Annotated in this window: 36 protein-coding genes (1 of these 36 running past the window's edge); 18 read left to right on the top strand and 18 right to left on the bottom strand. The window is 36.4% G+C overall.

The window, feature by feature from the left end; all coding sequences use genetic code 11:
- Positions 1-1,185: the 3' portion of a glycoside hydrolase family 2 protein gene (locus ACFSJT_RS16915; protein ID WP_378321524.1), read on the top strand. It extends 1,089 nt beyond the left edge of the window; only the last 1,185 of its 2,274 coding nucleotides appear in the window; its start codon lies off the left edge, out of view; the stop codon is at positions 1,183-1,185.
- Positions 1,186-1,193: 8 nt separating this feature from the next.
- Here ACFSJT_RS16915 and ACFSJT_RS16910 read toward each other — a convergent pair whose 3' ends face one another.
- The 12 genes from ACFSJT_RS16910 to ACFSJT_RS16855 form a co-directional block, all read right to left on the bottom strand.
- On the bottom strand, positions 1,194-1,997 hold the full coding sequence (locus ACFSJT_RS16910) for a glucuronyl esterase domain-containing protein (RefSeq protein WP_378321523.1): 804 nt from the start codon (positions 1,995-1,997) through the stop codon (positions 1,194-1,196).
- Positions 1,998-2,104: 107 nt separating this feature from the next.
- Positions 2,105-2,425, bottom strand: coding sequence for a hypothetical protein (locus ACFSJT_RS16905; protein WP_378321522.1), 321 nt, complete (start codon positions 2,423-2,425; stop codon positions 2,105-2,107).
- Between the two features lie 45 nt (positions 2,426-2,470).
- Entirely contained in the window at positions 2,471-3,817 is a 1,347-nt protein-coding gene (locus ACFSJT_RS16900; protein ID WP_378321521.1) for a sialidase family protein, read from the bottom strand.
- Between the two features lie 18 nt (positions 3,818-3,835).
- Positions 3,836-4,849, bottom strand: a complete 1,014-nt coding sequence (locus tag ACFSJT_RS16895) for a hypothetical protein (RefSeq protein ID WP_378321520.1) — start codon at positions 4,847-4,849, stop codon at positions 3,836-3,838.
- 7 nt (positions 4,850-4,856) lie between these two features.
- Positions 4,857-7,103 (bottom strand): beta-glucosidase BglX, encoded by a 2,247-nt coding sequence (gene bglX, locus ACFSJT_RS16890; RefSeq protein WP_378321519.1) that lies wholly within the window; start codon positions 7,101-7,103, stop codon positions 4,857-4,859.
- Positions 7,103-8,554 (bottom strand): glycoside hydrolase family 28 protein, encoded by a 1,452-nt coding sequence (locus ACFSJT_RS16885; RefSeq protein ID WP_378321518.1) that lies wholly within the window; start codon positions 8,552-8,554, stop codon positions 7,103-7,105. The genes bglX and ACFSJT_RS16885 overlap by 1 nt, the downstream gene beginning before the upstream one ends.
- Entirely contained in the window at positions 8,547-9,929 is a 1,383-nt protein-coding gene (locus ACFSJT_RS16880) for a glycoside hydrolase family 140 protein (protein ID WP_378321517.1), read from the bottom strand. The genes ACFSJT_RS16885 and ACFSJT_RS16880 overlap by 8 nt, the downstream gene beginning before the upstream one ends.
- Positions 9,926-11,812 carry a sodium:solute symporter family protein gene (locus ACFSJT_RS16875; RefSeq protein WP_378321516.1) on the bottom strand — a complete coding sequence of 629 codons (1,887 nt, stop codon included), beginning with the start codon at positions 11,810-11,812 and terminating at the stop codon, positions 9,926-9,928. The genes ACFSJT_RS16880 and ACFSJT_RS16875 overlap by 4 nt, the downstream gene beginning before the upstream one ends.
- Positions 11,813-11,870: 58 nt before the next feature.
- Positions 11,871-13,655 carry an amylo-alpha-1,6-glucosidase gene (locus tag ACFSJT_RS16870; protein ID WP_378321515.1) on the bottom strand — a complete coding sequence of 595 codons (1,785 nt, stop codon included), beginning with the start codon at positions 13,653-13,655 and terminating at the stop codon, positions 11,871-11,873.
- Between the two features lie 7 nt (positions 13,656-13,662).
- Positions 13,663-16,980, bottom strand: a complete 3,318-nt coding sequence (locus tag ACFSJT_RS16865; RefSeq protein WP_378321514.1) for a VCBS repeat-containing protein — start codon at positions 16,978-16,980, stop codon at positions 13,663-13,665.
- Between the two features lie 106 nt (positions 16,981-17,086).
- Positions 17,087-18,622: a RagB/SusD family nutrient uptake outer membrane protein gene (locus ACFSJT_RS16860; protein ID WP_378321513.1), complete on the bottom strand. Its 1,536-nt coding sequence runs from the start codon at positions 18,620-18,622 to the stop codon at positions 17,087-17,089.
- Between the two features lie 19 nt (positions 18,623-18,641).
- Positions 18,642-21,863: a SusC/RagA family TonB-linked outer membrane protein gene (locus ACFSJT_RS16855; protein ID WP_378321512.1), complete on the bottom strand. Its 3,222-nt coding sequence runs from the start codon at positions 21,861-21,863 to the stop codon at positions 18,642-18,644.
- Positions 21,864-22,392: 529 nt separating this feature from the next.
- Between ACFSJT_RS16855 and ACFSJT_RS16850 the strand changes: the two genes are divergently transcribed.
- Positions 22,393-23,268: an AraC family transcriptional regulator gene (locus ACFSJT_RS16850; RefSeq protein WP_378321511.1), complete on the top strand. Its 876-nt coding sequence runs from the start codon at positions 22,393-22,395 to the stop codon at positions 23,266-23,268.
- A gap of 125 nt (positions 23,269-23,393) precedes the next feature.
- Here the strand turns inward: ACFSJT_RS16850 and ACFSJT_RS16845 are convergent, their stop codons facing one another.
- Positions 23,394-28,277, bottom strand: a complete 4,884-nt coding sequence (locus tag ACFSJT_RS16845; protein ID WP_378321510.1) for an Ig-like domain-containing protein — start codon at positions 28,275-28,277, stop codon at positions 23,394-23,396.
- Positions 28,278-28,640: 363 nt separating this feature from the next.
- Here ACFSJT_RS16845 and ACFSJT_RS16840 point away from each other — a divergent pair, with 363 nt between their 5' ends.
- On the top strand, positions 28,641-31,319 hold the full coding sequence (locus tag ACFSJT_RS16840; protein ID WP_378321509.1) for a GH116 family glycosyl hydrolase: 2,679 nt from the start codon (positions 28,641-28,643) through the stop codon (positions 31,317-31,319).
- 28 nt (positions 31,320-31,347) lie between these two features.
- Here the strand turns inward: ACFSJT_RS16840 and ACFSJT_RS16835 are convergent, their stop codons facing one another.
- The 5 genes from ACFSJT_RS16835 to ACFSJT_RS16815 form a co-directional block, all read right to left on the bottom strand.
- Positions 31,348-32,211 (bottom strand): DUF4380 domain-containing protein, encoded by an 864-nt coding sequence (locus ACFSJT_RS16835; protein WP_378321508.1) that lies wholly within the window; start codon positions 32,209-32,211, stop codon positions 31,348-31,350.
- Positions 32,212-32,254: 43 nt separating this feature from the next.
- The gene (locus tag ACFSJT_RS16830; RefSeq protein ID WP_378321507.1) at positions 32,255-33,874 is read right to left on the bottom strand and encodes a sodium:solute symporter; all 1,620 of its coding nucleotides are present in this window, start codon (positions 33,872-33,874) and stop codon (positions 32,255-32,257) included.
- A gap of 120 nt (positions 33,875-33,994) precedes the next feature.
- Positions 33,995-35,497, bottom strand: coding sequence for an L-arabinose isomerase (araA, locus tag ACFSJT_RS16825; RefSeq protein ID WP_378321694.1), 1,503 nt, complete (start codon positions 35,495-35,497; stop codon positions 33,995-33,997).
- A 7-nt stretch (positions 35,498-35,504) separates the two neighbouring features.
- Entirely contained in the window at positions 35,505-36,203 is a 699-nt protein-coding gene (gene araD, locus ACFSJT_RS16820; RefSeq protein ID WP_378321506.1) for an L-ribulose-5-phosphate 4-epimerase AraD, read from the bottom strand.
- Positions 36,196-37,860 (bottom strand): ribulokinase, encoded by a 1,665-nt coding sequence (locus ACFSJT_RS16815; RefSeq protein WP_378321505.1) that lies wholly within the window; start codon positions 37,858-37,860, stop codon positions 36,196-36,198. Before ACFSJT_RS16815 ends, araD begins: the two co-directional genes overlap by 8 nt.
- A 342-nt stretch (positions 37,861-38,202) precedes the next feature.
- On the opposite strand from ACFSJT_RS16815, the gene ACFSJT_RS16810 reads away from it, so the two are divergent.
- The 15 genes from ACFSJT_RS16810 to ACFSJT_RS16740 form a co-directional block, all read left to right on the top strand.
- Entirely contained in the window at positions 38,203-40,158 is a 1,956-nt protein-coding gene (locus tag ACFSJT_RS16810; RefSeq protein ID WP_378321504.1) for a glycoside hydrolase family 97 protein, read from the top strand.
- Positions 40,159-40,268: 110 nt separating this feature from the next.
- On the top strand, positions 40,269-41,108 hold the full coding sequence (locus tag ACFSJT_RS16805; RefSeq protein WP_378321503.1) for a class I fructose-bisphosphate aldolase: 840 nt from the start codon (positions 40,269-40,271) through the stop codon (positions 41,106-41,108).
- The gene (locus tag ACFSJT_RS16800; RefSeq protein WP_378321502.1) at positions 41,105-42,229 is read left to right on the top strand and encodes a Gfo/Idh/MocA family protein; all 1,125 of its coding nucleotides are present in this window, start codon (positions 41,105-41,107) and stop codon (positions 42,227-42,229) included. The genes ACFSJT_RS16805 and ACFSJT_RS16800 overlap by 4 nt, the downstream gene beginning before the upstream one ends.
- A 5-nt stretch (positions 42,230-42,234) precedes the next feature.
- Positions 42,235-42,816: a D-lyxose/D-mannose family sugar isomerase gene (locus ACFSJT_RS16795; RefSeq protein WP_378321501.1), complete on the top strand. Its 582-nt coding sequence runs from the start codon at positions 42,235-42,237 to the stop codon at positions 42,814-42,816.
- Complete coding sequence (locus ACFSJT_RS16790; RefSeq protein ID WP_378321500.1) at positions 42,803-43,825, top strand: carbohydrate kinase family protein; 1,023 nt, start codon at positions 42,803-42,805, stop codon at positions 43,823-43,825. Before ACFSJT_RS16795 ends, ACFSJT_RS16790 begins: the two co-directional genes overlap by 14 nt.
- A gap of 3 nt (positions 43,826-43,828) precedes the next feature.
- The gene (locus ACFSJT_RS16785) at positions 43,829-46,033 is read left to right on the top strand and encodes a glycoside hydrolase family 3 C-terminal domain-containing protein (protein WP_378321499.1); all 2,205 of its coding nucleotides are present in this window, start codon (positions 43,829-43,831) and stop codon (positions 46,031-46,033) included.
- Positions 46,034-46,037: 4 nt separating this feature from the next.
- Entirely contained in the window at positions 46,038-47,510 is a 1,473-nt protein-coding gene (locus tag ACFSJT_RS16780; RefSeq protein ID WP_378321498.1) for a xylulokinase, read from the top strand.
- The gene (xylA, locus tag ACFSJT_RS16775; RefSeq protein WP_378321497.1) at positions 47,507-48,832 is read left to right on the top strand and encodes a xylose isomerase; all 1,326 of its coding nucleotides are present in this window, start codon (positions 47,507-47,509) and stop codon (positions 48,830-48,832) included. Before ACFSJT_RS16780 ends, xylA begins: the two co-directional genes overlap by 4 nt.
- Positions 48,829-50,775, top strand: coding sequence for a sialate O-acetylesterase (locus ACFSJT_RS16770; RefSeq protein ID WP_378321496.1), 1,947 nt, complete (start codon positions 48,829-48,831; stop codon positions 50,773-50,775). The genes xylA and ACFSJT_RS16770 overlap by 4 nt, the downstream gene beginning before the upstream one ends.
- A gap of 311 nt (positions 50,776-51,086) precedes the next feature.
- A complete protein-coding gene (locus ACFSJT_RS16765; RefSeq protein ID WP_378321495.1) occupies positions 51,087-51,911 on the top strand; it encodes an SDR family oxidoreductase in 825 nt (274 codons plus the stop codon).
- A gap of 23 nt (positions 51,912-51,934) precedes the next feature.
- Positions 51,935-53,131: a mannonate dehydratase gene (gene uxuA, locus ACFSJT_RS16760; protein WP_378321494.1), complete on the top strand. Its 1,197-nt coding sequence runs from the start codon at positions 51,935-51,937 to the stop codon at positions 53,129-53,131.
- Positions 53,132-53,264: 133 nt separating this feature from the next.
- Positions 53,265-53,693 carry a TRAP transporter small permease gene (locus tag ACFSJT_RS16755; protein WP_378321493.1) on the top strand — a complete coding sequence of 143 codons (429 nt, stop codon included), beginning with the start codon at positions 53,265-53,267 and terminating at the stop codon, positions 53,691-53,693.
- Entirely contained in the window at positions 53,680-54,975 is a 1,296-nt protein-coding gene (locus ACFSJT_RS16750) for a TRAP transporter large permease (RefSeq protein WP_378321492.1), read from the top strand. The genes ACFSJT_RS16755 and ACFSJT_RS16750 overlap by 14 nt, the downstream gene beginning before the upstream one ends.
- 170 nt (positions 54,976-55,145) lie before the next feature.
- Entirely contained in the window at positions 55,146-55,826 is a 681-nt protein-coding gene (locus ACFSJT_RS16745) for a response regulator transcription factor (RefSeq protein ID WP_378321491.1), read from the top strand.
- Positions 55,827-56,147: 321 nt separating this feature from the next.
- Positions 56,148-57,671: M23 family metallopeptidase (locus ACFSJT_RS16740; protein ID WP_378321490.1), on the top strand; the 1,524-nt coding region annotated here is incomplete at its 3' end.

Genomic DNA, 57,671 nt, shown 5'->3' with positions numbered 1-57,671 from the left:
AGAGTACTGGAAGGTAATTTTAATATGCTTCGCGCATGGGGTGGATCTATCGTATGTAAAGAAGCTTTCTATGAATTTTGTAATAAAAAAGGCATCTTGGTTTGGACTGAGTTTCCGTTATCTTGTAATAATTACGTTGGCACCAAAACTTACCTCAATGTTCTTGAACAGGAAGCAAAGTCTATCATTAAAAGGATCAGAAAACATCCATCTCACGTACTATGGAGCGGTGGCAATGAATTATTTAATGATTGGTCTAGAATGACTGATCAATCTCTTGCTTTAAGGTTGCTTAACAAGCAATGTTACGATCTGGACCCAAAAAATCCTTTTATACCCACGGCTCCCGTTGCTGGGATGGCACATGGTAATTATGTCTTTAAAGATCCTGATACGAAGGAAGAAGTATACCAATGGATCGCTAATACAAAAGCAACGGCCTATACTGAGTTTGGAATGCCGGGTCCCTCTGATGTTTCAATTTTAAAACAAATAATTCCCGAGAAAGATCTGTTTCCACCAAAAAAAGGAACAAGCTGGGAAACTCATCATGCTTTTGGAGCCTGGATTGGAGATACCTGGTTACAACTAGACCTTTTAAATGAGTACTTTGGTGAAGCTAAGCATTTAGAAGAACTAGTCGCTAATGGTCAATGGTTACAATGCGAAGGTTACAAGGCAATTTATGAAGAAGCCAGAAGACAAAAACCCTATTGCTCGATGGCTCTTAACTGGTGTTTTAATGAACCCTGGCCCACGGCAGCAAATAACAGTATAATAAACTATCCAAACATTCCCAAGCCCTCCTTTTATTCGGTTGCCGATTCTTGCAGGCCGGTTTTAGCAAGTGCTCGTATATCTAAATTTTGCTGGGAAGAAGATGAAATCTTCGAAGCTGAATTATGGATATTAAATGATCGATACAAAAAAATTGATTCGGGAACAGTACAAGCGAAATTACTCATTGACAGTAACGAATATGAATTGACTTCCTGGAAATTTCAATCAATAGAAGAGAACCAAAATCTACTCGGACCTACCGTTCGTTTTAGGCTCCCTAAAACTTCAAATAATCATTTTAAACTGGTCCTGGAAGTTTCTGAGCGGTCAGAGTGGAACTCTAGTTATAAATTAAAATACGTACATAAAAAAGTTATAGAGAAAGACCGAAGTATATTGGCTTAAACGTTTAGTCAATTAAAATGTTTCTTTGCAAAGGCTATAAATTGTAACCAATCATAAGTCATAAGATTATGATCTCCTTTGCGAATATGATATCCAACATCTTGATGAACAGGTTGTTCTACTTGCGGGAGATTCTTAGAAAGCATCCCTTGTTTGCCATATAATTCATAAACAGGAGAGGCATAGTATACAGACAGGTATTCTCCTTTAGGATCTGCCCAAAGGTCATTTTCTGCACTTGCAATATATACAGGTCGAGGTGCTAATAAAGAGAGTAGCATGTGTTGATCTACTGGTAGTTTATCTTCGTTATCATTGTATTTTTTGAATTGTGCTGCAAACCAATGAGGAAAATTTGCGTTGATATCTTTAATCGTCTCTCCTTCTTTTCTTCGGAATAAAGCAGCACCTCCACAACCAGAATCATTAGATATAATCATACCAAAACGCTGATCTAAAGCGCCAGCCCATAAGGCTGCTTTTCCTAAACGTGAATGTCCAAAAACAATCACTTGTTTTGCATCGACATTTTCTTCAAGAACAAAATAATCCATAATACGAGAAAGACCCCAAGCACAAGCAGCTATAGATCCCCATCGTTGATTTTTAGAAATGTCTATTGTTTCTTTATTTAACAAATAATGAATACCATCAGAGAAATCATTTTTGTCTGGATCTACATCGCTATAGTGTAATGTCGCTACGGCATATCCGGCTTTAATTATCGCTTCGATTGGCCAATGATGCGACCGTTTTCCTTTAATTGACTCTGTAGCAGTATTATGTTGTGTTCTCAGAGATGAACTGTTCATCACCCAGGATTTCGAAACATATACAGCAGGATCATTAATAATAGTATGATTTCCATAAAAATTATACCCCAGGAATATAGGGGTGGCTGACTCTTATTTTTTGGGATTTACAATAACAAATTAAATTGTAAGCTACCCCGCTCAGTAGTTACTTTTATAGCACATTGCTTTCTGTTAGCTAAATTTTGTAGCGCTAAGGTGTCATTTTCCAGAATTTTGTAAGAAAGGTTATATATCTCTTTTGGCTGTGTTCCATATACTTCAGATTTAAATAATTTCAGAATTTCAGGCCTACGCAAGGCTTCCCATTGCTTAATTGTTTTGATTTGTACTCCATTTTGAGCTATTAATAGCTTAGGGATAGAATAGTCGGGTTCATTGACCTCTGCTTCCTTGATAAATGTTTGAGCCTTAATCTTAAATGACATAATACTCAAGACGAGAAAAAAAATGTTACCACTCTTAAACTCATATCAATAATTTTTTGGTAATACCGAAATCAAACTATCTGTGTATAAGGTTCGTTCGAGATGATATAAGGATGAAGAAATCGCATGACCTCTACCTCTGTGTACCTGCAGGTACTGTTTCTTTCTTTTTAAATCAATTACACTGCCTCCGGGATGTGTTCCTTCGGCATCTTTTCCGAAAGACATCGGTGGAAAATAATCTCCTATATATTCCCAAGTATTTTTTCCAAGCAACACGTCCTTTTTAGCTATTGTCCAAAGCGACAGTGACATTCTACTATAATCACTATGATCATAACATCGATCACTAACAGTAGCTTCAAATTGCTCGGTGATGGGATTATAAATAACATCATGGGTGTCCTGGTGCCCTGTAACTCTACAATTACTAATTTTTGGAAATCGAATGTCGTAATCACCAGAACCTGTTATTGAAAAAATAAATTGTGATGGATTAGAACCTTGCCCATTTTTACCATTTCTTGATAAAAAGAACAGCATATTGTCCTCAAATTGAATTGCAGTGGGTTCAACCGGAGTTACTTTGACGTCACCTGTATCTATAATGGTTTGTTGCCAACTTTTGCCATAATCCATAGAATTCCAAACAAAAAGCTTTCCTTCCTGAATGTCTTCCGGTTGACCAAATAATAGCAACCCGGCTTTTTTTGTATAAAACATTCTGGGGCCAATATGTAATTTTCCTTTACCAAAACCTGTCTCAATGGTTCCACTTGGGGGTTTGCGTAGCCCTGTTTGGCGAAGTTTCCAGCTTCTTCCTTCGTCATACGAATAAAAAAGACCCCTGGCTGAAGCCAAATAAACCGTATCTTTAATCTGACTGAAAGCCAGCCCCCAGCCAATGGCTGATTCTTCTCCCGGTAATCCGCCTAAATCAATATCCAATCGGTAGGGAGCTGACCAGGTATTACCAAAGTCTAGCGATCTTCTCACTACCACCCTTGAAGTTCCTGGAGCATATTTTTCTGGGCATCCCCAATGACAGGCTCTGGCATAATACGCTACGATCAAAACATCGTTGGTTAAGCAACTTACTCCATAGCCCAGTGCGTCTGCCTCTCCAACTACCGTGGTACTATCTGCTGCAGAAATACGCTTTAGTACCAAATGTTCAGGATTCGCATTTTCATAAATTTGTCGTTCCATTTCTGTGAAATACAATCCTTCTTTATGTGGCTTTTGATCGAACCAACGGTAATCTACTTTTTTGGTCTCAGCAGCTAAAGGTATTGGATCTTTAACTTTGGATTTACAGGAAATAGTCAATACAAGAATCAAGAGAATTATTATCAATCTTGTACTCATACCCTTGGCGCTTTCTATTTGCATTGGTAAAACAGACTTAGCTTACTTTATCGAAACTGCTTCAATATAAAAGTTGAGATCTCGCCAGGTATCTACATCCGGATATCCATCCGTTCCTGGTGAGATAGCTAACCTTTCTTCCCAATTTTCTGGTAGTTTTGAAGCTTTAAGCGCCTTGATATTCTCGGGAGCATCAAAGGGTTTGTCTGGATGTGCCGGTGGTGGTGGAAAAACTCCGTTCCCTTCTCTACGAATCCCATGTCCCCCTTCATAAGAACCAATAAAATTATTGGCCAATGTAAATCCATGTCCTTTTTTACTTTTATCCAGCATGATCAAAAAGCCGTATCGCTTACCAGGTTCTAAAATAATAGATTGCTCTTTTGGAAATGTAAAATGAAGCAGTCTACCTTTAACTTGTGGATTAGCCGGTGATATAGTAATCGTATCATTTTCAAAACCAAATTCTCTTTTTGCAGGAAAATTATATCCTGAAAATACTTTGAGGCTTTTATAGGTCTCGCCTGTGATATAATCATCTCGAATAGCGGGTATTTCTCTGGTGTGACGATCACTTGGAAATCCGTGAAAAGCTTTGATATCGCCTGAAGAACCATTGTCATTGATAACGGCATCTCCAGTCACTTCAAAAAACTGTACAGATACGGCTGCTCCATACACTTCGGATCGTACCACATTTGAACCGTATCCCGTTCTTATGATCAGGCCGCTAAGCACTTTCTTTTCTTCCTGATCGTATGTAAAAGTCTGACCAAGATCCCTACGCCTGCGCATATATGGAATCTCTGTACTGTCGTTGATAAAATAACCAAATTTTGTACTATTCTCTTTGGGTTCACCTGACCATCGATACGAATATTTTTGGTCATTATCTACAGAAGTATTTCCGCCTAAATCATATTTTTCATAGGCGACTACTACGTTTTCAATTGCAGTGCTATCAATCACCGCTAATTTTTTACTTTGACTATATTCAGTGCTTTGACAGGAAAAGAGTCCCAATGATAGAATGGATAAAATGGCATATTTAATCATAAGCTTCTTATTCTTTTAAGATGAATGTTATGTGTTTAACTTGATTGGATGCATTCCCTACAAAAAGATCAAACTCGCCCGGTTCTATCGAATACTTCATTTTGTCATCCCAATATTTCAAATCATCGACAGTTAGGTTAAACTGGACTATTTCTTCCTGATTAGGATCTAGTTCTATTCGACGAAAACCCTTTAATTCTTTGACAGGACGAGAAACATTTGCTACGTTATCCCGAATATACAATTGAACCACTTCTGTTCCCTTTCGCTTTCCGGTATTTTTCACCCGAACCTTTATCTGTAAAGTATCAGACATTGACATCTGATTTTTATCAAGGATCGGCGATGAAATATCAAACGTCGTATAGGATAAACCATATCCGAAAGAATATAAAGGTTCCCTTGGCGCATCACTGTATTTAGTGATACCCCAGCGTTTGTCATCAGGTCCGTTTTGAGGTCTGCCAGTATTTAAATGATTGTAATATATAGGTATTTGCCCTTGGTGATATGGAAAGGTCATTGTTAATTTACCGGAAGGATTTGCTTTACCCAACAAAACATCAACGATAGCATTACCAGCTTCGGTACCTGGCTGCCAGCAAAGCATCAAAGCCGCAACTTCTTCTTTAATTTCTGTAAGTACCAAAGGTCTGCCACTTAGCACTAATAAAACAATTGGTTTTCCTGTTTTTGCCAACCTTTTAATTAATTCTTCCTGATTCCCTGGTAAGGTGACATCGGTTTTACTACCACTCTCCCCAGAAGAATATCCATTTTCGCCCAAAACAACAATCGCAATATCTGATTGCCTTACAACTTTTTCTGCTGCTGCTATCTCTAATTCCGTACATTTACCCCAATCACCACAACCTGCACTTTGTGTATAGTTCACTTTCGGTTTTACACGTTCATCAAAAGCATTGATAATAGTAGTTGTCTCTTCCACTTTCACTCGGGCTGCCCAGTTACCTACTAAATCACGAAATTGTCGACTATCATTCATCGGACCAACTAATGCTATATTTCTATACTTCGAAAGGTCTAATGGAAGAATATCTGATTTGTTTTCTAATAAAACGAAGGACTTTGTAGCCAACTCACGGCTTGCTTTTCTGTGGGCTAATTGACCTAAGGTTTTCTTTTGGCGATCCTTATTCAAATAGCGATATGGATTTTCGAATAAGCCCAATCCGTATTTAAACCTAAGTATTTTTCTAACAGTATTATCGATAGCAGCTTCTTGAATAATTCCTTCTTCGACTAACTTGGGAAGTTCTTGAATATAAATTTCGCTCCACAGATCGGTTTCTGCTCCTGCTTTAAAACTTTTGATTGCTGCTTCTCTTCTATCAACCGCAACGCCATGAGGGATAAGTTCATAAATAGAATTGGCATCGGATACGGTAAATCCTTTAAACTGCCACTCCTCTCGAAGTATGGTTTTTAATAAAAAATCATCTTGCGTACTAGGAATACCATTGATCGTATTAAAAGCGTTCATTACTGTACCTATTCCTTCTTCTACAGCAGCCTTAAAGGGTTTTAAGTGATATTCTCGCAATGTTCTTTCTGAAACTTCTACCGCATTATAATCTAACCCACCTTCTACGGCACCATAACCTGCAAAGTGTTTGGCACAGGCCATTACAGTGAGAGTATCGCTCAATGCTGTCCCTTGATATCCGCGAACTCTAGCTTTGGCAATTTGAGAGGAAAGATAAGCGTCTTCACCGGCAGTTTCCATATTACGCCCCCAGCGTGGATCTCGGCAAAGGTCCAGCACAGGTCCGAATACCCAGTTAATTCCGGAGGCAGCAGCCTCTTTCGCCGCAATACGATCAGCATTTTCTATAGCTTCTAAATCCCAGCTACACGATTGCCCTAACGGAATCGGAAACATAGTTTGATAGCCATGCACAACATCAAATGAAAACAGTAAAGGAATTCCCAGTCTTGAACTATCTACCGCCGTTTGTTGCCATTTGCGCAATTGTTCCAAATCGGTGTATGGCGTCAATCCTCCTACTTTTCCTGATTTTATAGCTTCATTCAGATCTGTATTTTGTTCATAAATATCTGTGCTATACAGACCTTTCAACATATTGAGTTGTCCGACCTTTTCTTCTAATGTCATCTTGCTCAACAATTCCTGAATTTCCTTTTCAAAGGGTTCTTCAGGCCTATTTTCTGAAATAGAACAACTTGAAATCAATAGAACTATAACTATTACTTTATATAGTATGTTTTTCATCAGTCTATTTCAATTTGTTTTGAATTCTTTTGTAATATTTCTGAAGATGGTAGAGTTTCGAAATTTTTATAAAGTTGTTTTCCTATCAAATTTTGCACGTCTTCTAAATATATTGCCGGTCTAGGATCTCCCGCAGCGGGCGTTAGGTTAATATTAGTTAATAGTATTTTTTTAGCATGTCTAAAATACAATCCGAAAGCTGGTAAATTGGCACCATACATCATCGCATTTGGATAACCCCGATCATTTTCGGGAACTTCTTTGGTAATGTCTTCTTTTTCTCCATTCTTACTGTAAGCGAAATTGATATTAGTAAATGTTATATTTTCTACTGGATAACCTGAATATCCAGCAATGTTAGAACTAATCGGGCCACAATCGGTAGCACTAATATCTGAGAAATGGATCCCATTAATACTACCTGGAGTGATTTTTACAGCAGCATATTCGGTATGAGTTACTTTATGTCTTTGGTTTAAACGCACAAAAATTGGTGCCAAAACTCCCTTGATACTGATGTTAGAAAACCGAAGATCTTCAATCGCCGCGCCATCTACACTCATAATGGCGATACCGTCTATTCCTCCTGAAACTTGTAGGTTATGGATTATCTTTTCAGCGCGTGTGGGCCTAATGACGATATTGCTCATCACCATACGTTTAAATGTTCCAAAAGATCCAGTGCCTAGTTTGAGTGCCGAAGCTGTTGAGCTCAAAATACAATTAGTAACTACCACATCTTCGGTGCCGAAAGGGGCTTCGGTTTTAAAACATAAAGCATCATCAGAACTATCGATCACACAATCTGAAATGACTACCCTATGGCAATCTACTATATCAATACCATCATTATTAGTGTTCGCATGATTATAAAGGTCGATTCCCTGCACTCTAATGTCGGTACATAAGTAAAATCGTAACATCCAAAAGGCCGAGTTTCTTAAGTGAAGGTCTTTAATCACGATATTTTTACTATTCCTGAAATAGATTCCATACGGACGCTTGGCTCCATTTTCTTCTTTCATAGGAAAGGCTTGATGCTGGTCTCCACTAGGATAAATAATACCATGACCATATATACTCACATTTTCGACATCATCTCCCCAAATAAAAGCACGGCGGCTCATGGTATATCCACTTTTTTGACTTAAATCAGCATTTGATTTGATTTCAGGAAACAAGGATAAGTCTGGAATTGCTTTCCAGGTGGCACCTTGTAGAATTTCAATTTCTATATTACTCTTTAGGTGGATCATTCCAGTCATATAGGTACCAGAAGAAAAGATGAGCTTAGCCTTTTCCTTTGAAGCCTTGTCGATAGCCATTTGAACAGCTTTTGTGTCATCTGTTCTTCCATCACCGACTGCTCCCAAATCCTTCACATTATATACCTGTGAAAAAAGAATTGTAGTAAAAAACAGTAAAAAAAGTGTACTTTTAATTTTATTCATCTGAGAGTAATTTTTTATATTTAGAATAATCATCAATCACGAACACCCAATCATTGCCTTCTTGTTCGTCTGCTGGTGGATCAAGCACCTGGCTCTTGTTATTTTTAATAATTCCTACGTCAATTACGGTTCCTATTCTTGGATTGAACCACCAAGCTCTTTTTTGTGTTCCTGATATTACGCTTAGATCAATCTCTGCATTACTACCAAAGGGAAAGTATAGCATGGCAAAGCTCTGATCAGATGCAATTGATGCCAGTATGTCGCCACCTCCATGATTGGGGCCTTTTTCGATCATTTGTTGATATGGGACTAATCGTTGCCAAGGTCGGGATTCGAATAGTTTTTTCATATATCCCGCCTGATAGGCTCCGGGATAATCTAATGCTTGTTGCCAGGGTGTTCTGGCTGCCGATATAGGATCCCGGCCGGGTCGCCACATTTGCCAAACATTATGATTGCCATACGTGTGCCCGCAAGCTCCTGCCAACATTGACCAATATCCCGCACGACGTGTATGAAACTCATTAAACCATCCGTTTTCAGCTTTCCAGTAAACTGGATGATCCTCATAACACGGTTCACCATCGATCACCGGTCTGATCTTTTCTTTGCTGTATTCTTTCTGGGTTTGTTTATAGTTTTGTGTATATGTATCACTATGCCCCGACTGAAAAATTGTAAAGTCCAGCCAATCTTCATCTCCAAAAAAATCTGCAGAACTCGATCCTCCCTGTGGATGATAGGTTATTAATTGCTTTTTTCCTACAATCTTTCGAATAGCTCGTGCCATTGCTTTTGTGATCTCTAGATCTTCATTTTCTTCAGGATTTCGATCTCCTCCTAAAATCCATATGACATTTTTACTTTGATATCGTTTTGCTAAAAACGCTGCAAAAACAGCTGCGTTTTCAGGAGTAAATATTTCGGGGCCTACACCCCATTTTTTATTGAATTTATCACCCCATGTAGGAAGCAACCCTATGTAAATTCCGTTTTTATTGGCAAACTCTATGACTTTGTCTACGTGTTCTAGATAAGCTTCGTTAGGTGTCGCCGGATTTTGATCAATAAGAGGTAAATCTCTGTTGGCATTGGGTATAGTTAATCCATCTAGTTCTGCCAAAATAACCGCCTGAATAACAGTAAAACCTTTGTCTGCTCTATTTTGAATGTATTTTTCAGATTCTTGCAGATTTAAGCGATGAAAAAGTTCCCATGCGGTATCCCCTAACCAGAAGAAAGGAGTTCCTGCTTTTGTAATCAGATATCTATTATTCTCTGAAATTTTTATAAGAGGTAATTCTTGTGAAGTTCCGATTGTGAACTTAAAAACACACAGAAATAAGACTACCACAAAAAATAATTTCTTCATTTTTGATTTTGGATTTCTAATTCTTCCTCTTTATGCATTTTATCCCACCAATTAAACTTCAAAATAATCGATGTTGCTAGAATCACTAAGGCAGTTATACCTAATGATGTAAAATTTCTTGTAACCATAAACATCGCAAATACTACCAGAGACGTTTGCCAAATGATTCCTACTATAATATTTATCATATCGCGACCAAAATTTTTATTACTCTCAAAACTCTGATCTTCACTTTTGACCTTTTTATCAATGGGTTTCCAAAATCCCCAGGGACGTACATTTTTATAAAATTTCTTTAAAACATCTATGTCTTCGGGAGTGGTTAGTAAACTCCCTGCCAGACACCCAATAATCGAAAACATAAAAATTAATGGAAACTGAAATATTGGTTGGGTATTAGGATCTGCCAGAAAATTTAAATATTCAGAAACGATACCTAATCCTTGAGGTATCCATGTAGTGTATTGAAGCAATAGTGGAAAAGCTATAGCTGAAAATATACCGACCGCCATTCCGTAAAAATATCCGTATCCGTTAAATCTCCACCAATACCACTTAAAAACATTTGCTGCAGTATATCCACCCCACAAACCTGTAGTGAGCCATTGTAAAACATCATCTATAGAGTCTACCACCAAACCAAAACAGATTCCGATAACTACGACTAGAAAAGAAGATATGTAGCTTAGCCTTACTAATCTTTTTGAGCTTGCTTCGGGATTAATATAACGTTTATAGACATCATTCACAATATAAGCCGGAGCAGCATTAACAGTAGCTGCAAAAGTAGACATGAAGGCTGCTAACAATCCGGCAATAAGTATCCCTAGTAATCCGACAGGAACAAATTCACGCATTGCCATCGGTAATAGTTGTTCGAAGTCGACAGCAGGTCCCATAGCATTTAATTCATCTGTAAAAAATATGATCCCGAGTATGGTTAAACCAGTAATTAACATGTATCTGGGAAAATTAAGCACGATATTAACTATAAAACTCATTTTTGAAGCCTCAACTGGGGTTTTTGCCGCTAGAATTCGTTGCATATCAAAATTAGGCGCAGGCCCCGCAGCACTTACAAAAAATCCTTTAAATAACATCATCATAAATACAGCACCGAAAAGTCCGTACCCATCTGAAGCAATTTTAGTATTTGCTTCTTTCAATAATCCAGACCAATCCATATCGAGTTTCCAACTGAAAAACACGTCATTCCATCCTGACGGAACCATGGCCTCCAAAGTTTCAGGTGCGACCAAATTCATGGCAATAATCCCAACAGCTACAGAAGCTATAGTCATGATTACAAACTGAAGCACTTCTGTAAAAACTACACTATACATTCCGCCTTTTACTACATACAGCGTAGTGATTCCCATAAATATAAGAGCGTACTCATTGGGGCTTAAATCCCATGGTAGAAAAACTTCTGCAAACTTTCCGATGCCTTTAAAAGAATATGCTAAAAAGCCTATGACACTTACCAAGGCGAAAACCACTACAATAATGTGAGAAAGATTGCTTCCTTTTCCCGTTCCAAAACGTGTTTTAATCCATTCTGCCCCTGTAAGCACATTAGATCGTCGCAACCAGATGGAAAGATAAACCATTAGAAAAATTTGGTTAAAAACCGGCCATAACCACGGAATCCAAGCACTTTTCATCCCGTAAACGAACATCACATACACCAACCACATAGTACCTGCTATATCAAACATTCCTGATGCATTTGATACTCCTAATACATACCAGGGTATTGTATTACCACCCAAAAAATATGAATCAATACTTCTAGAAGCCTTTTTCGATATCCAGAATCCTATAAAAATCGTTCCAATCAAATAGATAATGATGATAAGAATATCGATAAAGTGAAGCTCCATATGTTAACTTGTGTTTATTTCTGATTTATAAATAAATGACCCGACTATTCTCGATTCTCTATTTGTTTCTGGCCAGCCACTCTGCCATAATTAAAAAAGAGGCTGCCGTCCATGTATATCCTTTATCCCGAAGTCCCTCTCCGGTTAAAGCATTGTAGTTTTCGTAGAAACCATTATCTGAAGCTACCATTGTACAAAATTTTTCAGCAATGTTCTTGGCCTGTTTACTCTTCCCGGCTTTAACCAATCCGTCAAAAATTAATAAGGTAGAGGGTGCCCAGATCGGACCACGCCAGTAACCATCAGGTATATATTTTTTGCTCTTTGGACTTTCAGATGCAAGTCCGTGTTCGGTCATGTAGTTCCCATCTGGAAGCAAGTCCTGCGAAAGTGATTCTATGACAGACTTAGGAAGCAAATCCCCTAATTCTAAAGGTATGTATCGGATCAGGGAATAATTTTCTTCGGTTTCATGAATAGATTCCCTGATTAAAGGGTATTCAAATCTATTGTTCTTGTTTAAAAATCGATCGAGTAACAATGTAAGATGAGACTTTTGTCGTTCTTTCCATTGGTTTGCTTCTTCAGGCTTTTGAAGCATTTCTGCCATTTTTTCCATTGCCTGAAATTGAATAATCATATGAGCAGCCAAATCTGGTCCTTCGATAGGGCAACCTTTATCAAAAACAGTAGCATTATCCCAACCAGAATCCACTCCGTCGAAATATTCTAACAGCCCATTCTTATTAATATCTCTATTTATAAACCACCAATCTATATATCTTTTCATAGGCTCATAAACCTCTTTGATGTATGGTAATGCTGTTGCTTCGCCTTGTATTTCAATCATTTTTAAGATGGCCCATCCCTGGATTGGTGGCTTTGTGAAACCATATTGATTATGATAATCGTTGATCGGGTCGGGGATCATCCCCGTTTCTGTTTGTTTATCAAAGAAAATCTGAATTTGATCCCAAGCTAGTTTAGGATTTGCTTTAGCAACAGAAACAGCATTAATACAGTTGTCCCACGCCCAGATCTGATTCATCCCCATTTTACTCATTAATATCGTCTTACGACTATAATTATTATAAGGCCCAACGATCATATTACGCATAATATACCAGGCAATATCTCTTGTCCTTTCCAAATCCTTTGGAGCTTTTGGAGCTTTTGACATCCAATCTCCCCATTCATTTTTTAGTTTTTTTACTTTTTCCTGATAGTTTGGAGTTTGTGCTTCCCAAGGCTTAGGAAAATCTGATAGTCGCAAAGCTGCTAGTTGAGCATCATCTTGAATGATTAGACTTTTATCTTGAATCTTTATCGCTCCCTCACCAAAGATTTTTAATTGCGCTGTGGCCTTTGAAAAGTGGGGAACAAAACCAGCCTCTTTTTCTGATCGTTGATATTGCCCTTTTAAACTTCGATAGGACTCTAGCGCTACATCGATATCCTGTATTTGAAATAAAAAATCTTCTGAAGTATTAAAAGTTATTTTTACCTGACCTCTACCCGATTTAGGTTTTAGAACAAGCTGCCATGGTGACGTAGAGGTGTGGTATGGAACCAATTTTCCATCCCGGATCAGTCGTATTTTAAATATATTATTTGACCAAGCCGGATCGGGATCCCATCTATAGGTAACCGCACTTCTTTTTGCCGTCGTGATTTCCAAGGTACCAGGTTCATTATGTACCTCTTTTATGGTGTAAAACGATCCGGATTGGCTAAAAGGCACAGTCTTTAAACTAAAAGACATTTGTTCCTCCTGGCAGAAGGCAAAGGAGCAACCACTAAAAAGTAGAAGGGTAAAGGACTTTTGTATTGTTCGTAGTTTCAAAAACATATTATTTACTATCGGTTATAGTTTTGTTTAAATTCCAGATACGAAGACTATCATTCTGTACACCGGTTATAATTAATTCGGATCCATCACTTTGTTTCAATTTTGTAATACATCTTCCTTCACCCGATACTCTGAAACCGGTTTCTTTTGATAACTTGGTTTCGAAAGTTCCGTTTCCATCATTCTTTAAAACGATACCATTACCTGCATCGTATCGACCGCTAAGCACCTCTGTTCCGTAGTAATTACCTACTGCAACTATATCTTGAAAACCATCTTGATCAATATCTTCAATTAAGAAGTCAAAAATAGGAGACCACTGTGCTTCTGGAGGTAACTTTTTGTAAGTGAAGGTCCCATCATTATTATTCTCGATATATATTGAAGCTAGTTCATAGGTTTTCAGCACAGTAGCATCCTGAAGTAGCTCAGCCGTGAAAATTTTCTTAAATGGTGTATTTCCATACGTTTTATAGTCATTGATCATACTTCTCAAAAAGGGTAATTGTTTGGTCAATGTGTTTCTTGGATGAATTATGTATTCTTGCCCCTGCACATAACTGGTAAAAATAGGCTCAATAGCTCCATTATTATCAAAATCTTTGGCATACAATGATAATGGCTGTTCCTGGGAAGCTTTAAATTTGTTATTCAGCCCCCAATTACCTACTATGAAATCTATGTCTCCGTCATTATCAAAATCTGCTTTTTCTATACAATTCCACCAACCATTCGTACTTTGTAAACCGTTTTTGGTTTTATCTTTTATAAATTGACCTTTGTTGTTATAATATATTGAGACTGACATCCATTCTCCAACCAACACTAAATCTATCCATTGATCATTATTTAAATCTGTGGCTACGATCCCTGTAATCATACCTGGATGTAATAAATCGGGTGACTCATCTTCTGTAATATCTTTAAAAATACCTTCATCATTAAGTAATAAATACGTTCTTGGTATCTTTGGATATTGATCTGCTATTACTCTTCCACCTACCAAAAGATCCTGATCTCCATCATTATCATAATCCAACGAAATTACTGCGTGCCCAAAAGTTTTTATTTCCGGAAGTGCCTCTGCTGCTAACTTAAAATTTGCATTTCCATCGTTACGATACAACCGATCTTGATATTTATCTGGTCGGGCATAATATTCTGAACCGCCACTCACACAATACAAATCCAGATCTCCATCGTTATCAGCATCAAATAATAAACTTCCTGTATCTTCATAAGATGCTGCCAAAGAATCAAGAATAGGTTGTTTACGAAACCCTCCTTCTTTGGTTTGAATGTAGAAACTACCTGTTTTATGAACCGGTCCGCCTATAAAAATATCATCAAGTTGATCATTATTTACATCGCTAACCGCAATAGTGGGTCCTAATTTATTATAAGATCTAAAATGAAGTGGCCATTTACTAAAATCATCAAAATTGTTCTCTTGTATAATATGTGGTAATATTGAAGATGAAACTTGGTTAAATGGTTTACTTTGTTTCTTTATCGTAGCATTATCACTGCTAAATGGTTCATTCTTGCTAATTTCAATTATTGTGTTTATTTCAATATTTTTTAATACGGACGTTTTAGCATCTGTCCATTTCACAACAACAGAGTCTATTTGCTTATTTTTCCCTAAACCAAAATGTAATATATCATCAACTGAAGATAGGTAGCCTCTTTGCGGATAATGTTCTGCATACCATTGCCGGTCCTCTGAAAATAAAAACACTTTGGCTCCATAGGCATATCTATCTTCGTCAAATTTTATTTTGAGAAAATTGGTGCTCTCATTGCTATTTTCTATCAATAAATTTTTAATGATGAACGCCGGAGCATTTATATTGTTAACCACTAAATCAAGATCTCCATCAAGATCAAGGTCAACGTAGCTACCTCCATTTGAAAAAGATGGGGTTTTTACTCCAGAAGTCTGAGTTTGATCCTCGAATTGATTATCACCCAAATTCTTGAAGAAGAAATTGGACTTTTTAACACCTTTCATCTCCTTTAGTTGCTTAACGAGTTTTAATCGCTTTGCTTCGGGCGTACCGAACATATTAGAATGATTGTAATTATCTATAAAGTCTAGATCTGTGATTTCTTTTACATAACCATTAGTAATATAAACATCCCTTAACCCATCATTATCAAAATCAGCAATAAGTGGAGCCCAGCTCCAATCTGTTGCAGAGATTCCAGAAAAATTACCAATTTCACTAAATGTGCCATCCCGATTATTAATTTGAAGTACGTTTCGCACATATTGATGGTTATACCCTTTGCGAAGAGCTTCTTCATACCCATGAAACATAATGTCGCCGAACATGGTTTTATGACGCAAATTATCCTCTGGAAGCATATCTAGAGCAATGATATCGGGTGCGCCGTCATTATTAATATCTGAAACATCAATACCCATGCTATTATGGCTTTGGTGTTTCGTGTACTCATTTACCTTATCTGTAAATGTTCCATCTTTATTATTAATATACAGTATATCATTTGACAAGAAATCATTGGCTATATAAATATCGGGGTAATCATCATTATTAAAATCAGAAACAGCCACACCTAGTGACCAACCTTCTATTGTTATTCCTGCTTCTTTTGAAACATTGGTAAAAACGGGTAAACTATTTTTATAACCATCATTTCTATAGAGTATATCCGTGCTTTTTCCTTCACTGCTCTTTTTAGGCCCGTAGGGTACACTTTTTTGATACGTTTCTAAAGCATTATTAATCAGGTATAAATCCAAATCCCCATCTACATCATAATCCAACCAAGCTGCTTGAATAGCATAGGTTTTAGAAGTAAGTCCCATCTCAAACGCTTTGTCTGAAAACTTAACTGGTCCTCCAGGTTCTGTTTCATTAATAAAAAAGTAATTTAAAAACCCTTCCCCTTTTGGGTTATGACCTGTAGAAATATGAATATCGGGTTTTTGATCATTATTAATATCTACTATAGAAACACCGGTACACCATCTACTAGTTTCGACTCCGGCTTCTTTAGTCACGTCTTTAAATAAAAAATTACCTTGATTGAGATACAAAGCACTACTCCTCATATTACCTGAAAAAAATATATCGGGTAATCCATCAAGATTAAAATCACCAATACCTACTCCACCACCGTTATATAAATAATCGTAATCCAGAATATTGAGAGAATCAGTTTCATGAATTGTATTATTAAAAACTATTCCGGATTGATTAGATGGTACGATTTCGAAAAGTTTATTTTTTCTACTTTGATCATTACAAGAAATAATGACTAAAATAAATAACGGCAAAAAAAATCTCATATATATTGTACGTTAGCTAATACTTATTGTTTAAAATTAGCACAAAAATGGACAACTTGAGGTGTCCATTTTTATGACTAATAGCTAAAACAAAATCAAACTAATATTAATAACCATCATTTTGATTAAGATTTGGGCTTTCTACTACTTCATTATCAGGTAACGGGAAATTTATATTTCTTTCTAAAAATTGAAAAGTTGGGTCAGAGGAGTCAAAATCCCAAGTAGTGAGATCTATTTCTCCAGCTATATGTCGTCTTCTAAGATCATGCCATCTGTGGCCTTCTTCTACTGCCAATTCTAATCTTCTCTCATTAAAAATGATTTCTAAAGCTTCTTGAGCAGTTGCCGGAACGGCTAAATTAGCAGGAATAGCAGAAGGTGGGGATACAGAGTTACGAGCTCTTTCTCTAATTTGGTTAACCAAATCAATGGCCTGATCTAGACTACCATTTGACCGTACTATGGCTTCGGCTGCAAGTAACATCACATCTGCATACCTAAGAATTCTTGGATTGTTATTAGATAAAGCCTCGCCGGGATCGGTAACTTCGGCTATCTCATCATACTCTTCCCCTACATACTTTATTACATTGAAAATATCCTCATTTGGGTTAAAGCTTAGAGTTAATCTAGGATCATCATCTTCATAAGAATTTAATAATGAAGACGTAGCTGTATAAGTAACTCCCGGGATAAATGAGGGTAGTGGTGAAAAGTAGCCGTAAAACGCATTAAGCGAACCATTGGCGGGAAAATCATCTGTTCCTGACAATAACCAATCATTTATTTTAGGATCAGAATTTCTTGCTGCTTGAAATTCAAATAACGATTCTATATTATTTTCTGTTTTGGCATCAAAATTATTTGTATAATTTGGAGCTAAACTAACTCCAGACATTGAGTTAAAAACGGTTAAAGCTTGAGCGAAATCTGCATTATTTCCAGTTACAGATCCTCTGAACACCAAAACTTTAACCAACAAACCTTTTGCAGAATTACTAGTGGCCCTTCCTAAATTTGCATCGTCCCATACATCCGGTAAAAAATTCTGAGCTTCAGTCAAATCTTGAACTGCCTGATCCAGTAACTGGGTTCCTACGGAATTAGGAGGAAACGCATTACCTAAATCTACTATTCTTTCAGTAACCAAAGGTGCCGTCCCAAATGTATTCCATAATTTCAGATACATTAAAGATCTTAGAAATAAAGCTTCCCCCCTATGTACATTGGCTAACTCTGGTTGGTTGGTATATGCAAAGCTTTCATTTTCTTCTATCTTTTGTAATAAAGTATTTGCCCTGGCTATTAACTGGTAAGTATATTGATATGTCAACCCGATACGACTATCGAATTGGTCTAAGAGACTCAAATTTTCAAAAGGTCCACTATTATTACGTGTTAAATCATCTGAAGGCAGTAAATCAGTTCGTTGTAAAAAATTTTGAACCTGAAATTTATAGAAAAAACTTAATTTCTGATATACACCAAAAACAGCTTGTGTCATTTCAGTTTCATTTCTAAAGAAATTGGATTCTGTTGGCTGGCCTATAGGTTCTATATCCAAAGTCTTATCTTCGTCACACCCAAATTGAAGCGTAAAGAATAATCCTATTGCTATTATTAAAACTATTTTTTTCATATGAATAATCTTTTATCTTTTAAAATCCAATATTTAAACCCATAGTCAATGTAAAGGGTGTAGTATCATCTTCAGGGTCAAGTCCGGTATAAGGTGTAATAACAAAAACATTAGAGAGTGTAGAATAAACTCTTAAATTGTTAGCTCTAAATTTCTCTAAAATTTCTGGCCCGAAGGTATAGCCAAGGGTCAAATTTTGCAATCTCAAAAAGTCTGCATCCTCAACCCAACGATCTGAAAAACGATTATTAGCAGCAGGATCACTTGCTACAATTCTAGGATTATCATTAGACGGGTTCGATGGCGTCCAACTATCTAATACCGACGTAAAATAATTATTCCCAATACTTCCAATAGCTTCACCACGTTCTTTTTCCCTATTATATTTTTGTACATCTCCAACTCCCCTAAAAAATACTCCTAAATCGAAGCCCTTATAATCTAGGCCTAAATTAATTCCATAATAATATCCGGGAATTGTTTTGCCTAAATACGTTCTATCCTGTGAAGTCAATCGCCCATCAGCTCCCGGGGTACCGTCAATCACATCATCAGATTCGGTATTTAAATCTCTAAATCTAAAGTCACCAGGAGCAGCCTGATTTGATCGATCTGTGCCGTCTATTGCAGTTCTATAGGCCTGGACCTCCTGTTCATTTTGCAAAATACCATCTGTCTGAAAACCATACAAATACCCTATTGGCTGTCCTAGGGCAATCCTACTCTGATCAGATCCTTGAGGAGTATCGTTGAATAATTTCGTTACTTCATTCTTCACTGTGGTAAGATTAACATTTGCATTAAATCCCAATTTACCAAAGTTGTCTGAATAACCCATGGATAATTCAAAACCTTTATTCTCAACAGTAGCTAAGTTTACAACGGGTTTTGTTAAAGCCCCGATAACTAACGGAATGTCTATTTCTTGTAGAATATCTTCAGTTTCTCTAAAATAGTATTCTGCGGTAAAATTTAGTTTGTTATTAAACAAAGTTCCATCCATCCCAATATTAGTACTTGTTACGGTTTCCCAGCTAGTATCAATCACTGGAAAATCTCCAAGAGCCGCTCCTGGATTGAGCGTACCATCCCCAGTAGGGTAAGACGGATTATTATTAACTAAAGAGAGAAATGCAAAATCTCGAGTTTCTTGATTTCCAGTCTGCCCATATCCCGCCCTTATCTTAAGATCATTTAACCATTTCAGATTTTGCATAAAGCCTTCTGAAGAAATTCTCCAGGCAACAGCAAAAGCAGGGAAAGTACCCCATTTAAACCCGTCTGCAAACTTAGATGAACCATCTCTTCTTATGGTACCATCGATATAATATTTACTATCAAAATTATAACTCAATCTTGCAAGATAACCTTGCAATCCAGATTCATTTCTTACTAGAAATCCAGATCTATTTTCGGCGGCCAATGCCTCTTCAATACTACGTTGCTCAAAGCTTGTAATCCCAGTGTTTGTTGCTGCGACATTAGAAATATCCCATTGTGTCTTTTGATCCATAACATTTAAAGTCACATCAAAATTATGCCTTCCGAAATTTTTGTTGTATCCTATTAAAAATTCAGAAGTCAAATTATAATTTGTAGTTAAACGTCTTGCAAAATTATCAGGTTGTATGGGACCTTCCCTAAACAATCCTGACTGAGGTAACCTTAATTGATCTCTCCTATTTGTATAATAATCAATACTTACCGTCCCTCTTAATTTTAATCCTGGAAGAGGGTTTAGCTCTGCATAGACCGAACCTAAGTTACGTATCAGTAACGATCTTTGTTCCCAAAAAGGAGCGTAACCAAAATAATTTGCTATTGTACCGTTTCCAAATCCTCCAGGACCACCAATAGTTGCAAATCCTTGAGGGCCATTAGGATCCTCTATAGGTTGCCAAGGTGCAGCAAAAGTGAGTGTTCTAAAAAGATTACTATCAAATACCACTTCGTCAGGAGAATCGGTAATGGCTATACGGTATGACTGCCCTAATTTTAACCAATCAGTTACTTTATGGTCAGAATTTATGCTGAATGAGTATCTTTCAAATTCAGTATCAAAAAGAACATCTTCCTGGCCTGTATAACCTACGCTTACCGCATAGTTACTCTTATCAGACCCTCCGGTTATAGAAACATTATAGTCTTGAACTACCGAAGTATTTCTTACACCTCTATCAACCCAATCAAATGTTGGGTTATTTCCCAAAAATTCTGAAGAATTAGGGTCATACAAAGATCCAAACTGATCATCCTCTCTTGACTCAGCCGGGTTATTGGTCCAAGCTTGATTGGCGACATCGACATATTGACTTGTGGATAATGTGTTGTATCTTTTTGTTAACGTTTGAATCCCGAAGCGTTGAGAAAAGTTTACATTAGTTCGACCTTTGGTCCCTCTTTTTGTTTCAATTAGAATAACTCCGTTAGATGCTCTTACACCATATATTGCGGTAGCCGATGCATCTTTCAAAACAGTGACTGATTTAATATCGTTTGGATTTATCAAATTTAGAATATTGATCGATCCTCTATTATCTTGGGTTCGGGCATCATTAGAGGCAGCTCCACCTTCTATTACAGGGACACCGTCTATAACATATAAAGGATCATTAAATCCCAATGTAGAAACCCCCCTAATTCGCACATCTGGACGGCTATTTGGATTAGATCCCGGATTTGAGATAAATACACCAGGGAGCCTACCTTGTATAGCGAACTCTGGGCTAGAATTAATTTGAGGCGATAACTCATCTGCTGATAATGTAGAAACGGCTCCTGTCAAATCTTTCTTTGCTCGTGTACCGTAACCAACAACAACGATTTCATCTAATTCGCTGGCATCTTCTTCCAAAGTTATATTAATGGTGGTTCTTGAACCAACAGGAACTTCTTGTGCGATAAAACCGATATAGCTAAATACCAAAATATCATTGGTACTGGCTTGTATGCTATAATTTCCATCAAAATCTGTAGAGGCACCTATTGATGTGCCTTTTACCAAAACTGATGCTCCGGGAAGAGGGCTTCCATTACCGTCAGTTACTGTTCCACTTATCAAAGATTGGACTGAGAAGTTATCAACATCTATATTATTAATTGCAGTTTTTGTGTGAGTTTCAGCATAAATTGACGACAACTGAAAAAACAACAAAACGAAAAATAATTTTCCCCGTATTATTCTCAACCTGGAATTTGAATTATCCAAAATGCAAGAATAATTTTCGATTTGTTTATCCATAATTTGATTGTTTGATTATAAACTATTTTAATTACTTTATTATTATATTCTTGGTTATGGTTTTGGTTTTTTAAGAGAATTTCAATAATTTTTAACAATATTTATGAGTCTAATACGTTTCCAAATTATCTTAACACTAAATTAACGTGATTGCTCATTCAACTATAGTATTATTTTGTCATTTACCTATGTTATTTTGTATTAATTTATCATACGCCTTTAAATTTCTAGTTTGTATTTCCGATAGATATTTAAAATCTATCCTATCCCTCTGAAAATTAATTCAATTAACATTAGACGACCCTGGTTTCTTTTGTTTATGTCAATATTTAATAACACTTTAATTTACAGTAATTTACATTTAATAAAAATTGTGTTTTTAATACTTTTTGGATCATATTCCTATACTTTCGCTTTCTTAAAACTTCAGAACTAAATTTGATTCTGAAATATTTCGACGCATTTTTTGTTTATATTGTATTGATATTATTTTGTCATAAATTATTAAAATTTAAAGATTATCACTTAAATGGAGATTTACAATAGGATACATAGAGAAATTACTCCTTTATCTAATCAGGATAGCTTTGTAGTTTTTGATCGAGTTAAAGAGGAATTTGACTTTCCGTTGCATTTTCACCCTGAATTTGAAATCAATTATATCAGAAACGCCAAAGGTGTTAGAAGGGTTGTAGGTGATTCTATCGAAGAAATAGACGATATAGAATTGGTTCTAATTGGTCCAAATTTATATCATACTTGGGAACAACATAGTTGTAAAAGTAATAATATTCATGAGATTACTATCCAATTTGATGAAGCGCTCTTTTCGTCATTACTATCTAAAAGAATTATGAAACCTATTAAAAGCTTATTTGAAAGATCGGCTCACGGTATTCTTTTTTCGAAAAAAATCTCATTAGACTTATCAAACAAAATCGAAAAAATATCTAAACTCGATGGTATCGATTATTTTATATCCTTATTATCAATTCTTTACGATATGGCAAATTCTAGAGAGCAACGATTACTTTCTACACATACAGGATTTAGTAAAGATTTTGATAACAATGATAAGATCAAGATAATTTACGATTATATCCATGAAAACTATATGAACAAGATTACTTTGGACGAGATTTGTAGCCTGGTTAATATGAGTAGTGTTTCTTTTAATCGTTTCATTAAAAAAAGGACTGGAAAAACATTCGTAGAATATGTCAATGACATCCGCCTTGGCTACGCGGCAAGATGGTTGATCGAAAAAGACTTGAGAGTATCAGAAGTAGCTTATTTGTGTGGATTCAACAGCATAGCGAATTTTAATCGTTTGTTCAAAAGAAGTAAAGGTTCTACCCCGTCAGATTTCAAAAGAGATTTTTCAGGTATAAAAAGAGTGCTTTAGTTTGAGTTTGTCTCATTTTACTGTTGAGAAAAGGCATTGTACTAAGATTTAGGTAGATTTGAATACAAAAAAAGCGTCTAACATATTGTGTCAGACGCTTTTTAGCAAAATCAATTTAAATTATTTTACTCTTTAATAATTTTATATTCAGTACTCTTCGGCCCTTCTGTTATTTTCAAAACATAGATACCAGACTGTAAATTACTAGTGTTTAATGTTGCTTTACTTTCTTCTGCAGTAAATTTTTGTGAGTTTAATAAAATCCCGTTAAAAGAATACAATTCAACGCTCTTCTTATTCACTTTATTTGCAGACTTAAATCGAATATGTAATTCGTTATCTACAGGATTAGGGTAAATACTAACATCAGCATCCATATTGATTTGACCTTTTAAACCATTTATGGTATCTGAAGGAATGTAATTAGTATTTGACGTTAATTCTATCTTATCGATTGGTGTTGCATCCTCTCGCATGTAAATACTGAAAGTGTGAACCCCCGTATTGGCAACGTTAAAACTAAATCCAGCCTTAGACCATGTCCATTCTGTTAATGCATCGGGCATATTCCAATCTGCTATTAAAGCGCCATCAAATGCTGGAATTATAGAATTATCTGCTCCATTTGGTGATTTTTGTCTCACCCAAATATAATGTGTCCCTGTTTTTACAAAATTAATTTCAAAATCAAGTCTTGGGCCATTTAAAGTGCCTGCGGAATTAATATTTCCATTATCGGGAACAATCATAAAACTACCATTACTAGCTGCTGTATCATTTTGTTGCTGCCAAGACATAGCTGCAAAGGTTCCAGTTCCATTTGACTGAGAGGTAGCTTCCTCTGCTTCCATTGAAACTAGTCCATTATCGTCTTGAGTGTAGTTTACACCGGGAGATGTACCTCCAGATGTAGTTATGCTTAGCCTGTCCAAGTTAGGTCCGCCATTAAACGTATTGTTGGCAACCAAACGAATTACATTAGTACCTTCATTTATGATAGCTCCGTCAAATGATGTAGTTGTTGCAATTCCCCATCCACCAGAGGTAGGAAAATCCACGGTACCTACAAGTGTTCCGTTAATAAATAAATCACAAGCTCTGTTATCACCACTTCCATTAGTATATCTGAATTCTAAATTGGCAGATGAGCCTGTAAGATCTACAGTCCATTCAGCATAAGAGTTATTTCCTCCATAATCTACGTATCCTGTACCTGAGTACCAAGTACCTGCCGATTGTGTCGAAGTGCCTGATTGAGCCGTAAATTCTTCGGCCTCTATATCAACCGAAACTCCGGGACTACCTCCATCACCTGAAGTAGTTACAGACAAAGCAGTACTTCTGGAGGATTCATTTCCTGCTGCATCCCTGGCCGATACGGTAACTGAATAATTAGTATTGGCAGATAAACCACTCACTGTTGTATTTTCGTCAGTAGACCTCTTGTTATAAACTCCATTCAAATAAATACTATAATGATCCACTCCAACATTATCAGTAGAAGGATTCCAATCTAAAACAAAACTTGTTTCAGTAATAGCTGATGAAGTCAATCCATTAGGAACTGAAGGGGCCTGTGTATCTCCTGGAGAAGATGCATCTTCTATATCAACGCAATAGTTGTCGACCAGCAAAATATCAGAAGAAGTATACGCCCAAACATTGATGCTTACTGTTCCTTCCGGAGCATCGCCCTGTACATAGTATTCCTGCCAATCAGTACTAGTTATCTGCGAATTGGTAGATCCAATAGTTTCGCCTGCAGCATCTTTAAAATCAAATCCAGAGCCAGACCAACCAATTGTGCCATTCACTTTGGCGCTAAATCTAACCACAACATTCGTTCCAGCGGATAACGCTTGAGAAAAACGTTGTTCTATACCTGATTCGCCAGTTAATTGTAAAGAATTGTTTCCTTCAACAGCATCAGTCGATGTGGTTGGACTACCAGAATTCGTAGTCCAATTAGTAAGACCAGATTCAAAACTATGATTTTTTAATGCTGAAGAGCAAGTAAGATCAACTACTGTTACATTTACATTGAACGTTTTATTTCCATCTTCTGTAGTCGCTTTAATTTGTGTAGTACCTAAACCAATAGCGGTTACTTTACCATTTTCATCTACTGCTGCCACGGCAGTATTATTAGAAGACCAGTTTACCTTGTCATTTGAAGCATTATCTGGTTTGACTATTGCCGTTAATTGCTTTGATCTTGCAATAGGCATTGTTAAAGAAAAAGGCTTAACTTCTACGCTCGTAACTGGTATGAAAACACCTCCTACGATTACCTCTTTATCAGCTCCTGCTGTAGGTATACTTTTTCTACCCTTATCGTCATAAGCTACAGCGGTTACTAAAACTTGAGTTTGCGGAGCAACCTGGGGATCCCATTCTATCCTAAAATTATTAGCCTTATCAGCACTTCTGCCTATAAAGTGCCAATCATAGTAATAATCAACGTAACGGGTATCTGAAGAAGCATTTGCAGTTAGGGTCACTATCCCTTCTGGCAATACATCTCCGTTAGTTAAATTTAATGATAACGTTGGTCTCTCGTTCAATCTATAGCTTGTTGCATTTGGGTTTGCTTTTGCTTTAACAAAACCAGTTGTATATGCCATATGATTGTTTTGCTGCTGTACGGTGAATTCACCACCTTGGATACTAAAACGATTATAAGTTTTTCTTTCTGTTCCTGGCCAAGCTCCTATGGTTCTTAAATCAGGATAAGATTCTGCTTGCGCGTAGAATTCAGAAAAAATACTATTAAAAAACCAATATCCCGTATTAAACGTTGCTGAGAAATAAGATGTATGACCTATAAAACTTTCTGAAGAATATACCATGCTATTGTAATCACTTGTAAGATATGAATTAGGTGTAAATATCCAGTCATCATATCTTTCCCCCAAACCTGATATAAATACCATACTCATTTGGTTTCCTCCTAAAACATAATTATAAGCATTATGCATTAGATCCAGATATTTCTTATCATTGGTCAGTTCATAAGCTATAGGAACCAAAGTCATTCTGGAAGTATTAGGTCCTCCCAATTGAATAAATTGAGGATCTTCTATAGGTTGTCTGAAGGCGTTATCTTGTATTTCACGAACTTTATTGGTTTCTACCGAGTTAATCACGTAATCTTTAATGGTGTTTTTGAAGGTAGCATCAAGATTAGGGTGATTATTAGGTAACAAAGCGTAAATCCCAGCAGCAACATCAATATCATTTGGATTTGCCCATTCACCATCTCCTTTTTGTGGATCCCACTGAAATTCTTCTTTAAAAATTGTTTGATACCTGGCTTCGCCTGTTGCTTTGTATAATGCCGAGGCAGCAAAAGCACGAATCCTTCTTGCTGCATTCCTGTAAGTATCTGTTACCAAACCTATATTATTTTCAGACCATTCAAAAGCACTCTTGGCCTCTGCAATCCAAGAGGCAGCCTCTGGATGGTTTCCAGAATTGGTTAATTGATGAAACTCATTGAGACAAGCAGCATAATATGCAGAATTTCCTGCGTGGTAGAAAGTCATTCTTGGATCTTCTCTAGCAACATACCAAGTTCTATCATCATCCCAAGCTGGTGTTCCATTTCCATCTGTAACTCCATCACGACCCACATAAAGTGGTACTCCACCGCTACCTCCTGCAGATTTAAGGATTTCTCTTGATCTTTTACCATATTTTACCAGCCAACTTGCTTCGTCTAAAAGATCCGGAACACCATTATTTCCTTCATCAATCCACGAATCACTTTCATTCCTTTTATATCTATTTCCAATCTCACCATCTCTAAATTGATCAGGAGAAATGTCATAAAGCATCATTAATAACATAGGGACTCTACTATGGTTATTATAACCATCAAAATCACCGGCATCAAAATAATAACCGTAAATTCCGCTTACATCTACAGCCCTATTGATATCAAAGGGAACTATTAATTTATCATCTCCTTCTTTTAAACCGTGTCCGTCTCCTGGATTCCAAAGATTATCCCATTTCCAGTTGGTTCCGTGATAATCTGCAGGAATTATCTTACCGTCATATTGTTCTTTAAATACACCTTGTCGTTGCCAGAACAGTCCTTTCATCACATAATAGAATGGTTCTTTGGTCACATCATTAGAAATTTCAAAAGGAAAAGATCTTCCTATTCTATCAACTACTATTACATATTCTCCTGGAGAAGTAACATTACTAAAATCACATTGCCATACATCGGCCTTTGAATAATTTCCGGTACTCCCAAAATCAGGATGAGTTGATTCCTTAACAGATTTGTCCAATCGTTTTTCTATGGTGCCAGTATATACAGTACTTCCGGTAGAAAAATTAACAACCCTAAACTCTGCGCCGGCATAGTCATCTAATTCTAAGCCACCGTCACTATGTTTAGAAGTATTAAAATCCCCCATCCATTGAGATAGATACGCATATTTTGCAGAATTTGAAGGAAAACCAATTTGATTTACATGTATCGTTTCTGATCTTACTGTATTCACATCAAATGTAAATTTTGATTCTTCTATGTTTTGAACAACGTCATTATTTGTAATAGTATAAGTCATTCCATCTTTTAACGGTTGCGGCAATTCGATATATATCCAATGTCCTAAAAATATATCTTCTTCACCGTCGCCGCTATTTTCATCGTTGAAATCTATTCCTTTCGATTTCCTTCCAATATTTATCGGTCTTTGAGCTGAGTTGTACGAAGCATCCTCAGAACTTTTGATGCTGTAATTTCCTAAATTCATCGCTTTTGCGACGTCTAGAGGTTGCCCATAGGGTATAATGTCCGCAGGTGTCTGCCCTGCGCTATAAAGATCCATATGACCTTCTTCAATATACAGTAATAAAATTCTATCCGTAATCGGTGAAACTTCGATAAGATCTTGTGCCGTTATTTTAGTAAAACTTAAAAAAGTTAAGCATAAAATAATGAACGCACTCCACCCTTTTTTCACTGGGGTAATGATTTGTGTGTGTTTCATAATTATTTTTTTGGGTTAATTGTGAATACAAAATTGATAACATTTATGTTGAGACACAAACAAGAATTTTTCATTAACCGATACTAAATTGTCAATAAATTATAGCAAAAACTGAATTAACCGTAAATAACACATAATAATTATGGGATTCCCTTAATTTTAGGGGTGCCAGCGTATTTTACGAAAGACTTTTTTGTAATTGAAAGAATGTATACGCTATCAATCGGAATTACTCATTGAGAAACTTTACAACAGATAAACAGAGTTTGTGATTTCATTAATAAATGACAAAAAAGTATCATTCATTCGCTTTTCTAATATGTAATTTTCATTTTTAACGACTTAGATACTTTTAAAATGTCAATGTTCTCTAATTTTAAACAACAAATCAATTTTTTCGTAAGCGTTCTTTTGTGTTTCATTACTCTTGCTCAGTCAAATTCACTATCAAAGCCAGAGGTATCTCATCGTTCACATCGTGTACGCAGTGGTGTTGCGCTTGGAGGATTAGGAACAGGTAGTATTGAACTTAGAAAAGATGGAAACTTTTACAATTGGTCTATTTTTAATAACTATCCTTCTGGTACAGGTTCTATTTTAGATTTACCAATAAAACCCTTTTCTAATGATCATAATTCTTTTTTATTTTTCCTTGTGAGATATAAAGAAGCAGGAAAGCAACCTAAAATTAAACTCCTTCAACATAGCGATGGGATTGATCAAGGTGGTTTATTAAATGAGAGCCCTATCTATTATTTTCCGTGGTTAACTCCGATCGAAACAATAGAGTACCACGCAAATTTTCCTTTTGTAAAAATGACATTTTCAGATAACGAAATGCCTTTTATGATATCGCTAGAAACTTTTTCTCCTTTCATTCCTCACAACCCCGACGATTCTAGTATTCCTGTAGTTTATTTTAATTTTTCTATAACTTCAAAAACAGACACTCCTCTAGAGGTCGAAATCATCGCTACACAAAGAAATTTAGTTGCGTTTGATAAGGGAAAGAAGTTCTTTAAGACCGAAATTCAGAAAAAAGATGGGTATACCTTTTTTAAACATGATGTTGGTGGTGTCCCCACTGATCATAATACATACGGCCATATGGGATTAGGGGCTTTTGGAGAGCAAGACGTTTCTTATTACACCGGTTGGGCACATCGACACCCCTTTATGGAAAAGCTTTTAACATCTTCAAAGCTAGCCAACATAGATGATACCAAAAATCGTAATAAAACCGCCCCTGATGGCACACAGATCGCTTTTACAGGCGATGATAATAATCAAATATTGAAAAGTTCTATCGCCATTACTAAAACTGTAGTTTCGGGAAAACCTGTAAAAGCCGATTTTTTTATGTCCTGGTATTTTCCTAATGCCTACGGAGCCGTCAACGGTAAAAGAAATAAGAAAAAGAACACGTTATTGCCAGGTGATAAAGGCTATGAAATTGCCCTGAAGCAAACAAACATCGTAGGAAGATACTATGAAAATAATTTTAAAAATGTCGAACAAGTAAATTCATACGTTACGAAAAACAAAAAATCGCTTTATCAGAGAACAAAACAATTTACGAATGATTTTTATGAAAGCTCTGTTGAACCATTTATTTTAAATCAGGTAAATTCACAATTAAATACATTAGTTACATCAAGTCAATATGATAAATCCGGTCGATTTGCGATACAGGAAGGAATGACAGCTAATCAAGCCTGGGGACCTTTTGCGACTACCGATGTTTCACTTTATGGATCGGTAATGACACTATCCCTGTTTCCTGAATTACAAAAATCTATGATGAAGGCTCATAAAGTGCTACAAACCGAAAAAGGTGAAATCAACCACGGACTGGGATTCGATCTTGGCAAAAATAAAAATGGGACTTTTGGAGTATATGAACGGGTAGATTTAGCACCAAATTATATTCAATTGGTTTTAAGAGACTATTTGTATACGAATGATACTTCATATCTACGAGAGATGTGGCCTTCTGTTAAATTATCGATAGACTATGTATTAAAAGAATTAGATAAAGATGGTGATGAGATGCCAGATATGCACGGTATCATGTGCAGCTATGACAATTTTCCGATGTATGGGTTATCATCTTATATCGTAAGCCAGTGGATTGCTGCATTAAAAATGGCTGCCATTGCTGCAAAGGATATGGGGGAAGAATCTCTGTCAAAAACATATGAGAAAATTGCCAACAATGGAATTGATTTAATAGACAGTCAATTATGGAATGGTCAATACTACAGGTTATCAAATGATTATTTGGGAGAAAAGGGAAAAGATGAAGGTTGTTTAACCGATCAATTATTCGGGCAGTGGGTGGCACATCAAGCGGGTTTAGGAAGATTATTTGAAGAGCAAAAAATTAAATCTTCTTTACAAACCATTTTGGATTATTCATTTATTGAAGAAACCTATTTACGCAATTGTACCTGGCCAGAACACAAGCTCTTTTATCCTATGCACGATACAAATCTTTGGGTAGATCAGGCAAATACCCCATGGACGGGTGTAGAACTAGCTTTTGCAGCCTTTCTAATTAGAGAAGGAATGATAGATCAAGGGAAAAATATCATTCAAGCTGTTGATAACCGCTATCGCAAAGCAGGCTTGTATTGGGATCATCAAGAGTTTGGCGGACATTATTATCGCCCTATGTCTGCATGGTCCGTTATCGATGCGCTCAGTGGATTCAATATTGTTAAAAATCAATACACCTTTGATCCCAAAACCAAAGAGAATACCTTTACCTATTTTTTTAGTGCGAATACCGGTACAGGACAGTTTTTAAAAGAGAAAGGAAAATTGAAGTTAATTTGTAAGCAAGGGAGTCTAACTTTGTCTTCATTAAAATTACCTTCTGAATTGTTGCCAAAACTAAATACAGCCAAAATCTCAACATCTACAAATCAAAAGATTAACGGTAAATGGAATAAATACAAACATGATGACTCCGAATTTCTTATCATTGAATTTAAAGATAACATTCAATTAAAACCTGCTGATTTTATAGTTATAGAATAATCCATATTCTAAGAATAACAGGTATATCTTATTTATCCTTCATATTTTTGACTATACTTTTGATCCACTTCATAAATTCGGGATCAGTATTATCACTATCCAAATGTTTAGGAACCGGTAGGTAATACCATTGCATTTGATAAGAGTGTGAGTCTTCTGAGGATAGTAAAACATAAGAAGAATGGTTTTCAATTTCTATGTAAGTCGCTTTATCATTTACGTACAATTCTATTTCTCCTTGTTGCGGCGGAATTTCATTTTTTTTCACATCATCAAAAATTTTTAGAAAACACATTCCATTTTCGATATGTGCGAGCCATCCTTCTTTTCCATTTGCAAATAATTTCTGAGCCTTATTATTGACTAAGTTTTTGTTAAAACGATACCAGAGCACATCATTTTCGAGCTTTACAGATGTTAAGTTAGATAAAGAATCAGCTTCGGGTTTTTCTGTATCAAAAGGAAAAAAAGTAAGCCCCCCTTTAACCCGATTCACTTCCCAGAGAGCGGTCTTAATAGATGTTTTTCCCCTATTATAAGCTTTGTATGTTAGTAGTACTGCACCTTTTTCGTCTAATTTGACTTTTTTTTCAAATATAAGTCCTGTAATGCTATCTTTTTCGCTGGTAAAAATGTATCCATTTGAAATTTTTTGAGTGGTGTAAGGCATCTTATCCAATGCTTTAGGTGGCGGCCAATTCCAAACACTTTGCGGAGATGGCCACAATGTTGATCCATAGAACTCTGAATGCTCTTCAGGCTGTATCAGAAGTTCTTGATTGTTGTATTGATATGATAATATACGGGCTCCCCTAATAGGGTCTACAATTAATTTATGTTGTCCTCTATAAATTGTAATAGTTTGATCTTCAGATTGCGTATAAACAGTCATACAGATAAGACTTATAAGAATATAAAAATAATTTTGAATACATTTATTTTCCATTAAAAAAGATCATTACACTGGCTACTACTATTAGTACCAGTACAGATAAAGCAATATCTTTCCAATTATAACTGTTCTCATTTTCAAGTTTATCTTTTTTAGATAATGTTGAAAAGGTTAAGCCTGCCAAACGCTCTAGCGTTTGCGGCGTAGTAGCAAAACTTACTCCTACGGCAATTAAAACGCATACTAAAAAAAACCAAGCCCCAAAAGTCAGAAAGTTCATAGTCGCCAAACTGTGCAATAACGATCCGATTTCAAGATGTACAGCTACCAATTCCAGAATAATTCGTACAGCTCCAATCACAGATCCCACAATTAATGTTGCATAAGCGCCCGGTGCATTTATCCTTCTGAAAAAAATACCCAAGAGAAAAACTGCAGTGATCGGTGGAGCAATATACGCTTGTACCTTTTGAAGATATTCATACAACACTCCAGAGATATTTTGCATAATAGGAATCCATAGAATACCCAAAATCACAACAATAACTGTAGCAAATTTACCTATGGAAACCAATTTCTTTTCTTCAGTTTGCGGACGTATTTTTTTGTAAATATCCACCGTGAATAAAGTAGAACACGAATTAAAAACAGAAGCTAGCGAGCTCATTAAAGCCGCTAATAATCCAGCAGCCACCAATCCGCGTAACCCCGAAGGCAACAAGTTACTCATTAGTACGGGAAAAGCCTGATCAGGAGAATCCCACTCGAGTTCTCCTTTTACTTTTAAAGTTAGAGCAATCATCCCAGGAACCAAAAATAAAAACACTGGTAATAATTTTAACAAAGCACCCCAAATTGTCCCACGTCTACCTTCTTTAAGATTTTTTGCCGTTAAGGCACGTTGCACAATATATTGATCTGTACACCAATACCAAATACCAACTATGGTACTCGTAATTACTAGGGATGGCCAGGGAAAATCTGGATCTGTAGAAGGTCTCCACATATTAAAGTATTCTGCTCCTAATGTAGTTTTCATTTCACTCCAACCGCCAACATGATTGATTCCTATAAAAGTTAATGCTGCAGCACCTATTACCAATACAACTGTTTGTAACGTTTCTGTGTACACTACGGCTCGCATTCCACCAAGAACTGTATAAATCCCTGTTAAAATTACAGTAGATAATGCTCCAACCCAAAAATTAATTCCTAGAAGAGCTGCAACAACTACTCCACCGGCATAAATAGTTACAGAAATCTTGGTTAGTATATAAGCCACCAGTGAAACCACCGATAAAAACCAACGAGATTTTGCACTAAATCTTTTCTCAAGAAACTCCGGCATTGTAAATACGCCACTTCGTGCATAAAATGGGAGAAAAACCCATCCCAATAATAATACAATCCATGCATGAATTTCATAAATAAGCATCGGAATCTTATTACTTGCTCCTGCGCCAGCCAGTCCAACAACGTGTTCAGACCCTATGTTTGATGCAAAAATAGAAGCCCCTACGACAAACCAACCAATATTCTTTCCTGCCAGAAAATAATCTTTGGTATCATTATTTTTTTGAAAAATCACCCAAATGGCAATTCCAAAAAGTACTAGAAAGTATAGTCCTATAAAAATCCAGTCTAATATATCTAAGCTTTTCATATATATGATGTCTTTTCTTAATAGTTACACAGAATTCACTACACATTACATTGATTGCTATCAGCCAAAGTATCATGGATCATTCATTATTGATTAATTTTTTAAACGTGGGTTCGATCTCTATGACAAATTCAAGCGATTTTGATAAAATACTTCATTGGTTTTGAGTTGATTTTTTAAGGACGACAAACCTGTCGCATTATCGATTATGATCAATTCTATATCTAGCATTTCGCACAAATCGACGATATGAGTCGTTTTTAGAGCTTTGCTGAAAACGGTATGATGTGCTCCACCAGCATAAATCCATGCCTCAATAGCGGTTTCAAAATTGGGTTTTGGTTTCCAAAGAGCTCTTGCTGTAGGTAGTTTAGGCAAGTTTTTTGGTGGGTTAATTATGTCTACCTCATTACAAATCATGCGAAAACGGTTTCCTAAATCAATAAGTGACACATTGATAGCAGCTCCTTCACCAACATCAAAAACCAAACGAGCAGGATTAGCTTTACCTCCTATGGATAATGGATGTACTTCGCAAAAAGGCTTTTTTGCTGCAATCGAAGGACAAACTTCCAGCATATGAGACCCTAACACCAAAGATTGGTCCGAATCAAAATGATATGTATAGTCTTCCATGAATGAAGTTCCTCCTTCTAAACCAACACTCATTGTCTTGAGCGCATAAAGTAATGCTGCCGTTTTCCAGTCACCTTCAGCGCCAAATCCATATCCTTCTTTCATTAAACGTTGAACGGATATACCTGGTAATTGATTCATACCATGCAAATTTTCGAAAGTAGTAGTGAATGCAGTTGCGTTTACTACTTTTAAAAACTGTCGAAGTCCCAATTCAATCTTTGCGGCTTCAGTTACCGAGGTATGTTTTTGAATATCGATATCAAAATGATACTCCTTTTGGTACTGTTCAATTAAATACCGTACATCCTGACTCGAAACTTCATTTATATGTTCAACAAGATCACCTATACCGTATCCTTCTACGGTAAAACCGAATTTAAATTGTGCAGCGACTTTATCCCCTTCGGTTACCGCCACTTCCCTCATGTTATCACCAATTCTGGCTACTTTGGCATGTTTTAATGCGTGGTATCCTACAACCACATTACACCAGTCGCAAAGCTTATCGTGAATTTTATTGTCTTTCCAATGCCCTACAACAATCTTACGATCCTTTTTCATTCTGCTCATCATAAAACCAAACTCACGCCCACCATGCGCAGATTGGTTTTCATTCATAAAATCCATATCAATAGTTTCCCAAGGAATTTTGGCATTGAACTGCGTATGGAAGTGCAATATTGGTTTTTGCAGTTCTTTCAGGCCACGAATCCACATCTTTGCAGGGGAAAAAGTATGCATCCAAAAGATAACACCAATACATTTTTTTGAAGAATTTGCCTTGTCACAAATTTGGTGAATTTCTTCGCTTGAAGCTACTACACCCGTAGAAAAAATCCTAAGAGGAAGTTTATTAAGATTATTTAAAAATGAAACTATTATCTGTGTATGCTCAGCCACGTTATTTAGAACTTCTGGACCATACAAATGTTGGCTTCCTGTAACCCACCAAACTTCAAGATCGTTAGTATTTTCTAATAGCATGTTTTCTTTATTGTCCATAGTAAGCATCTTTACCATGTTTTCTTTCATAGTGTTTTTGGATCAAAGAATCCTTTAAACGTTTTGCTTCAGGATTGATTTGCTCTGTTAAATAAGCCATATGAGCCAATTCTTCTAAAATTTTACTGTTATACACTGCTTTTTCATGTGATGCCCCCCAGGTAAACGGGCCGTGGTTAGCTATCAGAATCATTTCTGTTTCTGTAGGGGATAAATCATGCCTTTCAAAATATTCTACAATTTGTTTACCCGTCATATGCTCATAATCACCTTTAATATCTTCATCTTTCATAGGTTCTGTGCAAGGCACGTCTGTAATAAGGTGATCGGCATGTGTAGTTCCCAGAATAGGAATATCGCGTTGAGCTTGTGACCATGCAACGGCAAATGTAGAATGGGTATGACAAATACTTTCGATACCTTGCCATGACTTATACAAGTAAGCATGGGTTTTGGTATCTGAAGAGGGCCTTAAACTTCCTTCTATAATTTGATTTTCAAAATCTACAATGACTATATCAGTCGGGGATAACTGAGCATAAGGCACACCGCTTGGTTTTATTGCAAAAACGTTTTGTGCTCTATCTACTACACTTACATTTCCAAAAGTATATACAATCAGTTGCAGTTCAGGTAATTGCATATTTGCTTCGTAACACCTCTTTTTTAGATCATCATATTTAGACATACGCTTTGGTATTTAATGAAGTATATTCTACAAATGCACCTAACTTCAGATAATTTTTATAAGTATGCTGATACTGAATCACAGCAGATTTTTCAGGATAATAGGTGATTTCAAAACCATGTCCCATTTTTAAGATGGCATCTTGGAGATTGGAATGAATTCCAGATGCTACAGCGGCGTACATTGCGGCACCCAAGGCACAGGCCTGTTCGGTTTTAGCAATATGGATTGGCATGTTGAGTATGTTGGCTAGGGTTTGCATTGCGAGTGGAGATTTCTTGGCTACTCCTCCTACTCCAATGACAGTTTGTATTTCTACTTCTCTTTCTTCGAAATGTTCTAATATATTTTTCGCTCCGTAGCCAATAGCCTCTATTAAACTTTTATAAATATGAGGAGCGGTTGTTCCCAGATCCAGATTAGCAATAGCGGCTTTTAAAGTCTGATTGGCATGAGGTGTTCTTCTACCATTAATCCAATCAATGGATAAAGGCAAAGAAGCTTGATCAGGAATCTTTTCTGCTTTTGAAGATAACATTTTGTGAATATCCTCTTTAGATACTTCTAATAAGTTATCATCACTATGACCGACTTGTTTTATCGGCCAATAGAGTATTTCTACGAACCACGCAAGCAAATCACCAAATGCCGACTGACCTGCTTCAAGCCCTGTAAAGTTTGGTAATACTGAACCATCAACTTGTCCACAAATTCCAGGTAATGCCATATTATGAAGGTTTTCTTTGGAGCTAACTATGATATCACAAGTCGAAGTCCCCATCACCTTCACCAAAGTATTTTTTTTAATTTCTGATCCTACGGCACCTGCATGCGCATCAAAAGTCCCCACAGTAATGATGGTAGATTCAGACAATCCTAATTTTTCAGACCATTCTTTAGACAAGGTTCCGGCAGGTTCATTAGATGTATATGTTTCCTCATACAATCTGGATCTTAGTGATCCAAGGTAAGGGTCTAATCGTGAAAGAAATTCTTCTGATGGTAGACCACCCCATAGTCTATTCCACATCGCTTTATGTCCCGCAGCACAACGACTCCTTTTGAAGGTTTTTAGATCCTTATTTTCTGTCAGTAAAAATGTTATGTAGTCACAATGTTCCATCCAGGAATAGGCGGCTGATCTTATGCTTTCATTGTTTCTAATACTAAATAAAATCTTAGCCCAAAACCATTCTGAAGAATATACTCCACCTACAAACTCAGTAAAATTAGGACCACCCCAAGTTTTTGCCAATCTAGTAATTTCTTCTGCTTCTTTAATCGCGGTATGATCTTTCCATAAAATCATCATAGCATCTGGATTTTCAGAAAAATCTTTTTGCAATGCCAAAGCATTTCCATCTGAATCAACAGGAATTGGTGATGATCCAGTAGTATCTACACAAATTCCTTTAATTGCTGATTGTTCAATCTTAGCATCTTTTACAATATTATTGATCGTATCTTTCAACCCTTCGATATGATCTAAAGGATGTTGCCTGAACTGCTGCTTTTCGGGTTTGCAGTAAAGACCTTGTTTCCATCTGGGATACTCAAAAATACTCTCAGCGACAATAGTACCATCACTTGTATTGACGAGTATAGCCCGAACCGAATCTGTACCAAAATCTACCCCAATGACAAAGGTCTGTTTCATAAATCTTAAGAATTCCTAATATATTATTGGTACAAGTGAAATGATTTTACAAAATTGAACTGACTCAAAATTGAATTAAAAACTACATCTATTTTCAAAACTAACAGAAACATTACCTATCAAACGATACTATTTTGTCAATCTCTTATCTAAAAACTACAACCATTACGGTTTATTTCACATAAAACAATAATAAAATACTGTTTATCAGTGTTTTAAGTTTTTATAAATCATATATCTTATATTGTCATATGATTATTTTTTTCTAATTTTCGAATGAAAATGTTCTTATCCAAAAGGTTTTGAATAATTACAATACTCAAAAATTTTAATTGAATCTATATGAATCGTGTATTGCTATATTTTGTGTACATACTGTTTAGTCTTAAAGGCGTATTTGCGCAGGAAAAATTTAGTTCTCCTAATGGAAAAACCACTATTAATGTTTCGTTAAAGGATAACATTTCTTTTAATATAATTTCAGAAAACCAAATAGTTATCAATAACATAAAGACTTTACTAAATCTTGACAATCAAAAGTTAGGCTATAAACCTAAACTTAGGAAAAAAAAGACTCAAGAAAAAAGAGAAATTGTAAAGGTTCCGTTTCCTCTTAAAAATGAAAAGATTTTAGATTATTATAACGAAGTCGAACTCACTTTTGATGATTACGCAATACAAATACGGGTTTATGACCGAGCAGTTGCATATCGATTCATTACTTCTTTTGAAAAAGAAATTACGATCACTGATGAAGAATTGGAGATTACTTTTCCGAAAGAAACGCTAGCCTATTTTCCTAAAGAAGACTCATTATACTCACATTTTGAAAGATCGTATCTAAAAACGAAGATCGACACTTTAAAGAATACCGACTTTTGTTCGATGCCCGTACTAATGAAGAAGAAAAATGGATTGAATATTCTCATTTCTGATGCAGATGTTTATGATTATCCAATGCTTTTTTTTAAAGGTACTTCTTCAAACTCTTTACAGGCCAAATTTCCGAAAGTAGTTTTGGCAACTCAACCTCATCCCGATGCGACTGACCGCATTGCTTACATTACTAAAGAAGCGAATTATATTGCCAAGACTAATGGAAAAAGAAGTTTCCCTTGGCGTTTCTTCTATTTCAGTCAAAAAGATGCAGATCTCATCACACAGGATATGGTGTATCTGCTTTCAAGATCTCAAGAAATAAAGGATGTATCGTGGATACAACCCGGTAAAGTTGCCTGGGATTGGTATAATGCTAACAATGTATATGATGTAAATTTTAAAGCAGGACTCAATACAGCTACCTACAAGTATTATATAGATTTTGCCTCAAAGTATGATCTCGAATATATCATTCTTGATGAAGGCTGGTCTAAAAGCACGACTAACATTACTGCTTTCAACCCTGAAATAAATGTTAAAGAATTAATTAATTACGGAAAGAAAAAAAACGTAGGCATCGTACTTTGGTGCCTTTGGGAACCTCTAAATAGAAATATGGAGACTATTCTGAAAACCTATCACGATTGGGGTGCAAAGGGCATAAAAGTAGATTTTATGCAACGGGCTGACCAGGAAATGGTTAATTTTTATTCAAATCTTGCAAAAAAAGCTGCCGAACAGCAATTGATCATTGACTTTCACGGAGGATTTAAGCCTGCGGGGCTTCGGCGCGCGTATCCTAATGTGCTCACCTACGAAGGTGTTAGAGGCGCAGAAAATAACAAATGGGGTAATTTTCTAACTCCCGATCATAACGTCACACTCCCGTTTATAAGAATGGCAGTCGGACCCATGGATTATACTCCCGGAGCCATGGAAAATAGACAACCCGAAAACCATTATATTAGTTTTAATCGACCGGCTAGTATTGGTACAAGAGCACACCAAGTGGCAATGTATATAGTTTATGAAAGTGCATTACAGATGTTATGTGATTCACCATCCTCATATCTTAAAGATCAGAAAACTGTAGAATTTATCTCTCAAATTCCTGTGACCTGGGATGAAACCATCGTATTAGATGCAAAGATTGAAAATAAGGTCGCAATAGCCCGGAGAAAAAACGATACTTGGTACCTGGGAATAATGGGTAATCAAAACGAACAAGAAATTACTATTGATCTGTCGTTTCTTTCTGAAGGTAGTTATAACGCAAAAATTTTTAGAGACGGAATAAATGCGAACACTTTTGCAGAAGATTATGAGGTGACTACCCAAGCAGTGAGTCAAGATAAACGACTTACCATTCAATTGGCAAAAGGTGGTGGCTGGGCAGCTATATTACAACCAATTAAATGAACACTAGAAATACATCCCTGTATCATCCTTTTAAAGTCAATGGCGAATTCCATATTTATACGAAGCCAAATCGAAGTATGATAATTAAAAAATAATAATACAAGGAACAAATGAAACAATACCGATTAAATCGATTATTCAATGCTACTTCAGGAAAATGTTTTGATGTAGCTATAGACCATGGTTTTTTCAATGAGTTTGGATTTCTAAAAAGTATAGAAAACATAGAATCTGCGATCAAAACCGTTGTAAAGGCCAATCCAGATGCTATACAACTCACTACAGGACAAGCAAAATATCTACAACGCCTCCCCGGCAAACATAAACCAGCTTTGGTTTTGCGAACCGATGTGGCCAATGTCTACGGAAAGTCATTGCATACAACTTCATTTAGTTTGCTACTAGAAGGTTGTGTAAAACAAGCTGTACAACTCGATGCAGCTTGTATGTGTGTAAATTTATTTTTAATTCCTGGTGCTCCTGAAGTGACAGATCAATGTATCAAGAACATCTTAAAGTTAAAACCCCTAGCAGATGAATTCTGTATGCCGATGATGGTAGAACCCTTGGTTTTTCAAGCCAATGAGCAAGCAGGAGGATATATGGTAGATGGAGATGAAACTAAAATTATGCCACTGGTCAGACAAGCAGTAGAATTAGGAGCAGATATCATCAAAGCAGATCCTACAAAAGATGTCTCTATATATCATAAAATAATAGAAATAGCAGGTGAAGTTCCCATTCTGGTACGCGGAGGTGGCAGAGCACCAGATGAAGAAATTCTTGATCGAACAGAAAAATTGATCCAACAGGGAGCATCTGGGATTGTTTATGGCCGAAATGTAATACAGCATCCAAATCCCTCCGGAATTACAAAAGCTTTACTATCTATCGTACACTATAATGCTACTGCGAAAGAAGCTATAGAATTTGTAAATACCCCAGTATGAAAGAAGTAAACGTAGGAATTATAGGGGGAGGATTAATGGGACGAGAAGCCGCAAGCGCCTTTTCTCGTTGGTGTGTCTTTAATGATATGCCGGTAAAACCTGTATTAAAAGCTGTATGTGATCTTGATGAAAACGTATTGGAATGGTACAAAAAAGTCGCTACCGTAACCCAATTCACTACTGTTGCGTCAGAACTACTGAAGAATAAAGAAATTGAGGTTGTTTATGTGGCAGTTCCCCATCATTTACATGAAGAATTATATAAACAGGTCTTAGCATCTGGTAAAGATCTAATTGCCGAAAAACCCTTTGGTATTGACTTGAAATCATGTCGAAATATTATTGACAAGGTTAAGGAAAGTAAAAGATTTGTTCGTTGTAGTTCAGAATTTCCATTTCTACCAGGTCCTCAAAAGGTTATAGAGTATGTACGAAGCAACAAAGTAGGAAAATTACTTGAAGTTAAATCTGGATTTCACCACTCTAGTGATGTAAATACTAAAAAACCAATTAACTGGAAACGGATGGTGGCATATTGTGGCGAGGTTGGGGTCATGGGAGACCTTGGCATGCATGCAGTCCACCTTCCTTTTCGATTAGGATATTATCCTATATCGGTATATGCTGATTTACAAAATATTATTAAGAAGCGTCCGGGAGCCGATGGCACTATGAAAGCCTGCGATACCTGGGATAATGCTATACTACATACTAGAATTGAGAAAGAGGATCATACGGTTCCTATGACTATAGAAATGAAGCGTATAGCTCCCACAGAAACCAATACCTGGTATATTGAAATCTTAGGAACTAAGGGAGGGGTAAAATATAGCACCAAAGAGCCCAAAACATTATGGACCTTTGCCATAGAAGGTGTTACACAACGTTGGCAAAAAGAGGATCTTGGGTTCAAATCGGTGCTTGACACTATAACAGGAGGAATTTTTGAACCTGGATTTCCAGATTGTTTCCAACAAATGCTTGGAGCTTATTTTGCAGAAAGAGCAGGATCGCTGGGAGAAAGATTTCATTGCGCTACTCCCGAAGAAGCGCTTCTCTCTCATCAACTTTTTGATGCTGCCTTACGATCAGAAAAAGAAAATAAAGTGGTAAACCTTTGAGATATATGAAAAGATCACAAATCAATACATGCATTCAAGAAGCTAAAAAATGTTTTGAGAAACATCAATGGGCACTACCCCCTGATCCTAAATGGGATGTTACCGATTTTGGACTGGGTGATTTTGATAACAAAGGATTGGTGTTAATTAATTTAACCGAAGAACTTGAATATTGCGAAAAATTGATGTATGCAAAGAAAAACCAACGAACACCTGCACATTGTCATAAAAAGAAGAAAGAAGACATTATCGTAAGAAACGGAAAACTAGCGGTTCAAGTCTGGAAGGGAAAACCTGAACAAAAGCCTGTTGATTTTCAAATAAAAATCTCTGGAAAATGGGCTTTGATATGTTCTGGTGATACGATTACCTTAAATTCTGGTGAGCGGGTAACTTTGATTCCAGGGGTGTATCATGAATTTTATCCTCTAAGTGATCAATGTATTATCGGTGAAGTATCAACAGCAAACGATGATCTAAACGATAATTTTTTCGTAAATCCAGATATTGGTCGATTTTCAGAAATAGAAGAAGATGAACCGGCATTAGTAACTCTAGTAAGCGACAGATACGATGATAAAGAATAAGGGCATCACTGCAGCAGGTAATTGGATCATAGATCGAACCAAAATCATCGATGATTATCCTCACCAAGATGGCTTGTGCAATATTATTGAAGAAATAGTATCTAATGGAGGTGCTCCTTACAATGTTTTAAAAGCTTTATCTAAGATGGGGTTTCCATTCTCGTTGAAAGGCATAGGAAGTATTGGAAGTGACGATTTGGGGGATATTATTTTAAAAGACTGTCAACAACTAAAAATTGACACTCAAGGAATTATCGTCAATACAAAATTCAATACCTCTTATACCGATGTGATGACTTCCAGAAAAACAGGAAGAAGAACTTTTTTTCATTACAGAGGCGCCAATGCACTACTTACGAAAGAATTGATCCTAAAAAACAGTCTTCAAAACAAGATTTTTCACCTAGGATATTTATTGTTATTAGATAACCTGGATCAATTTTCTTCAATAGAAACTCAAATGACAGAAGCTGCTATTTTACTGAGAGATATACGAGAGAGAGGAATTAAGACTTCTGTAGATTTGGTAAGTGAAAACAGCGATCGTTTTATCGATGTGATCACCCCTTCATTACCATTTATCGATTATTTATTTCTAAATGAATATGAAGCTTTCAAACTTACTGGTATAGAAAGTATTGTAAAAGAAAAATTGCATGTTGAAAACGTGAAAAAGGCTACAAGTCAACTACTCGACATGGGTGTAAACGATACCGTTTTTCTACATTTTGAAAATGGAGCTGTAGCTGCTTCTAAAACCAATGAATTATATCTACAACCTAAGGTTAAACTTAGCGATCATGAAATAAAAGGAACCGCGGGAGCCGGAGATGCATTTGCAGCCGGTGTTCTTTATGCATTGCACGAAGATAGAAATAATAAAGAAGCACTACGATGGGGAGTTGCAACAGCTGCAACTTCTTTGAGACACCCTACGTGTTCTGAAAGTATCCCCACTTTATCAAAAATTTTAGATCTTTATAACACACAAAAAATTTCATCTTTATAACCTATGATTAGAATTGTTCTTTTTTGTATCGCATTCTGCCACTATTGTATTCCAGTATCAGTAGTAACCGCTCAGAAATTAGCCCCATTTCCTTGGCAAAATACCGCACTATCCTTTGAAGCAAGATCCGAAGCGCTTGTAAAGGCTCTGACTTTAGAAGAAAAAGTTTCCTTAATGACTCACAATAGTGCGGCTATTCCTCGACTCAACGTACCAGAATACAACTGGTGGAACGAGAGTTTACATGGAATAGCGCGTAATGGGAGGGCTACCGTTTTTCCACAAGCGATTGGGTTGGCTGCTACCTTTGATAAAGATTTATTATACCGTATTGCCACAGCAATTTCAGACGAAGCAAGAGCTAAATTTAATACATCCATCGCGATTGGAAACCGTGGGATCTATGCCGGTCTCACTTTCTGGACACCAAACATCAACATATTTAGGGATCCTAGATGGGGTCGCGGACAAGAAACTTATGGTGAAGATCCTTTTTTGACCAGTCAAATGGCTACAGCATATGTAAAAGGGCTTCAGGGTAATCATCCCAAATATTTAAAAGCTGCCGCGTGTGCAAAACACTATGCAGTGCACTCCGGCCCAGAAGAACTTCGTCACAAATTTGATGCTAAAACTACCAAAAAAGATTTATTTGAGACCTATCTACCAGCATTTGAAGCATTGGTGACCGAGGCTGAAGTAGAGGGCGTCATGGGGGCATATAATCGGGTAAATGGAGAATTAGCCTGTGCTAGTGATTTTTTAATTGATGAAGTTTTGAAGAAACGGTGGAATTTTAATGGCTATTTGGTTTCAGATTGTTGGGCGATCAAAGATTTTTGGGAACATCATAAAGTAACCGATTCTCCAGAGGCCTCAGCAGCACTAGCGCTGAATAAAGGATTACATGTAAATTGCGGAGAGACCTATCAGGTATTGGATAAAGCTATACAGCAGGGATTAACAACAGAAAAGCAGTTGGATCACGTATTGAAACAGCAGTTAATAACCCGTTTTAAACTAGGTCTTTTTGATCCTGTAGGAAGCAATCCATACGATACTATACCGGTTTCAGTAGTAGATTCACCCAAACATAGAAAACTAGCATTAGAAGCTGCCCGAAAATCTATTGTCTTACTTAAAAATAAAAATAAACTGCTACCCTTGAATAAAAATATCAAATCTGTATATGTGGTCGGGCCCCATGCTGCCAGTGAAGAAGTGCTTCTTGGTAATTATTTTGGGCTTTCTTCTAATACGCAGACTATTTTGGATGGTATCGTATCTCAGGTGAGTCCTGGCACCACTATCAACTACAAACAGGGAATTCTGGATTATCGAGAAAATGTGAACCCTATCGATTGGTCTACCGGTGAAGCAAAAGCAGCAGATGTCTGTATTGCTGTTATGGGAATTTCTTCCACCTACGAAGGTGAAGAAGGTGAAGCGATTGCCTCACCAAACAGAGGAGATCGTATCGATATTAAATTACCTCAACATCAAATTGATTATCTTAAAAAGATCAAAAAAAATAATAACAAACCTTTGGTGCTTGTTTTAACAGGGGGTAGCCCAATTGCCATACCCGAACTATTAGATCTGGTAGAAGCCGTGGTGTTTGTCTGGTATCCGGGAGAAGAAGGTGGCACTGCAGTAGGCGAAGTGCTTTTTGGCCAGGTTTCCCCTTCCGGAAAGCTTCCGGTGACATTTCCTAAATCCATAACACAACTTCCACCCTACGAAGATTATACTATGACAGGCCGTACTTATCGCTACATGATAAAAGATCCTCTATTTCCTTTCGGTTTTGGATTAAATTATGCCGATTTATCATACTCTAAGCTTACGGTTATGCAAAAAAATCAAACAATATTAGTTTCCGCAGAAATAAAAAATAGCAGTGAGCAAGATGTTGAAGAAGTGGCACAATTATATATAAGCTCCCCAAAAGCAGGGAAAGAAGATCCTATATACACCTTAAGAGGTTTTCAAAGAATAGCGATAAAAGCAAAAAGCACGCAGCGGATATTTTTCGCTTTACAAAAGCCTGATTTTCAATCTATCGATTACAAAGGTGAGCCGGTGATTTATCCAGGAAATTTCACTATTTATCTGGGAGGAAGTTTACCTTCGTCAAAAAGTATAGCCTTGGGAGCCCCTGAATATCAATCAGAAACCATTTCATTATCCTCAAAATCTTTTAAATAAAATTATGTATACTCTTGGTTTAGATATCGGAAGTTCTTCTATTAAAGTAGCCCTTGTAACATCAGATACAAATGAAGTTGTTCAGGTTATAAAAGAACCCAAAGAAGAAATGAAGATTCTATCCCCTAATCCTAACTGGGCAGAACAAAAACCTGAGGATTGGTGGCACTATACATGCGAGGCGACACAAAAGTTATTGAAGGAAAGCAAAATTTCCAGCGAACAAATTACAGCAATCGGTATTGCTTACCAAATGCACGGGCTGGTTTTGATTGATCATGATAAAAAAGTGTTAAGAAATGCTATTATCTGGTGTGATAGTAGAGCTGTTGAAATTGGCGAAACTGCCTACCGAACCTTAGGAAAAGAGAAATGTGATCAAACATTACTAAACTCGCCTGCAAATTTTACCGCCTCAAAACTGAAATGGATTAAAGAAAACGAGCCCGGACTTTTTAAAAAAACTTATAAATTCATGCTTCCGGGAGATTATATCGGCTACAAGCTTACCGGAAAAATAGCAACGACAGCTACCGGATTATCCGAAGGGATTCTATGGGATTTCCAAAAGGATCAACCTGCAAATTTTTTGTTGGACCATTACCAAATTCCTATTGACCTTCTTCCAGAATTGGTTAAAAATTTTACAGTTCAGGGCAGGGTTACGAAGGAAGCTTCAAAACTTAGCGGACTCGCAGAGGGAACACCAATCACCTACAGAGCAGGAGACCAACCTAATAACGCCTTATCATTGCAGGTGCTAGAACCTGGCGAAGTAGCAGCAACCGCAGGAACTTCAGGCGTATTGTACGCCGTAACCGATAGTACAACAGAAATCACTTCTGAAAAAATCAATAGCTTTATACATGTCAATCACACTACAGCGACACCTAGAATTGGTAAACTATTATGTGTAAATGGTTGCGGAATAGCTTTTCGTTGGTTAAAAGAACATTTGGGTTTTAAAACATATCAGGAAATGAATGAATTAGCAGCTTCAGTATCCATTGGAAGTGATGGATTGATAGTGTTACCTTTTGGTAATGGTGCAGAAAGGATATTCAATAACAAAGATATTGGCTCACATTTTTTATATCTTAATTATAATATTCATCATAAAGCACATGTTTGCAGGGCTGTACTAGAAGGAATTGCTTTCTCTTTTGTATATGGAATGGAATTGCTTAAGAAAACCGGTTTTCATATTAAAGTTATTAAAGCAGGTAATGACAACCTGTTTCAATCTCCTGTGTTTTCTGAAACCATAACCACTTTAATAGAGCAACCCATTCAAATTCATGATACTACAGGTGCTGTAGGCGCTGCCAAGGCTTCTATAATAAAGTCAAAAAGTAAGACACAAAACCATAAAGAAAATTCATGTTCGGAAGAGTATACTCCCTTGACAGAACTTACAGAATTTTATCAGAAAGCTTATCAAAATTGGAAGAAAGAACTAAAAAAAAGATTAGTATGATCATCACAGGAGACGAAGAATATTTTGAAGATATTGGAAAGATCGCATTTGAAGGAAAAGATTCAGACAATCCATTGGCATTTAAATATTATGATGCCGAAAAAGTCATTGCGGGTAAAAAACTGAAAGACCATTTTAAGTTTGCCGTTGCTTATTGGCATTCTTTTGGAGGCAAGGGTACCGATCCCTTTGGAACTGCAACACAAAATTTCCCATGGGATAATTCAAAAGACCCTACGAATGCTGCTAAAGCTAAGGCAGATGCAGCCTTTGAATTTATCACTAAAATGGGATTTGAGTATTATTGTTTTCACGATTTTGATTTAATACAGGAAGCAGAAACGCTTGCCGAATCTGAACGTCGACTTCAAGAAATCAGTGCATATTTAAAAGAAAAGCAAGAAGCATCAGGTGTTAAAGTGCTGTGGGGTACTGCTAATTGTTTTTCTCATCCACGTTATATGAACGGAGCAGCAACCAATCCGGATTTTAAAGTATTGGCACACGCAGCAGCACAAGTTAAGGTTGCATTGGATACTACTATTGCCTTAGACGGAGAAAATTATGTTTTTTGGGGCGGACGCGAAGGATATATGTCATTATTGAACACCAACATGAAACGTGAACTTGATCATATGGGGAAGTTTCTTGGTCTCGCCAGAGATTATGCACGAATGCAAGGCTTTACAGGAACCTTTTTTATAGAACCGAAACCTATGGAGCCTAGCAAACATCAATATGATTTTGACGCAGCTACCGTAATTGGTTTTTTACGTGAATATGGACTTGAGAAAGATTTCAAATTAAACATAGAAGTGAATCATGCGACATTAGCGCAACATACCTTTCAACATGAATTGCAGGTAGCGGCAAACGCAAATATGTTTGGAAGTATAGATGCGAATCGTGGTGATTACCAAAATGGATGGGATACCGATCAATTTCCAAATAATCTCTATGAAGTCACCGAAGCGATGTTGGTATTTCTTGAAGCCGGAGGGCTTCAAGGAGGTGGTATTAATTTTGATGCCAAAATAAGGAGAAATTCAACTGACCTGGAAGATCTATTTATAGCACACATTGGTGGTGCCGATATTTTTGCCAGAGCCCTGATAGCTGCTGATCAAATTCTTTCCTCTTCATCATATCTAAAGTTACGAAAACAACGTTATGCCTCCTTTGATACCCTACAAGGTCAGGATTTCGAGCATGGCAAACTTTCAATGAGGGAATTGTATGAAATTGCCTTATCGCAAGATAAAATACAACCTACAAGCGGAAAACAAGAGTTCTTTGAAAATATAATAAATCAATATTTATGAGTACAAATCCTGTTGTTCTATGGGTATTGGTTCTCTTTACCTCTATTACTAGTATGGCGCAACTCAAGGTTTCCAAACTATTTGCAGATGGTATGGTAATTCAACGTGACGAAGAAATTCCTGTCTGGGGATGGGGAACCAAAGACTCAAAAGTTTCGATTACCTACGATCATAAAGACTTTAGTTCAAAGATAGCTAGCGATGGTACCTGGGAAATAAAGCTCCCCAAAAAGAAAGCAGGAGGCCCCTACTCCTTGAAAATTCAGTCTGGCAATGAGGTCATTGATATCAAGAACATTCTGGTGGGTGATGTTTGGTTATGCTCCGGCCAGTCTAATATGGAATGGACTTTAAAAAATAGTCTTAATGCTGAAATAGAGATAAGAAATGCTTCTAATGACCAGATACGACATTTTAAAATCCCTAGATCTTATGCATTCACCCCAGAACAAAACTTACGAGGAGGAGAATGGACTTCGGCCAAGGATAGTACCTTGGCGAATTTTACAGCTGTAGGGTATTATTTTGCAAAAGAACTTTATCAAACTCAAAAAATAGCTATTGGCCTTATCAACAGTAGTTGGGGAGGAAGTCGTATCGAGCCTTGGATGCGTGCTGAAACACTTGGTTTCAAAAATGCTAAGGAAGCTTTTGAGGCGGCTATTAAAGCACAAAAAGATCGAAAGGAAGAGCAATTGAAAATTCTTAAGCAAAAGTTGCAGGAATTACCTATCGAAGAGTTAGGTATTCTTGATGACGGTAACTTTGCTTATACAGACCCGAATTTTGATCACAGCTCCTGGTCTGCAATGGAACTACCCTCCTATTGGGAAGATCAAAACTTACAAGCGCTTGACGGAATTGTCTGGTTTAGAAAAAATTTTAAGATGCCAGATAAATTTGTAGAAGGTAGTGCCGCGGAAATTCAATTGGGAGCTATTGATGATACGGATCAGGTTTGGGTTAATGGTTTTAATATAGGCGGACTCACCCAATCCTACTATGTGAAAAGAAAATATACCATCCCCAAAGGAATTCTTAAAAAAAATAATCTGATCAGTATTCGGGTCGAGGATACTGGTGGTGGAGGTGGGATCTACGGGAGACCTGAAGAAATGAACATAACTTTTCAAGGAAAAAGGATTCCACTACATGGAAATTGGAAATATAAAGTCGCGCAAGTGTATCTGGCAAAACCTGATGCCCAAATAAATCAGATCCCAACAGTGTTGTATAATAAGATGATTCACCCTATTCATCGTTTTCCTATTAAAGGAATAATCTGGTATCAAGGAGAATCAAATAGCGGCGACCAAAGCGCCTTTGCGTATCGTAATCTATTTAAAAAAATGATACAAGATTGGAGGCTTCAATGGCATAAAAAAGAACTCCCTTTTTTATTTGTGCAATTGGCTAATTATATGAAAGCTGTTGAACAACCTGTAAAGAGCAATTGGGCAGTGACACGGGAGTCACAAAGTAAAGCTTTGGAGTTGCCTAACACAGCACAAGCAGTGATTATTGATATTGGGGACGCCATGGATATTCACCCAAGAAACAAACAAGATGTTGGATATCGATTGGCCGTAGCAGCCAGAAAAATATCATATGATGAAGATATTGTATACTCTGGCCCCGTTTACGAATCACATGAAATTAGAGAGAATAAAATAGTCATAAATTTTGATCATAAAGGTTCAGGATTATGGGCCAAAAACACAGACAATAATCAGTTATTTGAATTCAGTATAGCAGGAAGAGATCGAAAATTTTATCCAGCCAAAGCTAAAATTGAACAGGATCAGATAATTGTCTGGTCAGAGAAAGTTATCAATCCAATAGCCGTAAGATATGCTTGGGCTGATAATCCTGACAAAGCGAATTTTTATAATAAAGAAGGGCTGCCGGCTTCTCCCTTTCGTACTGATCAATGGGAAGAATGAGTTTGTTAGTTAGAGCATGACGTTCTTGCAACTAAAAGCTTTATTACGAAGTTCTAATATATAAGACAGGTTTACGATAATCGTCTAGCGTACAGTATCAAAAGACCACTTCCAACTTAGGTATGCCGAAATTTTAGCGAATAGCTAATTAATATACTTAAAACATTTTTGTCAAATACTTTTTTAGAAAAAATTGTACAACTTACTGACTAAATAGTATAAAGAAATACGATCAGTAATAAGTAATTTGTTCGCTTGACTATGTACGAAAAGCTCACACGCATAGTAAAGAGATTATTATTTTGAAAAACATGAATTACACGCCAAGTCTATTTTCCATTGATAAAAAAATTATTGTAATAACTGGAGCAACCGGTGTTTTGGGAATGGCTTTGAGTAGGTATTTAGCGTCGCAAGATTCTCAAATGATTATTATGGGAAGGAATCCCGAAAAAACTAACAACCTAGCCAAAGATATTATAAAATCTGGCGGGAAAGCTGAAGCTTTACTCATAGATGTTACCTGTGAAGAAACGTTAGAAAATGCCGCCACTTCATTGAAAGAGAAATTTGGCAAGATTGACGTTTTGATCAATATGGCAGGTGGTAATATGGAGGGTGCCGTAATACAACCTGATCAAAATTTTGTTGACTTTGATACTAATGCCCTACGTGATGTGTTGGACCTAAACTATTTTGGAACGGTTTTGAGTATAAAAAAAATGTTGCCTTTATTACTAGAATCCAACGAGGCAAGTATTATAAACATTTCTTCTATGGCAGCAACCCGACCTATGACAAGAGTTATGGGATATGCATCTGCAAAAGCAGCTGTTGAGAATATTACAAAATGGTTAGCTGTAGAATTTTCTCATAAATATGAGCAAAAAATAAGGGTTAATGCAATTGCTCCAGGATTTTTTCTGACCGAACAAAACAGAACGCTTTTGCTTGATTCGAAAAACAATCTCACAGATAGAGGTGCCAAAATCATTGAAAATACACCTATGGGACGTTTTGGGCATCCTGATGAATTATTTGGGGCTGTCCAATGGCTTAGTAGCGAGGCATCCAAATTTGTTACGGGAACAGTCGTTGCTGTAGATGGAGGATTTGATTCTTATGCCGGTGTTTAACTAAAACTTTAATAAACTATAAGATGTTCTTATTATGTCAAACAATGCGTTGGTATGGTCCTAATGACCCTGTCCCATTATCAAGTATTCGACAAGCTGGCGCGACGGGTGTCGTATCTGCTTTACATCACATAGAAAATGGTGCAATTTGGGAGATTTCAGAAATTGAAAAAAGAAAAAAAACAATCGAATCGGCAGGTTTAACCTGGGAGGTGGTAGAAAGCCTTCCTGTGCATGAAAATATTAAAACTCATAGTGGCAATTATACAGAATTGATAGAAAACTATAAACAAAGTCTAATCAATTTAAGCGCTTGTGGAATTAAAACGGTTTGTTATAACTTTATGCCACTGCTTGATTGGGTTAGAACAAATCTCGTGTATGAATTACCTAGTAGTGCTAAAGCCTTAAGATTTGAACCTCTTGCCATCGCTGCTTTTGATATTTTTATCTTAAAAAGGCCAAATGCCATTGACGATTATGACGCAAACCTTGTTGCAGAAGCCAAGTACTATTTAAAAAAAATACGACAAAAAGATAATGGTGAAGAAGAAAAAAAACTAATAGAAACCATATTACTGGGATTACCAGGATCGGAGGAAAAGTTTACGCTGGATGAGTTAAGAAATAGAATTAAGAGATATAAAAATATTGATGATTTCGGTTTAGCAAAAAATCTAAATACATTTCTTAATCATATAATTCCTACAGCCGAAAAATATGGTATCGATATGGCTATTCATCCCGACGATCCTCCTTTTTCAATTTTTGGATTGCCTAGAATTGTGAGTACCTATGAAGATTTCAAAAGAATTATAAGCAATATAAGCAGTAAACATAATGGAATCACCTATTGTACAGGTTCGTTGGGTGTGCGAACTGATAATGATTTAATTAAAATGATTCAAGACTTTGGAGAGCATATTCATTTCATACATCTTCGAAATATTACAAGAGATCTCAAAGGCAATTTCTATGAATCTGAACATCTTGATGGAACGGTACCTATGATTGAGATAATAATACAACTGGTAAAACTGCAACAAAAACGAAAGAAATCATTGCCTATGCGTCCCGATCATGGGCACCAGATCTTAGATGATCTGAAAAAAGAGACCTATCCTGGTTATACCGCTATTGGAAGACTAAAAGGCCTTGCCGAACTTCGAGGCGTAGAACTTGCAATAAAAGAAATATTACTCAAAACTAGCCAAAAATAAAGCACTGCAAGTATAATAAATTTCAATATGTTCCCGAATCTTTCCAGCTCCGTAAAACAATGCAATACTTAAAATAATGAGAAAAACAATTGACACATGTTTAGAGTGGTTTCTAGTACTGATATTGCTAATTATGCTCCTAGCTGTCGTTTGGCAGGTATTTTCAAGATATATCTTTAATATTCCAAGTACGTTAACAGATGAATTGGCGAGTTTTTCTCTCATCTGGTTGGGGCTTTTTGGGAGTGCTTATGCAACAGGTAAGAAGCTACATCTATCAATAGATCTAATTCCTGATAAAATCCTTGCCAAATCCCCATTATTCTTTAATGGGATTATTAATTTATTGATATGCTTTTTTGCATTTTCGATAATGGCAATAGGTGGCTCTAGGTTGTGTTGGTTAACATATGTGCTTGACCAAAAATCAGCCGCTTTACAAGTTCCTTTATACTTAGTTTATTCATCTGTTCCTATAAACGGATTCATTATTATGTATTATACATTAGACACCATCTTATCCTCTACTAAACTTAAAAAAAAGCAAGATGATTTCAACTGAAATATTAGTATTGTTACTTAGCTTTATCCTTCTTTTAATGTTGAGAGTTCCTATAGGATTTAGCATTGGGTTATCTGCACTTTTGACCTTATTAATATCCATGCCATTTCTGCCAACAGTTACTACATTGTCTCAACGCATGGCAACTTCTTTGGATAGCTTTGCTTTACTTGCTATACCCTTTTTTATTTTGGCAGGCCAAATTATGAACCGTGGTGGTATTGCAAATAGACTTATTGAATTTGCCAAGGGGTTAATAGGGCCTGCACCCGGTGGTTTGGCCTTTGTTAATATAATAGCTTGTATGTTATTTGGTGCTATTTCTGGATCAGCGGCAGCAGCTGCTTCAGCTATAGGGGGGTTTATGAATCCAATGATGGAAAAAGAAGGATATGACAAATCTTTTAGTGCAGCGGTTAATATTACCAGTTCGACTACAGGATTAATCATACCTCCTAGCAATATCCTAATTATATACTCACTCGCCAGCGGAGGTGTATCTATATCAGCTCTTTTCCTAGCTGGATATGTTCCCGGGATTTTAATAGGAGTTGCATTAATGTTGGTCGCAGGAGTTTATAGTTTTAAAAAAAAATATCCAACCGTAAAGTCAGTAGGTTTTAAAGAACTTATGAAGAGATTTTTAAGAGCTTTACCCAGCCTGTTATTACTTGTTGTAGTGATTGGTGGAATAATATCAGGAATTTTTACCGCTACAGAAGCTTCTGCAATTGCTGTGCTTTATGCACTTGTTTTAGCGGCTATCTATAGAGAAATTACCTTTGAAGATATTCCTTCTATAGTACTGGAAACCATTAAAACTACTTCTATTGTAATATTACTAATTATCACTTCGATGACGATGTCTTGGGTGATGTCTTTTGAAAATATTCCTCAAACTATCACCTCTTCCCTTTTACAAATAAGTAATAATCCCATTATCATTTTATTGATCATAAATTCAATTTTATTATTTGTTGGTATTTTTATGGATATGACCCCTGCCGTATTGATCTTTACTCCTATTTTTTTACCTATCGTAACAGATATAGGAATGGATCCTGTTCATTTCGGAATCATTATGATTGTAAATCTATGCATTGGGTTATGCACACCACCCGTAGGCTCAATTTTATTTATAGGTTGTAGCATGGCTAATTTAAATATTCAACAAGTGGTAAGACCACTAATTCCTTTTTTTATTGTAATGATCCTTATACTTATTTTACTAACCTACAGCCCTGGTTTAACTTTATGGCTACCAAGCATGTTTGAATTATAAATCAGAACAAAAAAATTGCCATCGCTAAGTCACCTGGTTTAATTACATTATTCGAATATAGAAGGCTTAGAAATAAATATTCTATACTATTTTTTATCAAATATTGCTATATTAACAAAACTATATTCCCATGTATAGTTTTATCCAAATCTAATTGACCAAATTGAATCATGAGAGAATTTGATATAATTGTGGCGTATGACGATCCTTTAAAAAGATTAGGGATAAAGGCCATGCTCGAAGCTCCCAAAGAGCTAAAATTCAAACTACACGACAATATAAGTGATCTAAATAAATTAAAACAAACCATAATTGATCTTCAACCAGATTTCATAGTGATCGATGCTACATTAAACTCCAACAATTCAGGTATCGAACTAGCTATATTTACCAAAACTCATGCAAAGAACACCAAAATAGTTATGATGACTTTTGATTTGGACAATCACCTCAAAAGAATTCTGAAAAAGCTCGAAATTAAGTGGGTAATGTATAAGGCTGATACGGTTGAGAGCATGAAAAAGTCTGCATGGAGAGCGATACATAACAAACCATATATAAGCAAAAAGTTTAGAGAAAAATGGTACGAAAATGATATAGATGTTGATTCAATAAAAAAATACAACCCCCTTGAAAAATTATCCAAAACAGAGATTACTATTCTTCAACAGGTTGCAAAGGGAAAAACCAATAAAGAAATTGCGTTAGAATTTTACAAAAGCATAAAAACTATCAAAAATCATCGTCAAAATATTTGTAGCAAGTTAGGTCTGCACGGAAGTAACGCACTGCTAAAATATGCAATTGAGTTAAAAAATGAAATCCTGTCACCTCGCATCCCTATGTTCTAAGAGACTGCTATTTATCTCTACAAAAGATTACGCAATTCATCCGATATTATCAACCTTTTATAGAAATAAGGACATGTGCCTATTTTTTTTGGAATTGAGTATCAGTAATTTTAGAGTTATCAACACGATGATGCATCTAACCTAAATCAAACTCATGAAAAAAAACTTACCACTTTAAAATTTTTCAATTACACTTTTAGTTGAACCAAATATTTTTCTGTAAACCACCAAAGACCCTTTTACAGATTTTCACTTTAGCTTGTTTCTATAACAATAGGCCAGCTTAACTATTAACTAATCATAACTACAAACTCACCTCAGATGAAAACTTTTACACAAAAATGTGCACTACTTCTTTTGATTTATACTTCTGTATTGCAATCTCAAGAACTCATAATTCAGAAAAACCAAGAACTATTTACTGTTAATCCATTAGAACAAAAACTTAGTTTATTTCAAGATAAAAAACAATCTATTGCGCATGAGCAGCTCATATCTCTAGATAACATTGCTTATTACACTGATCAAATTTCACAAGACTTCAAGGTAATAAAAGGATACGACCTCTTTCAAGGATTACAAAGTCCCTTTAATTCAAATCTATGGGTATATCTAGAGAGGGAACAAATAGGAGGAGCTTTTAAATTAAATAAAATAAATATATCACAAAGGAAAAAAAGTGTTCTTATCAATAAAAAAAATACAGCCAGAAAAGAACTTGCATATAGACCTATCGCATGGACTCAAAATCCAAACAAAATATATGTTGAGGGGATTTTTCTTGATACTGCAAATGAACATGAAGGAATTTGGATACTAGACCTTAAATCTGGAATTCTTGAAAGATTAAAGATTCCTTTCAATTATATGAGAACACCATTACTTTCGCCAAATAGAGATCATTTTTATTTTTTAAGTACAATGGATAAAAAAATTGATCTTTTGCATGGTAATACAGATATCATTTTGGAGTATGATATAAATACTAAAAAAACTAAAACTATTGCTCAAGAAAAGGGTGAATACCTTCAAATTATAGGATGGAAAGATCAGGTAACAATCCAGAAGAAATCAAATGTTCAAGCTAAATTTTCAAACTTAAGTTATTACCTTCCCTGGGATGCAGGAGTAGATCTTTGTGTTTCAAGACATGGTACTCCGGGACCAGTAGGTTCTCATACCAATGTAGGCCGATGTAATCGATTTGGTCCAGGAGGTCACCACGGATACGCTGCCGTAGACTTTGCTACATCTTTATCCAGTGATCAAAACGTAAGAGCTTCGGCAAGTGGAGTAGTATCTTTTTCTGGAGTAAGTGGGAGTTTAAGTAGTGGTTATGGAAGGTTGGTGATCATTCGCCATAGCGATGGGACAAGAACGTACTATGCTCACAATAAAACCTTACTAGTAAGTCAAGGACAATCTGTAAGCAGGGGGCAAATCATTGCAAAAGAAGGAACCACTGGAGGATCCACTGGAGATCATATCCATTTTGAGTGGAGAGCAGCAGGAGGTAATGCCTCTACCAAAGGGCGTTTTACAGGAATAGGAGAGCCAAGACAAGACTATCGCTATCGATCTAATAATACCACTGGAACCACCCCACCGCCACCATCTACAGATACTACTGCACCAACAACAAGCATAAGTGCATCTGGAGGAAATACACAAACAGGGGACTTTACGGCTAACTTTAATGATAACGATAATGTTGGGGTAACCCGTAGGTTCTACCAAGCGCTAGAAAAATATGGCGATAACTGGTACGCCAACCGTGGTAACGGATTCTTCAATGATAATTGTAATGTATTGTATTCTGGGTATACCATTGGTCCCGGTAACTGG

Source organism: Aquimarina celericrescens (assembly GCF_042682765.1).
GTDB classification, from domain to species: Bacteria; Bacteroidota; Bacteroidia; order Flavobacteriales; family Flavobacteriaceae; genus Aquimarina; species Aquimarina celericrescens.
The sequence above is the reverse complement of the archived record's forward strand: the minus strand, read 5'-3'. Positions and strand labels throughout refer to the sequence as shown.

Bases quoted from the DNA above. Each gene is read 5' to 3' on its own strand.
- ACFSJT_RS16910 (WP_378321523.1), bottom strand. From the start codon at position 1,997: ATGAACAGTTCATCTCTGAGAACACAACATAATACTGCTACAGAGTCA.
- ACFSJT_RS16905 (WP_378321522.1), bottom strand. From the start codon at position 2,425: ATGTCATTTAAGATTAAGGCTCAAACATTTATCAAGGAAGCAGAGGTC.
- ACFSJT_RS16900 (WP_378321521.1), bottom strand. From the start codon at position 3,817: ATGCAAATAGAAAGCGCCAAGGGTATGAGTACAAGATTGATAATAATT.
- ACFSJT_RS16895 (WP_378321520.1), bottom strand. From the start codon at position 4,849: ATGATTAAATATGCCATTTTATCCATTCTATCATTGGGACTCTTTTCC.
- bglX (WP_378321519.1), bottom strand. From the start codon at position 7,103: ATGAAAAACATACTATATAAAGTAATAGTTATAGTTCTATTGATTTCA.
- ACFSJT_RS16885 (WP_378321518.1), bottom strand. From the start codon at position 8,554: ATGAATAAAATTAAAAGTACACTTTTTTTACTGTTTTTTACTACAATT.
- ACFSJT_RS16880 (WP_378321517.1), bottom strand. From the start codon at position 9,929: ATGAAGAAATTATTTTTTGTGGTAGTCTTATTTCTGTGTGTTTTTAAG.
- ACFSJT_RS16875 (WP_378321516.1), bottom strand. From the start codon at position 11,812: ATGGAGCTTCACTTTATCGATATTCTTATCATCATTATCTATTTGATT.
- ACFSJT_RS16865 (WP_378321514.1), bottom strand. From the start codon at position 16,980: ATGAGATTTTTTTTGCCGTTATTTATTTTAGTCATTATTTCTTGTAAT.
- ACFSJT_RS16860 (WP_378321513.1), bottom strand. From the start codon at position 18,622: ATGAAAAAAATAGTTTTAATAATAGCAATAGGATTATTCTTTACGCTT.
- ACFSJT_RS16855 (WP_378321512.1), bottom strand. From the start codon at position 21,863: ATGGATAAACAAATCGAAAATTATTCTTGCATTTTGGATAATTCAAAT.
- ACFSJT_RS16850 (WP_378321511.1), top strand. From the start codon at position 22,393: ATGGAGATTTACAATAGGATACATAGAGAAATTACTCCTTTATCTAAT.
- ACFSJT_RS16845 (WP_378321510.1), bottom strand. From the start codon at position 28,277: ATGAAACACACACAAATCATTACCCCAGTGAAAAAAGGGTGGAGTGCG.
- ACFSJT_RS16840 (WP_378321509.1), top strand. From the start codon at position 28,641: ATGTTCTCTAATTTTAAACAACAAATCAATTTTTTCGTAAGCGTTCTT.
- ACFSJT_RS16835 (WP_378321508.1), bottom strand. From the start codon at position 32,211: ATGACTGTTTATACGCAATCTGAAGATCAAACTATTACAATTTATAGA.
- ACFSJT_RS16830 (WP_378321507.1), bottom strand. From the start codon at position 33,874: ATGAAAAGCTTAGATATATTAGACTGGATTTTTATAGGACTATACTTT.
- araA (WP_378321694.1), bottom strand. From the start codon at position 35,497: ATGCTATTAGAAAATACTAACGATCTTGAAGTTTGGTGGGTTACAGGA.
- araD (WP_378321506.1), bottom strand. From the start codon at position 36,203: ATGTCTAAATATGATGATCTAAAAAAGAGGTGTTACGAAGCAAATATG.
- ACFSJT_RS16815 (WP_378321505.1), bottom strand. From the start codon at position 37,860: ATGAAACAGACCTTTGTCATTGGGGTAGATTTTGGTACAGATTCGGTT.
- ACFSJT_RS16810 (WP_378321504.1), top strand. From the start codon at position 38,203: ATGAATCGTGTATTGCTATATTTTGTGTACATACTGTTTAGTCTTAAA.
- ACFSJT_RS16805 (WP_378321503.1), top strand. From the start codon at position 40,269: ATGAAACAATACCGATTAAATCGATTATTCAATGCTACTTCAGGAAAA.
- ACFSJT_RS16800 (WP_378321502.1), top strand. From the start codon at position 41,105: ATGAAAGAAGTAAACGTAGGAATTATAGGGGGAGGATTAATGGGACGA.
- ACFSJT_RS16795 (WP_378321501.1), top strand. From the start codon at position 42,235: ATGAAAAGATCACAAATCAATACATGCATTCAAGAAGCTAAAAAATGT.
- ACFSJT_RS16790 (WP_378321500.1), top strand. From the start codon at position 42,803: ATGATAAAGAATAAGGGCATCACTGCAGCAGGTAATTGGATCATAGAT.
- ACFSJT_RS16785 (WP_378321499.1), top strand. From the start codon at position 43,829: ATGATTAGAATTGTTCTTTTTTGTATCGCATTCTGCCACTATTGTATT.
- ACFSJT_RS16780 (WP_378321498.1), top strand. From the start codon at position 46,038: ATGTATACTCTTGGTTTAGATATCGGAAGTTCTTCTATTAAAGTAGCC.
- xylA (WP_378321497.1), top strand. From the start codon at position 47,507: ATGATCATCACAGGAGACGAAGAATATTTTGAAGATATTGGAAAGATC.
- ACFSJT_RS16770 (WP_378321496.1), top strand. From the start codon at position 48,829: ATGAGTACAAATCCTGTTGTTCTATGGGTATTGGTTCTCTTTACCTCT.
- ACFSJT_RS16765 (WP_378321495.1), top strand. From the start codon at position 51,087: ATGAATTACACGCCAAGTCTATTTTCCATTGATAAAAAAATTATTGTA.
- uxuA (WP_378321494.1), top strand. From the start codon at position 51,935: ATGTTCTTATTATGTCAAACAATGCGTTGGTATGGTCCTAATGACCCT.
- ACFSJT_RS16755 (WP_378321493.1), top strand. From the start codon at position 53,265: ATGCTCCTAGCTGTCGTTTGGCAGGTATTTTCAAGATATATCTTTAAT.
- ACFSJT_RS16750 (WP_378321492.1), top strand. From the start codon at position 53,680: ATGATTTCAACTGAAATATTAGTATTGTTACTTAGCTTTATCCTTCTT.
- ACFSJT_RS16745 (WP_378321491.1), top strand. From the start codon at position 55,146: ATGAGAGAATTTGATATAATTGTGGCGTATGACGATCCTTTAAAAAGA.